Genomic DNA, 57,671 nt, shown 5'->3' on the forward strand with positions numbered 1-57,671 from the left:
GGTACATGTCTTCTTCCGCTTCGTCGTCTTTCTCTTCGTCTTCAATATCGATACCCAACAACACCATTAACTCTTCAATGCGGTCTAAACGCGCTTCGAGCCAAGTTTGGTCTTCGCCGCTTAGGGTATCGCCCGCTTCGAGGCGGTCTAAGAGTTGATCTAAACGTGGGTCATTTTCCAACATCCGTAATTCTTGTTGGCGGGTCATTTTTTCGGGTTCGGCGTGAACGTTCGCTACCGGTGCGGCAGTGACTTTACCTTCAGCAACCAAAGGAACCGGGGTTTTGCTACCAATACGTGGGTCGCTTTTCTTCGGTGCGGCATTGCCTTGTTGCTGAGTCACCTTAGGGTGACTACGGTTACCGGCGACATTGCCTTTAAGCTTACTTTTGCGTTTACGCTCTCGGCCTTCAAGATTCAGTTCGGCACGCGTTTTACGGCGCTCCGTAGACTTGCTTTTGGTCGGTCTGGAAGGTTGCTTCATAATGTCAGTCTCAAGGAGGATTACTTCGATAGGTTCTGGGCGCGAATCTAGCAGAAACTTGGACAATAAAAAAGCGGTAACACTAAGGTTACCGCCCTTTCGTCCTTTTTTCGTAAATCCGTTACGTTGATGTTCACATCCCGGTCCCTGAACAACGTTCCCTGAAGCCCTCCATTAGCGGATTAACTGTAGTTCAAGAAACCAATAAAACAAGGCAACATTAAGAATAAATTTTACCTTTTAATCATCCATTTGTTTTTTATTGGTTTTTACCGAGTATCGACCATAAATCGCAAGACTTGAGCCTAAAAGGACCTTCTTAAGAGGGTTATTAACCCCCTCTGCCACGCATGGCATCAGCCTTGATACGATAACAATGCGCGAAATCTAGGCAAAAGGCAGGTATACTCGCGGTTTATGCTGCTAAAATTATGTGGAGTTTGCTGTGCCGAGCTGGAATTATCACGTCACTCATTTTGTAACTAGTGCCCCAGATGTTCGTCATCTACCGGACGATACCGGCGCGGAAGTCGCCTTTGCTGGCCGCTCTAATGCCGGAAAGTCGAGTGCGTTGAATGCCTTAACCCAACAAAAAAGTCTTGCACGGACCAGTAAGACGCCGGGACGTACGCAACTCATTAACTTATTTGAAGTAGCAGACGGTGTTCGCTTAGTGGATTTACCTGGTTATGGTTATGCCGAGGTACCCGAAGAAGTAAAACGTAAATGGCAAAAATCGCTGGGTGAGTATTTAGAAGTCCGCCAAGCGCTTAAAGGGCTGGTGGTCTTGATGGATATCCGTCACCCCATGAAAGAACTTGATCAACAAATGGTTACTTGGGCGGTCGCAAGCGATATCCCAGTACTCGTACTGCTGACGAAAGCCGATAAATTGGCTTCTGGCGCGCGTAAAAAGCAACTCGCGATGGTACGTGAAGCCAGCCTAGCCTTTATGGGTGATGTACAAGTGGAGCTGTTCTCTTCCCTGAAGAAGATGGGAATCGATAAGTTAAGCCAGAAGTTAGATGATTGGTTTACCGAGTACAGTGAACAGCAGGACGCTGCCGAAGAATAAGCCCTCTATTTCCCTCCCCCTAAACGAAAAAACGCCCCAGCGATAAACGAGATCGCTGGGGCGGCTAATTGCTAGCCTAATCCGATTACGTGAAGTAAAAGGTCTTAAAGATAGAACATCTTACCTCTGTACCCTACAGAGAAAATGTACCCCAATTTTTAGGAGCGGGAAAGCGCTTTTTTGATTCAAAAATAGCCTTTTCAGGCGATTTACGCTGGATAGATCACATAAATACCCCTTATCCCTCGCAATAATGTTAAAAATATGTTTCTCAAATATAAAAAAAGGCGTATGCTCTGCCCCCGATTTTTAAGACTTCTTTTCTGCATCAAATCAGCCTAAGGAGTGCAGCATCACTCACTTGTTGAAGCGATGGCCTTTTTCGTGATCGAAGTCTAAAAGTACAAATATTTAATAAAATTGGCACTAAATTACACGTTATTCTGCGGTAACCTCTTCTGAGCGTTAACACCTTTTTTCGGGATAAAAATAATGAAAATAAAAAATAAATTTTTCTTACGTTCACCTTCCTTCTTTGCGCTGTCCCTGGTCGCGGTGAGCTGTGCGAGCGCGCTACCGGCTGCACAGGCGGCAGAACCGTTCAGTTATGACTCAGCGTGGATGCTGGGTGACTGGAATGGCACGCGCAGCCAATTAAAAGAAGAAGGCGTCGATTTTCAGGTCAATTACACCATGGAAAGTGCGTCTAACTTAGCAGGCGGCTACCACTCTTCAACCACCATGCGCTACTCTGACCAATGGGCATTTGGCGTTGATTTAGACCTTGAGAAACTCTTGGGTTGGAACGATACCGAATTCCAAATGACCATTACTGACCGTAATGGCCGTAACTTATCCGACGATGCCATCAGCCGTAATGGTACCCTCTCTTCCGTTCAGGAAGTGTACGGCCGTGGTCAGACATGGCGTTTAACGCAATTCTGGTTGCGTAAGCATTTCTTCGACAACTTAGTGGATGTTAAAGCGGGTCGCGTCACCGTGGGTGAAGACTTTGATACCATCGACAGCAAGTTCCAAAACTTAGCCTTCGGTGGCGGTCAGGCAGGTAACTGGCGTGGCGATCACTGGTACAACTGGCCAGTCTCTCAATGGGGTGGCCGTGTTGCTGTCAACATTACGCCGGATGTTTTCTTCCAAGTCGGTTTCTATAACCAAACCCCTTACAACTACGACCGTGGCGATGGTTTCCGTTTCGAAGTGAGTCAAACAGAAGGTAACTTGGTTCCAGCCGAAGTCGTTTGGCACCCAACCTTCGGTCCGGATAACTTAAAAGGTAACTACCGTTTAGGCGGTTATTACTCTTCTGTGCGTGACCAAGTCTATGGATCATGGCGCAATGGTAATACCGATACCGCGCATGCTTACGGTGGCTATCTCCTTGCTCAACAACAGCTATTTGCTCAACCAGGCGGTAGCGATCGCGGCCTAACCTTAACGGCTCAAGCGGTCATGAACGACCATAAGACAGCGAAAATCGATAACTACCAATCGCTGACTCTGGTGTGGAAAGGTCTAGCCGATGCGCGTCCAGAAGACGAAATCGGTATTGGTGCTTCCCGTATCCACGTCAACTCAAGCTATTCCACCATGCAGCGTCGTGAAAATCGTTCGAACGGTGCTTACTACAATAGCAACCCAGCTTGGATCCCGATTCAGCACGGTTCAGAGTATGACTATGAAGTGTATTACAATATTCATGCAACCAACTGGCTGCAAGTTCGTCCTAACCTGCAGTACGTTGTCGCACCAGGTGCCGAGAATGGCGTGAAAAATGCCCTAGTCGGTGGTATCAGTGCCAACTTAAGCTTCTAAGACTTCTCTCCGTATCCGAGCGCATCGGGTACGGAGATTCTTCTCTTGCCAGCCACTCCTTGAAGCGTTACCTTTTTTCCTCGACCAAGGAGGCACCATGTCTAGCACCCCCCGTTCAATCACCATCATCCATGAACAGATTCTTTCCGATGATTGGTATTCCCTGAAAAAATATACGGTTGATTACCAGCGGACAGACGGTACTCACCAGACTTTCAGCCGCGAAGTGTACAATAAAGGGGATGGCGTAACCGTCTTTCTCTATAACCGCGCACAACAATCGATTATTTTAACGCGTCAATTTCGTTTACCCCTCAAGATCCAAGGTGATTCTGGCGTACTGATCGAAACTGCCGCGGGCTTACTCGAAGGGGAAGATCCGATCACCCGGATCCGCGCTGAAATAGAGGAAGAAACCGGCTATCGTATACAGCAAGTATCCAAAATATTTGACGCTTGGATGAGCCCAGGAGCCGTGACCGAAAAGCTGCATTTCTTTATCGCCCAATATAGCCATCATGACCGTATCAACGCTGGCGGCGGGATAGTTGAGGAAGGCGAAGATATTGAAGTGCTCGAACTCCCGTTTCAGCATGCTGTAGCAATGATGCAACAGGGCGAGATTAATGATGCAAAAACGATTATGTTATTACAGTATGCAATCATTAATAAACTGCTCGATACCGTAAAATAGCGGGTTATATTCATTCTCTTCTTATCCTAACGTTAAAGAATAAATGATTGCTGTAATGTTAAATAAAAGTTAAGTTCATACTTTTATTATGGAGAGAAGAAAATGTTTAAATCCTTATTAAACTTCGACCAAATGATTACCCCGAAAATTATTACCGTTATTTATTGGCTGGGTATTATTGGTGTGGTATTCGGTGGACTCGCGGCAATTATTACTAGCTTATCCTTTGGCGGAAGCGTGCTCGGTGGATTATTTTCCGGTCTCTGCACGATTATTTTCGGGGTGATTGGGGTACGTATTTCTTGTGAGCTGATCATTCTCTCCTTTAATATTTACGGTAAATTAAGAGAGATTGCAGAGAACACCGCGGTAAAATAAGACGCTTACCGCTAACCATTGGGTAGCCTTAGGGTTAGCGGCTAATCACAATAATGGATATCCTTTGTCTTTTTTCATAGTTACCCTGCTGCAGTAAAGTTGCTATAGATAGCAGTCTTTCCTATGCGCCTAGCCGGAGTACTGATGAAAAAAAAATTTACCACAAGCCTTGTCGTAACAAGCTTATTATTACTACCAACCCTAAGCTTTGCTGAGCAATCCGTCGTCACTATTGGCTATCAAAAAGCCAGCCTCTTCACTATTATTAAATCGCAACATACCCTCGAAAAAAAATTCGCCTCGCAAGGTGTTACCGTTCGCTGGGTTGAATTTCCAGCCGGTCCACAATTACTGGAAGGGTTAAATATTGGTAGCGTCGATATTGGCGCAACCGGTGATGCTCCACCGATATTCGCGCAAGCGGCTAAAGCCGATTTAATTTATTTAGCTCACTCGGTGGCTAACCCAAAAAATGAAGCGATTGTGGTCCCAGCAAATTCTCCTCTCCACAGTGTGGCGGAGTTAAAAGGTAAGCGCGTGGCGCTGAATAAAGGGTCAGATGTTAACTATTTATTGGTCGCCGCACTGCAACATGCCGGACTAAGTTATAAAGACATTCAACCCGTCTATTTACCTCCTGCCGATGCGCGAGCGGCGTTCCAAAAAGGTGCCGTCGATGCCTGGGCTATTTGGGATCCCTACTATGCCGAGGTCAGCCAAGTCACGCATGCACGTACCCTGACCACTGCCGAAGGTTTGGTGCCTCACTATTCCTTTTTCCTCTCTAGCCGTAAATTTGCTGAAGGTTCACCTAAGTTAGCGCTCGAAGTGGTCAACACTTTGAAAGAGAGTGGGCAATGGGCAAATAGCCATAAAGAAGAGACAGCACAGCTCCTTTCAACGGCCACAGGTTTGAGCATCGATTACTGGCACACCACTTTAGCCCGCCTCGACTACACAACCGAGCGTATGACGCCGGCAGTATTTGCCCAGCAGCAGACACTGGCCGATGCGTTCAGCGCTATTCATCTTATTCCCGGCCAAGTTCAGGTCAACCGTGCAACCTGGTCCCAAGACGCGAGCCACTAGCGGTTCACTGCAGAATAAAAACGCCGCTCAAGCTAAGCAAGCTGAGCGGCGTTTTGATAGGGCATTTTAGTTAACTGGCGCTGACCTGACGCGGTAGCTCAGTGTTACCAATAGTTTCGCCATGAGGCCCCTGCCGCACCGCTGCTTCCGCCGTTGAAAAGAGAGGCATAACCCGCTCGGCAAACGACCAAGCTTCTTCAAGATGTGGATAGCCTGATAGAATAAATTTATCGATCCCTATTGCCTGATACTCACGGATTCTGGCCGCTACTTGCTGGGGATCCCCCACTAATGCGGTGCCAGCCCCCCCTCTGACTAAGCCAATCCCTGCCCAGAGATTGGGAGAAATCTCTAAATTATCGCGAGATCCACCATGCAGTTCCCGCATTCTGGCTTGGCCTGTCGAGTCCATCCGCGAGAATATCGCTTGTGCGCGAGCAATGGTGTCATCATCCAAATGGGCAATCAGTTGCTCTGCCGCCTGCCAAGCTTCTTGGTCAGTATCTCGAACAATGACATGGAGACGAATACCGAACTCGACCTCACGACCCTTTTCCGCCGCTTTCGCCCGAACCTTCGCCACCTTTTCCGCGACCTGTGCAGGAGGTTCTCCCCAAGTCAGATAAGTGTCGACATGATCGGCGGCAACCTCGACCGCTGACTCGGAAGAGCCACCAAAATAAATAGGAGGGCCTTGGTCTTGATGGCTAGGAAAGAGCAGCTCGGCATTTTCAACCCGCAACTGCTCGCCGTGATAACTGACTTTTTCACCGGCGAGTAAACGACGGTAGACATGCAAGAATTCGCGCGTGACTTGGTAACGCTGATCGTGACTTAAAAAAATTCCATCTCCTTTATTCTCTTCCGGATCGCCCCCTGTTACCACATTGATCAGTAAACGCCCTTGCGAAAGTCTGTCCAAAGTACTGGTCATCCGTGCCGCGAGTGAAGGTGGCTGTAGGCCAGGGCGAACCGCCACCAGAAATTTTAATTTACGGGTAATAGGCGCTAAGGCGGCTGCCACTAACCACGAGTCTTCACAGCTCTTTCCTGTAGGGATCAAGACACCGCTATAGCCTAAATTATCGGCAGCAAGCGCGATTTGTTGTAAATAGGGAAGGTCGACCGTACGCCCCCCATGTTGAGTCCCAAGAAACCGCCCATCGCCGTGAGTCGGTAAGAACCAAAAGAAATCGGGAGCCTTCGTGGTTTGAGTCATCAATATCACCTTATTCTGTTCAGACTTAAATTGCTTGCCGTGTGGGGGTCACAACCGGCTGATCCGGCTGCATAATAGCGGCCAAAATCTGCCGTTCGAGGGTAGCGACATTGGCTTGCGTGCTTGAGCGCGGATAAGGCATACCCACTTCAACATCAAGTTTGACCTGACCTTTATCGAGCATCACCACACGCTGAGCGGTAGTCACTGCTTCGCTCACATCGTGAGTCACCAGAACCACCGTAAATTTCCAGGTTTGCCATAACTCAATCAGTAACTGCTGCATCTCTAAGCGCGTGAGGGCATCTAGCGCCCCTAAAGGCTCATCAAGTAACAATAATCCCGGACGATGGATAAGGGCGCGGGCAAGCGCTACCCGCTGCTTTTGCCCACCGGATAAGGTTTCAGGCCACTGGTTAGCCTTATCCGCCAAGCCGACGGCAGCTAAAACCGACTTTGCCTCGTCACGCCACTGCCCCGATAAGCCCAACCCGACATTCTCAATCACCGTCTTCCACGGTAACAATCGCGGTTCTTGAAACATTAAGCGGATGGCGGGTGCGGACTTGGCTAGTGGCTGATGGTTAGCGGCCAGATCACCGTGGCTACTCTGTTCTAACCCTGCTAATAAACGAAGTAAGGTGCTTTTTCCGCAGCCGCTTCGCCCGACAACCGCCACAAACTGGCCTGCTGGGATTGCCAGAGTTAAGCCATTTAATACCGACTGCTGACTAAAGTTTTTACTGACCTCATTGAGCTGCAAGGCCAGAGCAGTGGTAGGAGTAATAAGACGAATATTTTTCATACGGGGAGTTCCTCTTTACGCCATTGGATGTGCCAGCGTAATAAGCGCTTTTCTAACGCCACTGTCAGTAAATCGGAGAGCTTGCCGAGTAAGGCATAAAGCAGGATGGCGAAGACGACGATATCGGTTTGTAAGAACTCACGGGCATTCATCGCCAAGTAGCCAATTCCCGCGTTTGCCGAGATGGTTTCCGCCACGATGAGGGTTAGCCACATCAGTCCTAACGAAAATCGGACTCCCACCAGAATAGAGGGCATCGCGCCGGGCAAGATCACCTGCCAAAACAGCGCAATGCCACCTAGACCATAACTGCGTGACATCTCAATTAACTGTTTATCGATATGGCGAATGCCATGGGCAGTATTAAGATAGAGCGGAAAGAAAGTCCCTAGGGCCACCAGGAAAATTTTGGCTCGCTCATCAATACCAAACCATAAAATAACCAGCGGGATCAGGGCGAGATGCGGAATATTGCGGAGCATCTGTAACGTACTATCCAGTAACAGTTCGCCGACCCGGGATAAACCGGTAATTAACCCCATAATCAGGCCGGCACCGGCTCCGATAGCAAACCCAACAACGGCCCGCCATGTACTAATCGATAGGTTGCTCCATAACTCACCACTTTTCATTAATGCCCACGCGGCGGTCAGAACATGGATAGGAGCCGGTAATACGCGATCAGAAATCCAGCCACTGACAGACCCTAGCTGCCAGATAATCAGCAATGCGCTAGGTAACAGCCAAGGCAATACGGTGCGCGTAATACGCGTGGGTTGTTTCATCTTCCACTCCCTAATCCGACAAGAAATCATGAGGGCACAATGCCGACCATAGAAATCAGTTAACCGGAATTACGGCGCGATGAAAAGTAAGGATAAGTACTTATCTAAGCAGAAATTTAGCTTTAGCCAGCACAGAACGGCTGGCTAAGGGAAGACGTAAATTAGTTTACGCGATTCAGTAATTCAAACATGCTGGTGAAAGCACGCTCGGTAACCTGAGGGTTGAATTCCGCTACTCCTGGATTATTGGCGGTTTCATCAGTAAATGAGTGTACGGCATCGTGGTAACTGACCAATTGCCAATCGACATTGACAGTGGTCATCTCATTCACAAAAGCAGGCAGTTGCTCGCGAGGGACTAAAGGATCTTTAGCACCGTCAAGGACTAAAATAGCGGCCTTAATCTGTGTGGCGTCGTAGGCACCACAGGTGTCTAACCCACCGTGGAAAGAGATGGCTGCACGAATATCGGCGCCACTACGCGCTAACTCTAATGCGCAATGGCCGCCAAAGCAGAAACCGAAAGCAGAAATTTTCTGAGCATCGACCGAAACGGCTGTCTGACGTTTTAGCGCGTCGATCGCGGCATTCATCCGGCCCACTTCTTCAGGGGTATTTTTCACGGCCATCATCGCCGCACCCGCTTCGTCGGCATTGGTGGGGCGAGAGGATTCACCGTAAAGGTCGGCCAGCAACACAACATACCCTTGCTCGGCGACTTTTTTCGCCAACTTAGCGGCATTATCGGTCACACCAAACCAGTTCGGTGCCATGACTAACCCAGGCAAAGGGTGAGTCGTTTCGCTCGGGAAAACTAATGTTCCAGCCAATGCCGTCTCACCTGCTTGGTAGCGTACTGTTTGTGTAGTAATCTGACTCATAATTCCTCGATATTTCTGATTAATCTCGTCATGCTACTATAGCCAATATTCACCGGTATTGACTATATCGGTCCTGTAAGCCGGTATGTCGAGCGGATAAAATGACTTAAATAACCTAGGAACACTCACTTATTCAGCGTTTTACTTGGGGATATTTCGGATGGCAACTATCGTAGAAGGCTCGTTACTGGTACCCGCGCTTTTAGTTTACAGTTTAGGGACGCTCACCCCCGGTCCTGCCAATCTTTCGATTGCTAACGTGGCGATGTCTCAGGGACGCCAAGCCGGCTTTATTCTCGCGGCAGGTGTCATAACCGGTTCGCTCTGTTGGGGGATTATGGCCGCCTTAGGCGTATCAACCTTGTTACTTTCTGAACCCCGTTTCTTAATCGTCTTAAAGTTACTCGGTGCGGCCTACCTTTTTTGGTTAGCCTATAAAACAATAAAGTCCTTAGCCAGACCACTCTGCTCCACCGCCGCGCTATCCTCCGAACGCAAAGCATATCGCTACTACTGGCAAGGGGTCAGTCTGCACTTGACCAACCCAAAGGCGATCCTAACGTGGCTGACTGTCACCAGTATTGGTCTTTCGCCACATTCCCCCCCTATAGCCGCTCCTCTGCTGGTTGCCCTCTGCGCCCTGATCGGAATAACGATTTTTAGTTTCTATGCTTTCTGCTTCTCCACCCCTGCCGCCCAACAGATTTTGGTACGTAACCATCGTGCCATGACGATCTTCTGTGCCGGATTTTATAGCTTGGTGGCTGTCGGCTTTCTACTGTCGATTGGCTAACCGGGGCTAGGCGAAAAAAAACCCATGCTCAGCATGGGTTACGAATGATAGCTTAGCTTACCAAGCGCGTATCACATCACCGTGATAGACCGCGTTCGCTTTCGCTTCAACCTCTGGCGATTGGAAAGCCTGCTTCAGCTGCTGCAGTTTCGTCTCATCTTTATCGCCTTCACGCACAACTAAGACATTCAAATAAGGCGAGGCTTTCCCTTCCATAAAGAGTCCATCCCGCGCGGCCGATAATCCAGCTTGCGAAGCAAAGTTATTGTTAATCACCGATAACCAGACTTTCGGATCATCTAAAGAGCGGGTGAGCTGTGGGGTGTCGACTAAGACAAACTTCAGATTTTTAGGGTTTGCCTTAATATCCAATACCGTTGGCAGTAATCCCTTACTTGGGTCGACAGTGATCAGGCCTTGAGCCTGCAGTAACAGTAGACTGCGGCCTAAGGTCGTCGCTTCGTTAGAAATCGTCACCGTTGCACCATTAGGTAATTGGTCTATCTTCTTGATCTTAGAAGAGTAGGCGGCAATCGGGAAAATAAAACTTTTGCCTAAGATAGCAAATTTGTAGCCACGCTCTTTGGCTTGCATCTCCAAGTACGGCACGCTTTGGAAAGCGTTGGCATCAACGTCTTTGTTGGCCAGCGCTTCGTTTGGCTGGACATAATCATTGAAGCTCACAACGTCAACATTTAGCTGATATTTATCTTTGGCAACTTGCTTAACCGTGTCCCATACCGCTTGGTCAGGTCCAGAGTTTATGGCGACTTTAACGGTATGGGCATCTTCCTGTTTACAGCCTACAAGACCTAATGCACAGACAGCCAAAAGAGAAGAGACTAAAATTTTTTTCACCGTATCGACCTCTACGTATCTAATGTTGAATGAGTATATGAGACATTTAGACGTCTGTACATCTAGTAGTTTAGATTAATTCGGGTACCCTAGCCCGATTAAGAGATTTTTGGAAAGAGTCATGTTAAAGCTAAAAGTTATTGTTCCCGTGATGATTGTGTTGTGTACGGCTATCTGGTGGTTGGTGCCTCATTTTACCGATCAAGATAAAGCCTACTACGTCTCGCTTTACTGTTTGCAACCGACGGGATCTGATCAGCAAATCCAAACAAGGATGGAGCAGACCATTGGAAACAATAATCAAGATTACGCACTGAAAAAACGTCATTTTTCGCCTTTACTCGCCAAGCGTATTCAAGATGCCTGGGATCGTCTTACCCCCGATCAACAGCAGCAAGGTCAGCAGCGTGATCAATGCGCCCAGCTGCTCTCAGAAAAACTCAACCTGCCAGCGCCGCTTCCCCGCTAATCTTTTCGCACTGCTTACAGTGCAGTAACAGTCAGGCGGTAAGCAGTCACCTATACTGTTTACCGTTCACTCTGTTCGATAAGGAAATAACGTGCGACTGCTCTCGACTCTCTTCGCTTTCTGTTCGCTTATGGTGATCAGCCATAATGCTTGTGCGCACAGCGCATCATCGCTGCCGATCGTTAAGCCCGTCATGGCCTGTAGCCAGTTAGTAGACCAAGCACTGCCAGGTGTAGAGGCTAAGGTGTCGCTCACTAGCGCAAAAGTCATCACCAGTGGTAATCAGACTTTCTGCCAAGTGAAGGCGGTGCTGTCGCCGGAGATTGGTGTCGAAGTGGCACTGCCCCAGCAGCAGTGGACACAACGTATTTTACAGGTTGGCTGTGGCGGCTTGTGTGGGTCAATCAATCTCTCGTTATCTAACGCAAATGGCTGCGTGCCAGCGATAAGGGGTGAATTTGTGGTGGCAGCCACTAATATGGGCCACGCTGGCAGTATGATGGATGCTTAGTGGGCATTAACTCCGCAAAAGCGAATTGATTTTGCCTACCGTGCCAATCACCTTACGGCACAATTAACCAAAGCGTTAACTCGTGCCTATTATGGCCAGCCTCAAAAATATGCCTATCTTATGGGATGCTCTGACGGTGGCCGTGAAGCGCTAATGGAAGCCCAGCGTTACCCAGATGATTTCAATGGTATCAGTGCGGGCGCTCCTGCAGCCTATTTTACGGTGCAGAATTCGTTCTACCATGGCTGGAATGTCGTCGCGAACCAGCGGGCTGACGGCAGCGCGATCTTACTTAAAAATCGGCTCGCGTTACTGCACCAAATCGTCTTGGCACATTGTCCAACAGCGTCAGGGGTCAACGACGGCGTCTTAGCCAATCCCTTTGCTTGTCACTTCTCAAAAAATTGGCTGAACACCTGCTCGGCCTCTGCTACCGATAAAAGCGCCTGTTTTACCGAGGAAGAGATTGGTGTTATCGATAAGCTTTACCAAGGTGCGCGGGATGCAGCAGGACATCAGTTTGCCGTGGGTGGGCTGATTATCGGCTCTGAGTTACGCTGGCCGTTACCAGAGACTGCACAGGGGGCCTCATCTTCCGCAATGATGGCGCTACCCGCACTGCAATATGTCTTAACGGCCGATGGTAAGAAAAGCGATATTACGTTAGCCCGCTTTGGCTTCGACCAAGCACATTTCCAACAGCTCAAAACACTCGCTCCGCTCTATAATGCGACAGATGCCAACCTTAAACCTTTTGCAGCCGCTGGCGGTAAACTTATCCTCTGGCATGGTCTAGCAGACGACTCTATCAATCCAACCGGAACGCTTGCTTATTATCGCGAGGTTGTACAGCAGCTGGGCGCACAGCGTGCCGCACAAATGAGTAAACTCTTCTTACTGCCGGGAGTGGGTCACTGTGGTGGCGGCGAAGGGAACGATCAAATCGACCTTCTTACGCCATTAATGGCATGGGTGGAGCATCAGCAGGCTCCTCAGCAATTGTTAACCGGGAAAGCCAAGGCCGAAGCGGCACCTCAAGCCTTACCCGCAGCGGAAAAACCGCAAAATGCCGAGCAGGCTGCCTCCGTTCAAATGCACGGTATGCAACGCCCCAGTTCTCCGGTCGCCCCCGCCGTAGAAGCAATGCGTGCCACCCGCCCGGTATATGCCTACCCCTATATCGCGGTCTACAACGGTAAGGGGGATCCCCTGCAGGCAAAAAATTACCATGCCGTTCTGGGTAACTATCCCTCTGTCTTGATGGGAGAGCCAATTCGTCAACTTATTACGTCGAATACCCCCTCGCAAAAGTCCCCTTAACGTTCTATTGCTCCCCAGCTTGCTGCACGTAGCGGGAAAGGGGAGCAACCTGACTGATAAGATGATTCTGCTGTAAAAAGTCACCCATTTTCTGATAACGCTCAGCACTAAAAGCCGCACTCTGTTGGGCAAGTAGTGGAATCGTCGCCTGCCAGGCTTGATGATTTAGGCGGGTATTCATCTCTGGATAACGTCGAATAAAGGCTTGCCACGCTTGTTCTGGGTGCGCTTTCAGCCATGCCGTTCCTTGATCCAATCCGGTTAGGAAAGCTTTTACCCACGATTGTTTCGCTTCATTCTGCTGGGCCAACAGTATCAATTCATCGTAGGCAGGAATGCCAGCCTGCTCTGGACGGAAGACGGTCGGATGCACTCCCTTATCCTGCAAACTCAATAGCTCATAGTTACGATAAATCGTCATCGCGCCATCAATACGGTGTGTAAGGAGTGCCGTGGTAGCGGCCATATTTAAAGTCACTAAGGTGACACTACTCGGGTCAACGCCAGCGTGAGCGAGCATTTGCTTAATGGCGATATCCTCGAAACCGGGGATCGCATACCCAATGGTTTTACCTTTAAAATCGGCTAGGCTATGTATTGCGGGAGATAAGGTGGTTAAGGTATTTAACGGTTGATCAATTAAGCTCCCTACCCGTATAACCGGGACCTTTTTCTCTACCAAGGTGTACAGCTGAGGTTGATAACTGATCGCGATATCCGCTTTACCGGCGGCTAAGAGTAAGGGTACGGAAGCCGAATCAGCGGGCGCAATCAGGTCAACGCTAAGCCCTTGGCGCGCAAACGCCCCGCTATATTGGGCAGCGAATAGCGATGCATGATTGGGGTTCACAAACCAGTCGAGAAGTACCCGTACTTTTTGCGGCGCAGCGCCTGCGCTGACCCACCAACACATCGCGACACAACCAATGAGTAATTTTTTCACACTTTTATCCTTAACCTGTCGGCCATAAAAAATAGCGCCGTAACCCTTGTACGACACCGGAAAGTATTACCGCTAAGCCCATTAAGCAGATCAGTGCCGCAAAACTGGTGGCCGTTTCCATGCGAGCAGTGGATTGCATCATTAAGTAGCCAAGCCCTTGGCTAGCACCTACCCACTCGCCCAAGACAACGCCTATCGGCGCCAAGATCACTGCCATCTGTAAGCCTAAAAAAAAGAAAGGTAATGCCGCAGGCCAGCGCACTTGCCAAAAACAGCGCCAACGCGACGCTTGTAGCGTAGCCGCGAGGTCAAGCCACTGTTGTGGGACTCGAGAGAGGCCATCGAATAAGGTCAAACAGACCGGAAAAAAGAGGATAAGGGCAGCCACCACTACCTTAGATCCGATACCAAACCCTAGCCAAAGCACCAGTAGCGGTGCCAAGGTGAAAACCGGTATAACTTGGCTTGCCATTACTAACGGATAAAATAAACGACGTATCCACGTGTGGCTAACCATGGCCACAGCAATAATCACCCCACCCCCTACGCCAAATAACAATGCTAAGCCCATCTCACTCAAGGTAATCGCCGCCTGCGATAGCAACAAAGCAGGCTGCTGAACGAAAGCTGCACCGACCTGTTGCGGTGTCGGCAGTAAATAGTCCGGTATGCCTTGGTGCGTTAAGATGACCCATAGCGCCATCACACAGCCTAAGAAATAGAACAGGTTACTCAGACGAGATGTCATACGCCTCCAATCGAGTCAGTAATGCGGCCTGTGCAGTAAGCAGCCCTAGGTCGTCGGCTGGGCGAGGGGGCGCCCCTGCAGGGGCGGCTAGCACAGTCACCTCCAGAGGCGAGTGATGGAGCAAGACAATCTCCTCCGCCAGACGGCAGGCTTCAGCAGGATCATGCGTCACCATAATTACCGTTTTTCCTTTTACTAGCTCGCCAGTCAAGGTCTGCAATCGTAGCTTGGTGATGGCATCCAGCATGGCAAAAGGCTCATCCATCAAAATAACCGATCGGTCGGTATAGAGGGTTCGAGCCAACGCGACGCGCTGACGCATTCCGCCCGAAAGCTGGTGAGGCTTTGCCGAGATTCGGTGGGCCAAACCCACTCTTTCCAGTAAATATTCGGCACGATGGCGGTCCGGCGGCTGACCGGTGAGTGTTGATGGCAGTAGCACGTTATCCATCACAGAGAGCCAAGGATAGAGCTGATCTTGCTGCCCCATCCACGCTATCTGTGATCGGTCGACCAGGATCTTGCCCTGCTCGATCGGGTGCAGCCCCGCTAACAGCTGTAAGAGACTGCTTTTCCCAATCCCGCTGGCACCTAAAAGGGCCGTGGTCTTCCCCTCTGCAAAGGTCAGTGAAAAATCATGCAGTAACCGTTGTGCGGGCCAAGAAAAACTCACGCTATCAAAACCCAACATTAAGGTTCTCCTGCCGCAAGCAGAACGATATTCTCTAGCCCGCGCTGGCGTAAAAGGCGTTCGGCGCGGGCGGAGCGCAGCCCCGTACGGCACACCAGAACTAGTCGTTGATAAGCGGGTGCCGTCCAGTGCTCAAGCTTCTGTAACGGGACCCGGATGGCCGTATCCGTTACGCTAGCCGGCGCTTCATCGCGATCCCGTAATTCTAGGATCAGATCGTCGGGTAACAGTTGTCCCCGATCGATGAACTGTAGCGTTTTTTCGATCGGCTCTACAGCTGTGTCAAAGCGAAACTGGCTAAATTGCCAATCAGTAAAGTTACACCTTACCAACGATCCTAATGGAGAAGGCGTGCTCTGTAAGACCCAACTCAGGACCATCTGGGCCTGAATTGCAGCGATACAGGCGACAACGGGGCCCATTACCCCAGCACTCTGACAGTTGCCCGCCGTTTCGGGTAAGTGGGGAAATAAGGCTTTATAACTCGGCGCGCCCCCGCAAAATCCCCCCACATAGCCTTGAGTTCCCAAGGCTGATGCACTGATCAGCGGTAAGCCATGGGTTAGGCAGGCATCCGACAATAAATAGGTCGTAGCAAAATTATCGGCGGCATCGACGACAATATCGATATCCCGTAATGCCTGACGGAGAGTACTGGCCGTAATATGCGTCACTTCCGGCTCGATCAGTACATCACTATTACATTGGCTTAAATGCGCTTGAGCGCATAGCGCTTTGGCTTTACCGATATCTTGTTGTTTAAATAACGTTTGGCGATGCAGGTTATGCAGTGCCACGCGGTCAGCATCATAAAGTCGAATCCGACCGATGCCAGCTCCCACTAACTGCGGAAGCAGCGTCGCACTCAAGCCCCCGGCACCGACTACCAGCACGCTAGCCTGTTGCAGTCGCCGCTGCCCCTGCTCACCGATTTGCGGTAACTGCATTTGTCGTTGATAGCGTTGCATTACTCTCCCCTACATCAGATTCGCCAGCCCCAATAAGGGCGTAGAAGGCTCTGCCATATCCCGTGGCGCCATCAGGCCAGCTTGGTAAGCAGTGTGCCCGGCCGTGATGGCTTGGCCGAACGCTTGCGCCATCGCCACCGGGTCGCGCGCTTTTGCAACCGCAGTATTGAGTAAGATCCCGTCAAACCCCATTTCCATGGCTTGCGTAGCGTGGGATGGCGCGCCGATCCCAGCATCGATGATCATTGGGATCTCAGGAAAAGCGGATCGCAACGCCTGTAATCCGCGTAAGTTATTTAGACCCTGCCCCGATCCAATCGGTGCGCCCCACGGCATAAGGACTTCACACCCTGCCGCTAACAGCTTTTCCCCAACGATGCGGTCCTCGGTGGTATAGGGGAAGACCTGAAAACCGTCAGCGCATAAAATTTTGGCGGCCTCGACCAAGGCGAAAGGGTCCGGTTGTAAGCTATCGGCATGGCCAATCACCTCTAACTTAATCCACCGTGTATTGAAGAGTTCACGCGCCATATAAGCGGTAGTAACCGCCTCTTTCACGCTATGGCAACCTGCGGTATTCGGTAAAATATGCCGAGAGTGTTGGCTAAGCAGTTCGCGAAAGGCCTGACCACCTGCGCCTTCACGCCGTAAACTGACCGTAATCACCTCGGTGCCCGACGCCTCAATCGCCGCACTCAACACCGCGGGCGATGGATAGCCCGCGGTACCCAATAAGCAACGTGAGGTTAAGGAAGTGCCGTAAAACATTGCTTATCCCCCCTGCATCGGTGAAAGGGCTTCAACACGCATGCCCTCTTGAAGTTCCAGTGAGGTATAACCGCTTTTCGCGATAAATTGACCATTAACGGCACATGCCACCACCGTTATATCGATCTGTTGTTCACGTAATAGGCTCGCCAATTCGATGGCTTCTGTCTCGACTGGCTGACCATTAAGTAAGATTTGCATTGCTCTTTTCCTTCGCTAACTGTTCAACAAGTTGCTGCGCGACAATTGGGGCTAATAGAAAGCCGTGACGGTACATACCATTCAGATAAAAACGGTTATTTTGATAGTGGAAACTGGGGATATTATTGGGATAAGCCGGACGTAAGCCACTTGCGGTTTCGATGATTTCCGCCTCCGCCAATGCCGGATGTATCGTGTAAGCGGCACTCAATAATTCCACCGCCGCCCGTGCACTCATCCCGCGAGAGTCATCGCTTTCAACCATTGTCGCGCCCAACATAAATTCCCCGCTGCCGCGTGGGACTAGATAGCAAGGAAAGCGAGGATGTAATAACCGAATGGGTCGTGAAAAATCGAGCTCGTGGCTGCGTAAACGTATCATTTCGCCGCGTACTGCGCGCAGAGGAGGCAGGTCGGAACGCGCCTCAATCCCTCGACAGTCGATAATCTTGCCGTTGGGCTGAGAAGAGTGAAAGAGGACCCCTTGTTGCAGCAGTTGCTGTGCGAGGGAGGCCAAAGCCTGACGAGGATTAAGATGCCCTTCTTCAGCAAAAAAAAGACCGTTTTCGAAACGTGAGCCAAGGTCGGCTTCAAGCTCTTCCGGCTTCACCCACTGGTGGTGCGTTGTTTTACTGGCAAAGACCTTGAGCTCTTGCTGATCTCTGGGCGGAGCGATAACTAAAGTACCCTGTTGTTGCACATTGGGTACGCGTTGTCGCCACCACGCGAGCGCATGCTGCCCGAGGGTCACCACTTCTTGCGGGGCGCTTTCTGCTTCACAATAGGGTGCCAACATGCCCCCGGCGTACCATGACGCGGTGGGCGAATCTGGCTGCTCAATCACCTCGACTTGCTCACCCTGCTCGACGAGGAGTTTTGCTACGCAGAGTCCGCTTACACCGCGGTCGAGAATGCTCCAGCGACTCATGGTCTGACCTGGCTAATAGAGAGAAGAATTAACATGGATGGCCTCTTAGTAAGAGACCCAGGTAAGGCAGAGGGAATGAGGCACTTGCCCTTAATGGGCTATGCCAAGTCGCTCACAGGCGACCCGTCTTCCTACGCCAGTATTAACTGGGTCAGGTTCAAAGGGTCGCTGCACGGCGTCATACGCTTGCAGCCTCTCAGTCTCTTACGCGAGACTCCCCCGACATCATTTAGTTGTAATCGAGCCAAGCTTAGGCGTCAAGTGCCAGTAGGGAGATCCCCTCTACCCGCCTTAACCCACAGCACAGCAGGTTAATTAACGCCCTTTCTTTTGACGCCCCGGTTTGGTGAATTTTTGGCGAGCAGGCGGTTTCTTGGTCGAACGACTCGGCATCACTGGCGGGGCAATATCCGGTCTTTTTAAGGCTTTTTTAACCGGCTTTTTTTCCACCGGTTTATCTTCTGATGAAGAGTCTTCGATCAGATTAAACAGTTCGATTAGCTCGTCATCGGTAAGATCACGCCACTCACCTAACGGAATGCCCGATAGATTCACATTCATAATGCGTGTCCGTTCGAGTTTAGTCACTTCAAAACCGAAGTGAGTACACATCCGACGGATTTGTCGGTTCAACCCTTGAACCAAGATGATACGAAACACATGGCTATCGAGCTTTTTGACTTTACACTTCTTCGTTACGGTCCCCAGCATGGGGACACCGGCACCCATGCCACGAATAAAATCGTCGGTGATCGGTTTATCGACCGTCACGATGTACTCTTTTTCGTGATTATTCCCGGCACGTAAGATTTTATTTACCAAGTCGCCGTGATTGGTTAAAAAGATCAGGCCTTGGGAATCTTTATCGAGTCGACCAATAGGAAAGACACGCTTACTGTGATTGACGAAGTCACCGATATTATCGCGCTCTGTCTCTTCCATAGTGGTAACAATACCCACCGGCTTATTTAATGCGATTAACACCAGATCGTCGTCATTACGCGGTTCAATCAGCTGACCATTAACCATCACAGTATCGCCAGGATAAACCTGAGCCCCAACGGCGGCGCGTCGTCCATTAATTGAGACGTTACCCTGTTCGATATAACGATCGGCATCGCGACGAGAGCAAATACCGCTCTCACTAATATATTTGTTGAGACGTACAGATGTGTTGGTCAGCATGGTTCCTCCGAAAAAACGGACTATACCTGATTTTTTCGATGGTTTCGAAAGAAGAGTGTGAATATCAGGGGAAGAGATTCCCTTCCCCGGCAGGAGATTAGACGGAAAGCGTTTGCAGCGCGCGCGCGATTCGGATCGCGGCCTCATCGGCAGTCTGTTGCGTTAACATGGAGTAAGAGAGGCGCAACGCATTCTTTTCCGGATTATCGGCAAAAAAGACATCGCCTGGGACAAACACAACTTTCTCCGCAATACAGGCTTTCAGTAAACTGCTCGCGTCCATACCCTCTTTCAGGTGGCACCATAAGAACATGCCGCCTTCAGGACGGTTGAAGGTAATCGTGTCACCGAGGTGGCGCTGTAACGCTTCGATTAACCAATCACGACGTTGGCGATACGTCTCTTTTAATAAGGCAATACGCTGATCAATCTGCCCGGAAGCCACATAACGCGCAGCAATATGTTGGTTCAACGTTGAGGTATGCAGATCCAATGCCTGTTTCGCTACGACGATCGCCATAAGGAATTTTTCTGGCAGCGCCAGCCAGCCTAGACGTAAACCCGGGGAGAAAATTTTCGAGAAACTCGACATATAACAGACGTTATGGTCGGCACCGTATAACTGTTGCGCCAAGGTGAAGAAGGTTTCACGGCGTTGCTCGGTAAAAGCTAAGTGCCCATAAGGGTCATCTTCGACAATCACTACCTGATAACGGTGAGCCAATTTCACGATATCGATGCGCTGTTCGTTTTCAATAATGCGGCCGGTAGGGTTAGCAAAGGTGGGGATAAGATAAAGCATCTTGACGCCCCCCGCAGCTAAACGGGTTTCCAGTGCGCCGAGATCGATCTGCTCACCTTGATACGCCAGCTCCTCAATAACAGCCTCGGTATAATCGAATAATTGTAAGGCGGCTAAATACGTCGGGCGCTCCACTAAGACCACATCGTCTTTCTCTAAGAACACACGGTTAAGTAGGTCAATACCTTGCTGGGAGCCATTGGTGATCAGTATCTGCTGTGGATCGAGCGTCAGACCAACATTACGCGTCCAATCGGCCAGACTTTTACGTAATGGCCATTCACCTTCGGTCACCGAATACTGGAAAACATCGCGATGATCTTCAGCGAGTAATTGCTGGAGTACAGCATCGATACCCTCAACGTCGATCATATCCGTGGCAGGGATACCACCCGCTAAGGAAATAAAACCAGGTTCTTTACTAAATTTGAGCAATTCTCTAACCGGTGAAGAATGTATCGCTGCGGATTTCTTGGAAAGCATGCGTTAACCTGTCGCCCTTTACGTGATAAACGTTGATAAGATTTTCTCAACCTTAGCAAAATAACCGCATGGAGTCATGAACAACTCGTGGCACGATAAGATAAAAAAATAGCGGCATTTTAGCCCGCTCATCGGCTTAGGATGTTACTCAGAATAATCCAAACATCACACCATTATATTATATTTAAAAAAACCGAAAGCTATTATTAATTACCTATTAATTAGTCATTAGGAAATTATTAAAAATAAAAGATCAAATTTAATTATTTAAAAAACACACTTTACTTACCGCTAGTTTTCTTTAAATATTTTCGGATTTATGTTATAAATAAATTTCGTAACGGATTATTTACATAGAGATTTCTATGATTACCCATACTGTTATTTTTGCTCCAATTGGAGAAGCAAGTAGAACAGAACAAATCACCCAAAGACTTTCCAATGCTATTATTTCTGGTTTATTAGAAAAAGGTGAGCAACTACCTAACGAATCAGAATTAGCGCGGATGATGGGAGTTTCACATATCACTATTAGGGACGCACTCAATACTCTGCGAAGTAAATCATTAATACATACTATCCGTGGCCGTAATGGTGGAAGTTTCATTAGCGATAATGTCGACAATTACGTTAAATATTTCCATCCTTTTAATAATATTAGCTCAGATTATTTATCCGATCTCGGTGAGATGCAAAGTTCGCTGGTGATACACAGTACCCGCCTTTCGGTACGGCGAATGACTGACCATGATTTAACGACGTTAAACAACCTTATTTTAACGCTTGAGAATGCCGAGACGCCTCAACAGAAAACCCAATCCGATATGCGATGCTTGCTCACACTTGCCGCCAACTCTCACTCTGCAAGGTTAGCGGCCCAAGAGTTGACGGTACTCACTGAATGGGCGCCGCTGATCTCGATCCTTTATCAAGATGAAACATTTCATGCTCAAAGTACTCTTTGCTACCACGAACTCTTTAATGCGTTACAGAATAGAGACGAAACGCTCGCCGTGGCTCAAGCCTATGCTTTGATTGAATTTTTCGTTTCATCTTTAATAGAATATAAAATTAATTTCGTCTAAAACTTAGCTCAATTTCAGGATGAAGTGAGGAAACATGCCATTAGGGAAAATAAAACGCATATCTGAAGAATCATTTTTATTAATTGAAAAAACCACTCAGGAGTTTTCAATTATTATTGAAAAAATGATTTGTGAATCCAAAAAGGTAGTTGATAATAATTTTAAATTAGAGAGCAAAATAAAACAGAAGATATTATTGCTTGCTGATAAAGTTTTAAATCAACAAATGTTATTATCGGGTGCCGGCTTCGCTCTGTATAATGAATCGAAAAATAAATCATGGCAACTCGCATGGTTATATCGATCGCCACATCACCCTCAACGACTTGTAAATAAACTTTGCCTTAATAAAGCCTCTCAACATTTCGTGGACTATCAGACATTTTCTTGGTTTTCCATTGTTCAGGAAACAGAAAAAGGGTATTTACATGGCCCTTACGTCGACTATATCTGTAATTCTACCTATACCCTAACCTATCTCTATCCGGTTTATTTCGAGAAGAAATTGATTGGGGTGGCGGCGACGGACGTAATGGTAGGTCAATTAGAACAGATACTGCGTGACTCACTCGGCGACGATTACCTACCTGTCGTGATGACGACGCCCTCAGGACGTATTCTCTTTTCAAACCTACCGCATTACCGAGTCGGGGAGCTTAAGCCCAATGATGCCTTAACCGCCCACCTTAAAAGCCAATATTTCACGTTATGGGGAGAGGGCAGTGAGCGTGGTGCAATGCCGCCCTAAATCGGGGCAATAAACCATGAACCAGCGGTAGCGATCGCGTGAAAAGCCGTCGCTGCCGGTATGTAACTTTTGGCCCAATAATTGCACAACTGAAACATAAGTTTTTCAGTTACGTTGAAAAGGGCCGCGGCTATGACACACACACTCTCCAAGATACGCCACTCTATCTTTATCCAAGTACTTATCGCGTTGGTCATTGGTACCGCACTGGGATGCCTGTATCCAGCAATTGCCGATTCGCTAAAACCCTTGGGCGATAGCTTTATCAAACTGATTAAAATGGTGACCGCGCCCTTAGTGTTTGTGATCATCGTCCGGGGCATCTCCTCCCATAGCGAACTGAAACAGGTCGGACGTATTGTCGGTAAGACCTTACTTTACTTCGAAATCATCACCTTACTGGCTCTAGTCCTAGGGTTAGTCGGGGCACAGATCACCCATATCGGGCAAGGCATCCATCTTTCAAATATGGCGATGCCGGCAACGGATAAGCTGAGTCACCTTTCATCACTGCAGAGCTTTGGTGATTTCTTCTTAAACCTAATTCCAGATACCTTTATTGGTGCGTTCGCACGCGGGGACACCTTACAAGTATTGCTAATCTCTATTCTATTTGGTGTTTCGCTTAATATTAGTGGTGAAGCAGGTAAGCCAGTAATCACCGTAATTAATAGCCTGAGCCATATTCTCTTCCGGTTGATGGCGATGCTGGTCAAAGTTGCTCCACTCGGAGTACTGGGTGCCGTTGCCTATATGGTCGGACACTATGGTGTCCATTCGTTGACCAGTCTGCTAGGATTCCTTTTGCTTTATACCGCAATCTGCGCCCTATTTGTTATCGTCGTTTTGGGGGGGATTACGCGGCTGACCGGTATTAGCTTTGTCGCGCTACTGCTCTATTTACGCGAAGAGCTTACCATCGTCTTAGGTACCACTGCGTCAGATGTCGTGTTACCTCAGCTGATGAAAAAATTAGAGTGGTTGGGAATCAGTAAATCGACGGTTGGCTTGGTGATCCCAACCGGATACTCCTTTAACCTCGATGGATTTTCCATTTATCTCACCCTCGCAGTCGTTTTTATTGCTAATGCCACAGGGATTCACTTGGGATGGAGCGAAATTGCCCTGATCCTGGGCGTTGCCGTGTTTACCTCAAAAGGCGCCCATGGCGTACCCGGCGCTGCCATTGTGATCTTGGCCGCCACGCTTTCTGCAATCCCATCATTACCGCTAGCTGCCCTAGCTTTCTTACTTCCTATCGATTGGTTGATGGGTATTCCCCGTGCGCTGACAAATGTTTTGGGTAACTGCGTGGCAACCTTGGTCATTGCGAAATGGGAAAATGATTTGGATTTAACCCGCGCTCGTCAGGTTTTAAATCAGGACATTCCCTATAACAACGTAACAAAAGAGCGCCCTTTAGCCGCCGAACAGTAAAAGTTAACTACACTTTTTAAACAATCACCTGTTTAAGGAGTGCCAGTGAAACCTTTATTCCTACTAACCGCTGTATTGATGACAGCGGTTTTTTCATCTCAGAGCAATGCCGCTTCCGAGGTTATCGCTAAAATAAACGCGCCCTACCCTGATTTTTCCGGGATTACGGTCAATCAGCAGAACCGTATATTTTTAGGTTTTCCACGCCACTCCGGCGATCACCAATCGCCAGCGCTGATGGAACTGAAACAGGGAAAACTGACGCCTTATCCGAATAAGGCCTTTGGCTTACCCCAGAAAAATTTGGCGGATTGGCTAGTGTCTCCCCACGGTCTCTTTGTGGATAAAAATGATACGCTATGGGTGTTGGACGATGGCAAAATTCAGGGACAATCCACCATTCCTGTCGGTGCAGCAAAAGTGGTGGCGATAGATACCAAGACGAACAATATTCTAAAAACGATTGTCATTAGGCCGCCAGTACTCAACTCCAGCTCGCACTATAACGATTTACGGGTTGATCTTTCTCACGGTAAAGCCGGTACGATCTATATTGCTAACTCAGGCTTTGCACAACGCTATTCGCTGATTGTGATAGATGTCGCCAGCGGCAAACAGCGAGAAGTCTTAATCAACCATCCCTCGACCTCGCCCGATCCCGGCTTTATGGCCTTTATCGAAAATAAACCCGTCGTGTTTAACGCCGACAATCCGCAATTACCGCAAGGCGGTATCGATGGCGTTGCGTTATCTCCCGACCAAAGTAAGTTCTATTGGACTGCACTTAGTGGACGCAAGCTATTTAGCTTACCGACTGCGCAATTGAGCGATTTTTCTGTTTCTGAGAATGCACTCGAAAAAGCCGTGCATTTCGAAGGCGAACATCCCGCTAATGATGGAATGGCGGAAGATGAAAAAGGGAATCTTTACTTCGGTGCCTTTGAACAACAATCGTTGGTAAAGCGTGATCCTAAAGGCCAATTTTCCTTACTTGATCACAACGTTCACGATTTCGGCTGGCCAGATGGATTGGCATACCGTAATGGTTATCTCTACACCACATTAGGCCAATGGAATCGTACACCAGACTTAAACAACAACCACGACCTCCGTCAACGGCCCTTCTTAGTGATCCGCACGGCAACGGAGTAATAGAACGCGGAGCGTCACGCACGACTCATGCGTTTTTCTAAATTATTTGGAGAAAGTGATGAGTAGTGATGCTGAAATTTTACTCGCATGTATCGCCGCCCTTGCGGCGATAATTTTTTTTGTGGCCTATGCTAAGTTACCGCCCTTCTTAGCCATTTTTATTGGCGCAGTGATGGCGGGTTTGATTGCCCACGTACCGGTCGATCTAATTGCTAAGAGTTTTTCCAAAAGTGCCGGCGGGGTATTGGGAGAAAGTGGCTATGTTATCGCTATGGGTGCCATGCTGGGCAGTGTGATGACTAAAACAGGCGCGGCCGATCGGCTTGCTGAGTTGATTATCTCCCGAACCTCGACGCGTTATTTACCTTGGGTGATGGCGCTTACCGCTATGGTGATTGGTCTGCCACTCTTTTTCGAAGTGGGGTTAGTTCTGATGTTGCCACTAATCGCCACCGTAAGTGCCCGCTACGGAAAATCGCTTTTTAGTTCCATCTAAATCCTTTCACGTTACGTAAAAACAGGTAGTATGATCCGAGTCAGCCAGTCATCAGTTTTCTCTGTGAGGAACGACCCTGTAGCGATAACACCATTCACTGATGCCAATGATTTGGTAAGCTTGGCGAATGCTGATTCACTGAGCGCTAACGATATGTTGCGCCATCTGCTTTCTGAATAATTTCTGCCTTAGTCACTCTTCTGTATCATCTTTTTAGGGTGACGGTTTACCTCTTTCAGTCCTTTGATACGGGACATGAGGGCAGTATCCATGCCACCAAACTTCAATCGCTATTTATAAAAAAATAGCACGGCTAATGCTATACACCCTGCACATTTCAGGAACCGGAGTTACCACTTTATCCTGTTTGAGAAAGATGACTGTTAGTAAAAATCTTACTGATGAACATACCGATTTATCGTAGATTCTCAAAAGTACTTACTTCATTTGAACAAACCCACTAAAGTCAGAACCAGCCCCTTTAGATAAACCAATAACCATAAGGTAATTCCCAGTCTTTTTTACTTTTGAATTCACTTCCCTCGCTTCTCCATCTGCAGGAGCTTCTTTTATAGTAATTCCATCGTAAGTATTGGAAGGATTAATATCACTATCTGAAAGAAAGGATAAATCACCACTACCATATTTAATATTAAAACCAGGTTGATATATCGCTATAGCCGCGGAATGTTCATTATCAGATATTTCGACATATAGTTGCTTTCCTTGTTTTAATGGTAGATACCAGCATTCTTGCGTGTACCTAAGGACACTTCCATGAAAAGCTATCTTTTTCCCATCACCCAGAGGGAGAGTTTTTATGTCAGTACAACTTTTTGCTCTAGGGGGAGTATCTTCCCCTGCAAACACATAGCTTGAAAAAATAGTTATTAAAATAAATACTATAAAATTCTTCATTATTGATTCCTGAGCTTTTTATAATAAACATCAATGCTAGCAACCTTCACGATATTTCTTACCACTTTAAGGGAGGAAAGGGAAGCCATCAACACATCATAATAAATAAAATCGTGAAGTATCCTATTGTAATTTATAAATAACATCAGATAAGCACTCCATTACGGCTGTGCCATTTCCTTTCTTAATTATGTAATGAAAGTAGAGAGTTTAGTTCTTTGATTAAAGAAAATATAAATCTAAAAAATAATAGGTACGAGCATAAAAAATTTTGGGTAATACTCATGACGGAGATGGATATAAATATAGAGGAAGAGGATTTATATAATTTACAGGTAGATATAATTATACTTAGTTAAATAAAATAATTAATCTAGATTTAATATCAAATGCAGATCTTTAATTTAATGATGTCCACTTGGACTTGAAAATATCGGTTATATTTTGGTCGGATAAACACACAAATAACCCAGCTGATAGAGATGATGCAAGATAACTAACATATAGAATTAATGGTGGATGTATTGGATATCAAGATAGGTTAGAGTTTTTAAGAAGAGCCAAAAAGGTTTTTCTTTAGTTACTCCACCTATCAGATTTACACCTAATACTTCGATTTTTAGCAGATTACGCATTGCTGTACCCGTCTTGGCAGGATTAACGGCATTACATGCCTTGGTGCCGCCTCATCCTGGACCGATTATCGCCATCACAACCTTACACGCGGATTTACTACTCGCGTGGGGTGTTGCCGTATTGATTCGCCAAGCAACCGGTTCAGCGACCGTCGCCACGACGACAACGGCTGGCATTATGGCCGCAAGTTTCCACCTATTGCCGCCATTAGAAAGCAGTCTACTTGCCTTGGCGATCGGTGCAGGGTCGGTCTTTTTCTGCCACATCAATGATGCTGCGTATTGGATGATCAAATCGTTCTTCGGTCTAACCCTTAGGCAAACACTATGGATTTGGTCGGTACTGCAGACAATTGTATCGCTTGTCGGCCTTATTACGGCCAGTGCCTTATGGATGATCCTTGTGCCATCCTAAGGCCTATTGATAGTGCTGACCCAATAACGACTCACCGCTAGGAAAATCCGGCCCCAGCTATCTCTTCCACCACGATGAGTCTTCGATGAAGACTCTTTTTTCACGACATGCTACCGAATTATCGTCTGCCGTAGTAAACCACCAGAGAAAAATCCTCTTTACAACTGACCTTCCCATCGCCAAATTAAACAAAAAATAAACAATCAAATACAATTAACAAACAAATATATAAACCTAGTAACAAAATTACCTTATGATTGCGCCCTTTTGAAATTTGGCAACGAAAATGAATATTAGTAGAAGAAAACTTATCCTTGGGGGCGGCGCAATTTGCGCGGCGGGAATTGGCGCCAGTGTCCTCGGCCCCATGTTTCAACGTGAAGGCCGGCTAGTACCGGGCAAACCAAGATATGGTTTCATTAACGGCACCGAAGGTCCCCTCCCTCAACATGCTGATGCCGTTATTATTGGCGCAGGGATCTTAGGGATAATGACGGCTATTGACCTGACTGAAAAAGGGCTATCCGTCGTTATCGTTGAAAAAGGCAACATCGCGGGTGAACAATCATCCCGATTCTATGGCCAATTGATGACCTATAAGATGGAAGGCGAGACCTTTATGCTCCACCATCTTGGAAAAGAACATTGGCGGGGAATGAATAAAAAAGTGGGTATGGATACCAGTTATCGTACACAAGGGCGTGTGGAAGTACCGCTAAGTGACCAAGACCTACAAAATGTCAGAAGTTGGATTGATCAGAAAAAAGAACTCGTCAGCAGTTCAGTACCATTGAATACACGAATTATTCAGGGAGAAGAGCTGAAAAATCGTTTAAAGGGGGCTACATCAAACTGGACGATTGCAGGCTTCGAGGAGGACTCAGGAAGCTTAGACCCAGAAATCGCGGCGTTTAGAATGGCCGAGTACGCGAAGAAAATTGGCGTAAAAATCTATACCCAGTGCGCCGCGAGAGGTATCGAAAAACAAGGGGGCGCGGTATCCGATGTTGTCACAGAAAAAGGGGCGATTAGAACCCCCCGAGCGGTAGTCTGTGGCGGTGCCTGGTCACGGTTGTTTATGCAGAATCTCGACATCGATCTTCAAACGCTACCGGCTTATCAATCCCAACAACTGATTACCGGTGGACCGGGATTACCGGGCGCAAATGTCGCCTTACCTGGGAATATCTTTTTCCGAGAACAAGCGAATGGGACCTATGCAACATCGCCAAGAATAGAAGTGATCCCTATCGTCAAAGACTCTTTTATCTATGGCTATAAGTATTTACCGTTACTGGCTCCAGAAGATGTCTTTATCCATTTCTCGATCAATGAACAACTTCTCAACTCCTTTAAACAAACAACAAAATGGTCTCTCGATAAACAGTCTCCCTTCGAGACAAATCGCGATATGGTTGGCGTGGCCGATGTTAAAGACCTGAATGCGTCGTTAGTCGCCTTGAAAAAAGAGTTCCCTGCCTTTACTAACTCAAAAATTATTGACCAATGGAGCGGTGCAATGGCCGTCGCCCCAGATGAATCACCGATTATTTCTGTGGTCAATGAATGCCCGGGACTGGTGGTCAATACAGCCACCAGTTGGGGAATGACCGAAAGCCCAGTCTCTGCTTCTATCGCAGCAGATTTACTGTTAGGTAACACCCCAGTCCTCAATGCTAGAGCCTTCAGCCTTTATCGTTTTAGCTAAGGCAACAATATTGTCTCCAACAAAGCCCATTTAGAATATGGGCTTTATCTCCCCCCACTTTAACAATACTCCTTTCCCTTATCAGTTAGGCTTATCGCACATGCCCCGAGGATTTCAGGGTAGACACATAATCAGCATCTGAAGCCGTACAGAGAGTATTGCAACCAAGCTAATAAAAGATAATAATTCTCGTTCTTATTATCAATTGAGGGAATTCAGGTTCGGATTCCCTGAGTCACTTGCGCCCTGACTGTTGAGGTAGATAAAAATAATGAAGACGTTATTCCCGCTTAAGCGTCATGCTTTTCTGGTGTCGTTGGCACTTACCGCTCCGCATCTAAGTTATGCCGCAGACAACACTGTTGTTGTTACCGCCGCACCAGAAGATACGGCCGTTTCAGAAACGCACGGTTATACCGCCAAAACGAGTACTGGCGCGAGTAAAACGGACCAGCCGTTGATAACCACTCCCCAGTCTGTCTCGGTTATCACCCGTCAACAGATGATTGACCAAGGCGCAATGACCGTTAATGATGCCTTAAATTATACCGCGGGAGCGTTCACTAATTTTGGTGGTGCAGCCACCCGCTACGATACCGTATCACTGCGTGGATTCCATGGTGGTGACGTCGATAATATCTTCCTCGACGGTATGCGCTTAATGAGCGATCCCAGCAGCTATAACGTGTTGCAAGTCGACCCATGGTTCCTAGAGCGTATCGATGTAATTAAAGGTCCTTCCTCCGCCCTTTACGGCCAAACCGTCCCCGGCGGATTAGTGATGGAAACCTCAAAACGCCCGCAATTTGCGGAGGAAGGTCACTTTAAAACCTATTACGGCAACCATAGCACCAGTGGCGTCGCCATGGACTATACCAATGCGATCAATGACCAATGGGCTTTCCGCTTAACCGGCATCGGCCATCAAAGTCATACACAATTTGACCATACGCGTGAAGAGCATTATGCCATTTCCCCGTCCTTGCTCTGGCAACCGGATAGCGACACCACACTCCTACTGAAAGCTTATCTACAAAAAGATCCATCAGGTGGCTTCCACGGCTCAGAGCCAGGCGATGGCAGCTTATACAGCCATAATGGAAAAAGGCTTAGTACCAGTTTCAGTGATGCCGATCCCTCTCTGGATCAGTTCAAACGCCACGAGCAAATCTATAGCTACGACTTTTCCCATAACTTCAATGATACTTGGTCGGTACATTCGACCGGAAGTTATAGCCACTCCAATGTCGACCTTGATCAGGTCTATCAGATCGGTTGGCAACCGGATAGTGACATCTTAAACCGCTATTATTCAGGATCGCGGTCCTCTCTGTCCGCTGTTGCGACAGATAACCAACTGATTGCTAATGTTAAAACTGGGGAAATTCAGCATAAAGTCGTTATCGGTGCGGAATATCACGAATATACCAACCGGCATAAAGATGCGAGCGGTGTGGCTTCATCAATTAATCCTTTTACGGGTGAAACCTATGGCGAAAATGGTGATTATACTTTCTACGGTACCAAGAATCGCTATTATCAAACCGGTGCGTATTTACAGGACGAGATGCAATGGGACCGCTGGCACCTAGATGTTTCGGGACGTTATGACCGTATCGTCTCGAAAAGCGTGAGTCACGATCTCGGCACCCAGTCGCGTCGCCAAGATGACCATGTGAGTGGCCGAGCAGGCCTTCTTTACGCCTTTGATAATGGCATCTCGCCGTACCTCAGCTACAGCCAAGCGATTACGCCGCAAGCGCTGTCTGATGCTAACGGTAATCTGCTAAAACCGACCACCGCCTCACAATATGAAGCTGGCGTAAAATACCAACCGGTCGGTACCTCCGATCTGTACAGCATCGCGCTCTACGACCTTACACAAAAAGACGTCGCTAACCGAGTCGTCCCTGAAACTTACTATGCTTCCGTCGGAAAAGTGCACTCCCGTGGTATCGAACTTGAGGCCCATAATCAGTTAACTTCACGATTGAGCACAATCGCTACCGCCAGTGTTAACCATGTTCGCTATGAAGATGCTATCGATGGAAATAATGGCAACACGCCGTATGTCACGCCAAACGCGACCGCGTCTGCTTGGGTAAACTATAAGTTCGATTATGGTATTACCACGGGGGTCGGGGTTCGTTATATCGGTAAACAGTGGGCGGACAACGAAAATACGACGCGTGTTCCTTCGGCCACGCTGGTCGATGCTTCAGTCAGAATGGACCTCGGTGCGTGGCGTTCGCGGTGGAAAGGCGCTTATGTACAACTCAATGCAAAAAACTTAGGGGGACGTGATTACGTGGCGTCGTGCTATGGAACAGGTTATTGCTATTGGGGAGCGGAACGTTCGGTGATTGCAACCGTCGGTTACGACTTCTAAGCCTAGGCGCGGCCTTGCGGCCGCGCCCGTTGTTACTCGAGCGTTAGAGCCTGTCGATGTTGCTTCACCCAGCGAACAAACATCACACTCAGCAGTAACCATAAGCCACCACTCGCCAGATTAACCCCAGAGAAGCCCATTAAGCCGTGTTGGAAGTAGCCTTCGCGCGCAAATTCTAAACCGATGGAATACATCAGAATACTCAGCATCCCCATCATCGCCGCAACTTGCCCCTTGGACTCGGTCACCGAAAATAGGGTTAGCCGGTACAGGACCGCCGTGCTTAATCCCGCACCGAACGCATAAAGACTCAAGCCGCTGACTAGAATCGCAATTTGATAGGTATCGCTAACGGTGGCGCAAAGCGCGATCAGTAGCCCGCCGACGAGCGGCCACGCCCCGATAACTAACGGGCGAGTGATCTCAGCATGATGGGTTAATTTGCTCAGTACCACATTACCTAGGATCATCGCCACAAAGACCGGGACTTGCAGTAGCGCATAATCGACCTCAGTCATCTGATGGTCGTGGATTAAGTAGACCGGGGACAGCGCCACCCAGCTGAGGATAGGCACGGCAGATAAACCAAGCGCCAAACAGCCGGCAACGAGCGCCGGTCGTTTGAGTAACGTCCAATAGGCCCCTAATAACCGCTTTGGCGTTAAGCTGAGCTGCCGATTGCCAGCTGTCTCAGGCATACTGAGATATAATCCGATTAGCGCGATCAGCGACATTAACGCGAAAATAATAAATAACATGCGCCAAGTGGTGAACAGCAGTAAGGCACTGCCGGCCAGTGGACCAATCAAAGGCGCTAACAGCGCCACATTCGCCATCCATGCCATAAGTCGAATACTCTTTCGTTCTTCGAAAGCCTCCTGCACCGCAGTATAGCCAACGGCACCGATGAAACAGAGACTGATCCCTTGAACAAAACGTAGCAACATAAACTGCTCGATCGATGTCACCCAGAAGGTTAATCCGCTTGCGATAGCAAACAACAAGGCGCCGGACATCAATATTGGCCGACGCCCCCACTTATCGGAAAGCGGCCCGAGTAACCACTGTAAAACAAGCCCTCCCACAAGATAAGCCGTGAGCGAAAAAGGCACCCACTCGGGACCCACCTGTAAATCTTGAGTCACTTGTAACATGCCCGGTTGCACCATATCGTGGGCAATATAGGTCGTGAACTCAAACAGAACGAGAGAGAAAGGAAATAGCCATGACGTCACGGGGGCGTCAGGGCGTATTGAAGTCGATGTCATAAATAAGACCTAAATAAAGAAAAAAAGACCGGCATTGCCGGTCATTGTAGTGGCTTTATTGACGACCCGTATCATTTTTTGAACTGAGCGATTGGGTTAACCAGCACCCCAGCCAGTTTCAGGGCGCTAGCCGGATCGTCCAAATTCACCATTTGCTGATTATTCGCCAACTGCAGCCGGTTTAAACAAGAATGTGCATACGTTGGGCTAAACAGATCGAACTGCGCAAACTTGTCAGCAAATTGAGGATGATGTTGCTGATAATGTTCAATACTGACGGCAACACGCTGCCAAAATGCACCTTCTTGCATTACCCCGTCTTCATCAAGAATCGCACTGATAAAACGGAAGAAGCAGCTAAAGACATCGACAAAAATCGATAATAACTTCAACTCATCCGGGACCTCAGCTTTAATACGTTTTATCTTGTCCGGTAACTCGCGCGAAGTATCTAGAATCGCAATCTCTTCGCCAATATCCTTCATAAAACAGCCTACCGGTACATCGTCCTCTAACTTAAGAATCAAGTTTTCGCCATGGGGCATAAAGACCAAGTCGTACTGGTAGAAGCAGTGCAAAATAGGACTTAAATAGGCTTGAAGATAACGGTCAATCCACTCGGCGGGCGCTAAACCTGAACGCTTGATAAGTGCTGTTAACAGCGCTTTACCGTCTGCATCGCGGTGAAGTAATCCGGCCATCGTCATTAAACGCTGCCGATCGGTTAAGCCCGTTAACGGGTTTTCCCGCCATAAGGCAGCAAACATCTTCTTGTAGGCCGACTCTTTTTTGATCGCTCTCTCATAGAGACGATGATGGTAGCCAATGGTGGCGACCTCTTGCAGAATTGAGAAGTGACAGTGGCTAAGCCAGTTATCCTCGGCAACAATCTTCGCTAGCCATTGATTCACCGCAGGTGTCGTGGCCATATAGTAAGGCGATAACCCTCGCATAAAGCCCATATTCAGGATCGAAAGCGCGGTTTTAACATAACGTTTGGATGGCTGACTACGATTAAAGAACGTGCGTATTGACTGTTGCGCCTGGTAGGCATCGGCTGCGACGCCTAAATAAATAATATTTTGTCGGGCGATATCGGCGGCAAAGACTGTGACGATTTTATTTTGCCACTGCCAAGGGTGTACGGGCGTAAAGAGGTAGTCCTCCGGTAACACACCCAGCGATCGCAGTGTAGCCTCCCACTCTTTGACCTGCGCCGTGCCTAACTCCTCCTCGATAAGGGTGGCATAATCCAGCCCATCCACCGCAGCAAAATGCCCATTACTGCGATGGACCGCGACCCAAGGCATAAAGATCGATGCCCCCACCTCTGGCGCATACGCCAAGTAGTCTGCGGCATCAAACCCAATACGCCCATTATTGGCAATAAAACAAGGATGCCCCTCGGTCATTGAAGACTCAATGGTCTGGAAATCTGCCGCCGCCAGTTGCTCGCTGCTTGGATTGCCTTTCTGTAACTTAAACTGGCTGCTGCAGAGCGTGCTGGAGACCTCTTCTAAATAAGTGGCTAACATCGACTCCGGTATCGCCAGTTGGTCGGCGAATTCGACGATAAATTCCAGCGCGTCCAGCGGTTTCTCTTGTCCCTTATGGGTTTTCCTTAGGGTCCGCCAGTCGATAGAAAGGTGGTTCAGCGCCCGCCATTTCCCTTCAAACTGATACACATTCTCGCCCGAGCTATCGGTTAAACGCCACCCGCCTTCGGCGACCGCTTCAGGGACTAATAGCCGCTCATGGCTGAATTCAGTAATCGCTTTTTGGATCAATTGTCCATTTACCTGCTGCCAGTGTTTGGCATTAGGCTGGGCGGGAGATAAAACGGACGCTGGCTTTAACATAAGGGCTTTCTCTCGGTAAAAATCTGTGGCCGTACAAAACGCCAACCATGCGCGTTTGTGACCAAGGTCGATTTGCTGGTGATAGCGGAAACCCGCTTGTTGATTAAGTCGATGAATTTTGTGGTTATTGATATCGGGTTCAACCACCACGCGTGACACTTCCGGGCGGCTAAACATATATTCCATTACGGTGGCGAAAATTTGCCGACTTAATCCACTGATGGGCGTACTGACGGGTGCCACGAGCAGGTGCATACCATAATCGCCAGATTGCGCAGGGTAATGCTCGGCCACCTCTTCCTGTAGCGCCTGATAGCACTCGATTAAGAAATAAGGCTCTCCGTCGAGGCTACCGATCAGCACACTGTTGACGTCTTGGGCGACCAGGTTGATATAGAAGTCATTGACCTGCTCAACGCTCTGATCCTGCATTCCCCAGAACTGCGCATGGGGCTGAATCACCCATTGGTGGATCATCGTTTCATCCCCCGCTTGCCAACGGCGTAAGGTGAAATGGCCCAAGGGTTGTTGCAGACTATATATACGTTCACCCATCAACGGCCTCCTTCGGCAGTCCAAAGGTTTGGAAAGCAATTTTTTTCTCGACCGGATACACCTCTCGACCCAGAATACTGCGTAGGATCACCGAGTTGCGGTAACAGGCCATCCCTAAATCAGGTGAGACAAAACCATGGGTGTGCAACTCAGCGTTTTGGACAAAGAGGCTATGGCGACGATCGATACTGTAGTCTCGCCCCACCGCATAACGTTGCTGGCGATCAAACTCGATTAACGGCATCAGGGGCGTTAAGAATTCAGGCGGACGATAGGTATAACCCGTCGACATAATGACGCCATCGGTCGCGAGGCTAAACTCTTCCTGCAGGACTTGGTGAGACAGGGTAAGCGTCAGTCCCTGGTTTTCATTCTTCTCCATGGCAACAAGGCCAGAGTCGGTACACAGGGTCACCGGCAGCGGTCCCTCCAGATCCTTACGATAAAGCAGTTCGTAAATATCGTTAATCAGGCTCTCATTAATCCCCTTATAGAGATTTTTCTGGCTGGCATTCAAGCGGTCACGCTGCGCTTCCGGTAACGCATGGAAATAGTCGACCCACTCTGGCGAAGTCATCTCTAACGTTAGCCGGGTGTATTCCAACGGGAAAAAACGCGGGGCGCGAGTCACCCAATTTAACTGATAGTGATATTGATCAATATCTTGCAGTAAATCGTAGAAAATCTCTGCCGCACTTTGGCCACTGCCCACCACCGTAATCGCCGATTGCTGCTGCAAAGCCTGTTTCTTCGCCAGATAGTGCCCAGAATGCACCACCTGTTCTAATGAGGTATCGATCCAGTCCGGCATCCAGGGCGTTGGTCCGGTGCCTAACACTAGATGGCGAGCAAGCCATTGCTGGCGTTCACCACTGACGGTATTTATCGCGTCAACGCAATAGCAGTCTCGCTGTTCATCGCGCGTCACCCGCTCAACCCGCGTGTTCCACTGTAATGAAGCGAGCTGGTCGCACGCCCACTGACAATATTGGTTGTACTCTTTACGCAGTAGGAAAAAGTCTTCGCGAATATAGAACGAGTAAAGTTTACCCTTCTGTTTCAAATAGTTTAAAACACTAAAACGACTCGTCGGGTCGGCTAAAGTCACTAGATCGGCCATAAAGGGCGTCTGTAAATGGGCAGACTCCAGCATCATGCCTGGATGCCAATTGAAGGTCGGCTTTTGATCGAGATACACCGCATCCATGTCGTCTATCGCATCAGTCAGACAGGCCAAACTCAGGTTAAATGGACCAATCCCCACCCCAAGCAAGTCATAAATTTTCTCAGACATCAGTGGGCCCCTACGGTTTGTTTACGCTGAATACGCTGAGCGGCTAAAGCTTCTCCGTGATGGATTAAGGCTTCGATCACTTGTTGGATCTCGTCTATCGATGTCGCAGGATTGAGTAAGGTAAATTTCAAATACTGCTTCCCCTTTACCTTGGTGGCCGCAATCATTGCTTCACCGCTTCGATTGAGACCTTTACGGATCTGTTGATTAATCTCGTCCACTGCATTGGCGCTCAGTTCGGTGGTCGGGTGGAAACGGAAGACTTGGGTGGTTAATTCTGGCGCATGCAGTACCTCTAGCTGCGGGTAAGCCATTAAGCGACGGTGAGTCTCCACCGTTAAGGCGATGACCTGATCAAACGCGTCACCCAGCGATTCACGACCCAAAATGCGTAAACTAAGCCACATCTTTAAGGCATCGAAACGGCGAGTCGTTTGTAGGCTTTTATCCACTAAATTCGGGGTGCCTTCCTGTTTGGCACTGAGTGGATTGAGGTAATCTGCATGGACGGTGACATGACGCAGATGGCTGGCCTCACGGACAAAAAAGGCACCGCAACTGACGCTTTGGAAGAAAGATTTATGGTAATCCACCGTCACCGAGTCGGCTAACTCGATTCCCGACAGACGCGGGCGGAACTGGGTGGAGGTCAACAGTCCGCAGCCATACGCTGCGTCAACGTGGAACCATGCTTGGTGACGGTGACATAATTCGGCGATCTCCGCTAAGGGGTCAATGCTGCCGAAATCGGTAGTCCCTGCTGTCGCCACGACCGCGATAGGGATTAAGCCTTCTGCAACCGCCTGCGCCATCGCCTGTGCCAGTTGGCGACTGTCCATCTTGTAATCGTCATCGTAATCCACGGCGATGACCGCCTCATAGCCTAGTCCCAGTAAGGCGCAAGACTTCTGAATACTAAAATGGCTTAACGCAGAGGTGAAAATACGCCAGCGCGAGGCTTCGGCTGGTAATCCATGATGCTTTACCAAACGTTCGGGCGTCTCTTTAGCCACTCGACTGTCTCGCGCTAATAACATCGCCATCAAGTTAGACTGGGTGCCGCCGCTGGTAAAAATTCCCTCACTCCCCTGGGGTAAGCCTATTTGCTGTAACGTCCAATCCACCACTTTCTGTTCGATCAAGGTGGCCCCAGCACTCTGATCCCAAGTATCCACTGAGGTATTGACCGCACTTAACAGCTGCTCGGCCAATAACGTGGGTAACGTAATCGGACAGTTTAGATGGGCGATATAGCGGGGATGATGGAACCACACGGCATCTCGCAACCAGAGTTGCGACAGTTCCTGCAGCGCAGCCTCTGTCGAGGCAAGCGGCTGGGTTAAATCGATCTCGGCAAATTCAGCCGCCAGTGCTTGAGGCGTAATGCCACTAAAAGGTTGAGAGGCTCTCACCATATGTTGACGGATAAGATTCGCGGCCAACTGAGTATTACGTTGATAGCCGTCGAGCGTTTTATCGTTGAACAACCACTTCTCGAAAGAATTTTTTTCGCTATTATTTTTAGACACTTACACCACCCTTTCCCTTTACACCATTAGAAAAAAGAAGCACTCCAGTAGTAAAACTGATTATTGTGGAGTGGTTATAAGGTATGAGAATCTAAATGATAATGATTAGTATTAACAATAAGGAATATTCTTAAAGCTGTTTTTCCCTTTAAAAACACGCCCTCAGTTTTCCGTCACAGCTAGCCGCAGAGTCATTGAATGTGTATGATAATTATTATCATTATTTTTATAGGTAAGTGATCGGTATGGCGTCAGGGTATAGAGTGGTCGATCTTCAGTTAAAACGTCGAGAAATGTTGAGTCCTTCGCTATTGCGCTGCGTCTTTACCGGCGAGGATATCGATAAAATTAAACATGAGGCGCCAGACCAACGCATCAAAATTCTGTTGGCGGAACATCAATCCTGCCAAAAACTTGCCGTAACGGAAGATTGGTACGGGACCTTTCTCGCTATCCCCAAAGCAGAGCGCCCGACCATGCGGACCTATACCCTGCGCCACCTTGACGTGTCACAACAAGAGATGTGGGTCGATTTCGTCCTACATGGCGATACTGGGCCAGCCTCACGCTGGGCGCTGCGTGCGCAAGTCGATAGCTCATTACAGATTGTAGTACCCAATGCCGAGGCGGCAGCGACCAGTGGCGGGTTTGAATGGTTTGAAAATCCGACGCTGCAAGAGGTCTTACTGGTTGCCGATGAGACCGCCCTACCCGCTGCGATGGGGATTTTAGAAAATCTTGCCCGCCGACCGACCCCCCCCCGTGTGCAAGCGTTTCTTCATGTGCCCTTAGCCGCGGACAGTCAACCGATTAACTACGACTTTGCCAAGATTCATTGGAGCAGCACTGAGCGTGATGGCGATGCGCAGCAGGCCCTCTTACAGGCCGTTCAATCGCGCTTAACGCTACCGGACTACGCCTGCAGCGCGGACCAATCGTTGGAAGAGAAAAGCCTTAGCGACGATATTTTGTGGGAACGGGCCGAGCCGTGTGAACGCTTTCGCGCTTGGGTGGCCGCCGAGTCCAGTGTCGTCAGAACCTTACGCCGTTATCTGATTCAGGAACGCATGCTGACGCGTGAAACGGCCACCTTTATGGCCTATTGGTCGCAGGGTAAAGTGACAGGTTAAGCGTCCTCTGGCCAAAAAATTAGGATAATGACACTTAGGGCTTAATGTTTTTCTCGTCTACACTGAAATAAAGGAATGATAACAGGAGAGATCATGAGACTACTTATTGCACTACTTTTACCTTGGCTAACGTTCTTCACTATCGGTCGACCGATCGCCGGGATTATCTGCTTAATTTTACAACTGACGCTGATCGGGTGGCTACCTGCTACCATCTGGGCGGTCTATGCCTTAAGCCAATACAATACCGATAAAAAAATTCAGCGCTCAATGCGTTGAGTTCTGTTAGGGCAGGTCTTCAGCCTGCCCATCATCCTTTTATTCGTGTAAGACGGCCAATAATCATCGTTATGCCAATAATGGTTGCCACCGCAGCAACATGCAGGGCGAAATCCATCCGATCTTGTTGCACCGGATGACACAGCGATAACAGGCTGACTGACCATGCCGCCACGCTAATTCCCGCCATTAATAGGCCCTTCTGACTGTACAACCCGCCACTCTGTCGTAACGTCCACAACAAGGTGATTACCATCGGCGTACTGACTACCATCAGAAAAAGGTAGCAAAAGGTACCGTGATCATGGGTCGGTGCGACGGGATGAGCCGGAATACTCATAATATTCAGCAACAACCAGAGTCCACCCGCTAACACAAACCGCACAGTGGGCAGGGTATCGCGCCCAGGAATTAATAAGGTCAGCGCATTCCATGCTGCTGCAATACCGATGATTACCGCGAGCAATAATTGTGCGACGGCTAGCCCGGCACCCGGTTGCGTCCAATCGGTTAATCCGCGATGCACCACAACACTCGACACTATCGCTAAGGGAAGGGCTAGCGCCATCCACTTTAGAATACGGATACTTGTTGGGGCGAGAGGGTTGACGGGCCGCATCTCACTGGAGAGTTTCTTAATAAGTTGTTGATGATCACTCATGTTTCGCTCCGATACGTCGTAAATTGACCAACGCTCGATGTAATAAAGACTTTACGGCCGAGAGAGATAATTGATGGTGCGAGGCGGCTTCCGCAAGACTCTTTTCGTTGAGATGGACGAACTCCACCATTTCTCGTTGCCGTGCCGGTAACTGCTGCAAGTAGTGTCCTAGCTGAGGGTCAGCAGTAAGCGGCTGACTCTCAGCCGTGCTCGATGCTTCACAATAGTCATCGTCCACCACCTCATAACGTCGATACCCTTGGCGACGCAGCGCATCAATACAACGCGCGCGGATAATCGCCTGTAACCATGGCATAAAGGGATAATCACTGTCGTAGGTGTGGCGTACGCGATGCAGCGTCAGTAGCACGTCTTGGACCACATCCTCGACCTGACTACGGTCATAAATTTGTTGACTAACTTGCGCGCGGATCGCCGGCAACAAGGCCCTCAACAACCGTTCATACGCCTGTTGAGAACCACGCTGAGCCTGCACCATCAGCGCTGGCCACTGCTGCTTATCGCGGTCGTTAAGTGCCATTAGCCGCTTTCTGTAGGGCTTGCGTCACAATTTGCGGGGTCAATACCTGTGGCAGAACCACTGGCTTACCGCCATCTGCCGGATAGACGAGATACATGGGTAATCCTCCTTGGCCAAACTCTGCCAACGCATCCTCAACATCGGGATTAAACTTGGTCGAGTCTGCCACCATAAAGTGTGTCCCAGTCGCCGTGATAGCCTGTTTCACCGCCTCAGTCGATAGCGTTGTGCGCTGATTAACCTGACAGGTAATACACCAAGACGCCGTGAAATCGACAAAGATCGGTTTCCCCTTACCCCGTAGCTGCGCCACATTATGAGGCGACCACGTTTCTTCACTGACCGACGCCGCCGCGGAGACTTGGCTCTGCTTAGGCGTAATCCCGACCACTGGCGCAATGACCGCGATCAGTAGCAGAAAGGTCAACGCCGCTAAGCCGCGGTATGAACGCGACATCATGCGCCGACGCTGCACAATACCGTACAACCACGCGGTAAAGCCAAACAGCACCGAGACGGCCAGCAGCATGCCTAAGGCTTGGCTATCCGTTTGTTGAGAAAACACCCAGACTAGCCAAGCGTAAGCCCCGAGCATCGGAAAGGCCAAACCATGCTTTAACGTCTGCATCCACGCACCGGGTTTCGGTAACCAGCGCGATAATGAGGGAAAGAAACAGATCAACGAAAAAGGTGCCGCAAAGCCAAGGGCTAAGAAGAAAAAGACCCATAGTGCGACAAAAGGCGGTTGCACCAACGCATAGCCTATCGCACTGGCCATAAACGGTGCGGCGCACGGCGTCGCCACGATAATCGCCAAGGCCCCGGTAAGCGCAGAGCGCGCGAAGATCCCACGTTTCGTCTGTACTGACCCGACATTTTGTACGGCAAGTCCGACTTCAAACAGCCCAAGTAAATTGAGTGCCGCCGCCAACATCACCAGTGCCAATAGGGCAATCACTAGCGGAGACTGAAGCTGAAATCCCCAGCCCACCGCCGCGCCACCGGCACGTGCCGCCAGCAGGATCCCCGCTAACAGCAGCATGGTCACCACCACACCGACTAAAAAGCCCATCCCTTCTCGTTTAGCGTGACCAGAATCGGATTGATGATTGATAAGACCCAGCGCTTTCAATGAGATCACTGGAAAAACGCAGGGCATTAGATTAAGGATAATGCCGCCCAAAAAGGCGGCGAATAACGCGGTTAGCATCCTGTCACCACTTAGTGTGCGGAGCGATACTGTTGTACAGCATCCAACGCTTTCTGGATATGCTGATCAGGATTTCTATCGGTGTAGCTCATTAAAATTTTGCCTTCAGGGGAGATAACATAAGAGGTCCGCTCTGACATCGCCTTCCCTTTCACTTGTACCGCTGTTTGATACTGCGCCGCCACTTTCGCACCCGGATCAGCTGCCACCGCAAATTTATCGCGGCACTCGAGTTTAGAGAACTGGCTAATTTGGTCAGTATTGCCTGCCGTCACACCAATGACGATCGCGCCTAATTGGCTAAACTTATCGGTGGCTTCGGCGAACTCATGAGCCTCTAAGGTACAGCCTGCAGTAAATGCCGCAGGGAAGAAATAGAGCACGACTGGGCCTTTTTTAAGGGCTTGTTGTAGCGAAAAATCGAGCGGTTTGCCGCCCAGCGCAGCATGCAATTGGAATTGAGGAGCGGCTGCACCTACCGGTAATGCAGCCTGTGCCGTAAAGCTTGAGGCCGCAAAAGCCATTCCTACACCTGCAACAATCTGGGTAATACGACGTTTCAACATAGTCATCTCCATACTCCTGTAGAATTAATATAATAAGTTTAGTTAACTTACTGAGTAATTCGCTCAGCCGAGTAAAAAGTTGCGCAAGGTGATAAAAAAATTTTCGATTATTTTCCCCACAGCCACATGGCCCGCAGCGTGTTGTCTTTTTTCACTGCATGATGATACAGCGCCGCCAAGGTATGTGCCGCGATGAGCCAATAACCGATCTGTGCGAGGTCCATATGCCATGCCATCAGGCTTTTGGCTAACGCCAGATTCGGCATATCGGTAATGGGCATCGCGATCCCTAACCATGACCATTCATGCCCGCGAAAATAACGGGCGGTAAGACTGAGCAGGGGTAAGGTAATAAATAACAGGTATAACAGCCCATGGCCACACTGTGCCAACCGAGATTGCACGCTGGGTTGAGTCGGTTGTCGCGCACCTTTAGCACGTAAAAAGAGGCGCGTTACCATCATGATAAGGACGCTCATTCCCGCGTAGACATGCGTTATCGCCACGACTTTGCGCTGTCCCGGTGTTAAGTCAATCCACGATCGCGACTCAATACTGCCGTAAGCCGCCAACAAAGCGAGTAGCGTTAACCAATGAAGCAGACGAATAACAAAGGAGTAATGGGTAATCACAATTGTCGACCTAGCCTAAATATTTTGCTTAACATCGCTTACCCTTAAGCTAAGGTCAAGTTATCCCTGCATCGTCTGCGCGGCAGCGTTATGGGTGGCAACAGGCGGCAGTTGAGGTCAGCTGTGCCAGCGCTTCCTGTAGGAATGACCAAGCCACCAACTGCTGTTGATACTGCCCCGCTTCACCCTGTAACCTCACACCATAGTGCTGTAAACGGTAGGCCAATACGGCGTAAAAGGCATCGACTGCCGTCGGTTTATCGCCCTGATAGAAAGGGCCTTCGGCACTGGCGAACAGTGTTGTGACCCGCGCGATATCGGCGGTTTGCGCCGGAGAAAATGCGGTTAATGGGCTGACATCGGCCAAGGTGAAGGGCATCGTTTGACGTAATGCGCTGAAGCCCGCGTGCATCTCGGCACAGAGACTGCGCGAGAGTGCGCGTTTCCCCTGATCAGTGGGATAAAGTTTCCCATCACTCAACTCATTAAGGTACTCAAGAATCGCTAGCGAGTCATGGAGGCGCAATGAGCCGTCCTCGAGGAAGGGCACCAACCCTGTCGGGCTGAGAGAGCGAAGTACGCTTTGACAACTCGCGCACTGTAACGAAAATACATGAAGATCGACAGGAAGTTCGGCTATTTTCGCGCCGATCATCGTACGTAACGACCACGTTGAATCTGTCCCCACCGATAACTGCATGACAATGCTCCCAAGCTGATAAGGTTTCAGCCACTTTACACGCAATCTAGTTCCGAGACACCTGTGCAGAAACTATTTGGCCTTGCGTGCCTCGGCGAGGCATTGATGGGGATCGGTAAAAGAAATACGTGGATGGTCAGCATCGAGGTCACGCAGTGGCTCGACTTCGCGTAACGACTGCTGAGAGCGGGTCACCAGTTGATGATACTGCTCGGTACCGGCCCGCTTCCACGCCAACTCCTGACTCGATAACGTTCTCACCACTTTGGCGGGAGCGCCTAAAATTAATTGGTTGGCGGCATAACTTGCCCCCGCTTTCACAAAGGAGGCCGCGCCGACGATACAGTTTTCGCCAATCTCTGCGGCATCCATGATCACCGCATTCATCCCGACCATCGCATTACGGCGGATAACACACCCGTGTAATACAGCACAGTGACCGATATGCCCGTCTTCTTCGACTACCGTATCCTGCTCGGGAAAACCGTGCATCACACAGTTATCTTGAATATTGGCACCACGTTTGACGACAATGCGCCCAAAATCACCCCTTAGGCTGGCATTAGGACCGATATATACGCCGGTCTCAATAATTACATCGCCGATCAACACGGCAGTGGGATGAACATAACTGTCGAGTGACACAACCGGGGTCACCCCATCGATCTGATAACTGGGCATCAGGACGCTCCTAGTCGGCGAGTAAACCGCCGAAACGTTGATAATAACTGCTGGCCGGAAGAGGCAAATCGCCGACAGAGTTTTCACCCTTTTCACTGAGGAACTGTAGCGCGCCAGGTGATGTGCGCTGATAAATATTGATAAAGAGTTGACGAGCCGTTTGGCCAGACCAATGGCTTGGGAGTAATTCTTGCGGCAGCATCGGGTCACGTAACGTGATCCGACGGTAGCAATCCACCACCAGCAATTGCAGATGAAAACAGCGCTCTGCAGTAAGCTCGTCGTCTTTAGCTTCTTTAAGTAAACGCTGTAACGGCCGGAAGGTTTCAATAAAACCTTCTAATCGCTGATTTTTTTCGGTCAGCTGCCAACACTCTTCAACTCGCGCCCGTAACGCCGCCCGCGACAGGGCTAGCGGAGAGGTTGCTTCAAAACAGATAACCTTTTCCGCAACACCGGCTTCAAATAACAGCGCTTGTACCTCGGCGAGATTCTGCGAAGGCGATGCCATTAAACTGGGGGCTAATACACCAAACCCTTGCCAGATCAGCTGCTTTTTGACATCGAGTAAGGTCTTACGCTCTAAGCCTTCAGAAAGTAGCAGTAGCCACTTTCCATCCCATGCCGGTTGTTCAGTACAATAAATTTTATGCTCTGCTCGGCGGGTAATTCGCGCCCCCTTCTCGCTGAGGCGATAAAAACTACGCCGCCCCAAGCGGGTCACGTCTAACCACTCCTCTTTATGCAGACGGAAGAGTGACGTCCGAATAAATCGCTCACCAAAGCCTAGCCCTTCAAAGAGTGCGGTGAGACTAGCAATACTGATCTCCCCCCCTCGATGGGCGAGTGCATCGCCATAAAATGACGAAATCAGTGAGGTGCCGCTAACCGGTAGCGCGGCAACCGCCTGTTGGATAAAGCTCTCTATCTTATTCATAACGTCCGCTTTGTTGAGCCACTCGATATCTGGCCATCATAGCATAGGCGCCATTCAGCCTTAGCCATTCGCCACTAATTTTCGTAAATCAAAGACGCGGCAGGCTTTACCTTCGGACCGTGGAAGGCTACCGCAATTGACGATGACCACTTCAGTGGTGATACCAATCATCGCCTTGATTTGGTGGCAAAGTAATTGCCCGACCCCTAATCGCTGTTCGGGGGAGAGGTGTAGAAATTGCTGCTTAATTTCGACGCGAATGGCCAGCGCGTCCAGATGACCGCGACGATTAATTTCAAGTTGGTAATGCGGTGATAGCGCTTCGACTTTCAAAATTTCCTCCTCAATTTGAGAAGGGAAAACGTTCACGCCCCGGATAATCAGCATATCGTCGCTACGCCCAGTGATCCGGTCCATCCGACGCATGGTTCGAGCCGTTCCCGGCAGCAAACGTGTTAAGTCCCGGGTACGATAACGAATAATTGGTAAGGCTTCTTTGGTTAAACTGGTGAACAACAATTCCCCCAGTTCGCCATCATCCAGCGCACTGCCGTCAAGCGGGTTAACAATTTCAGGAAAGAAGTGGTCTTCCCAGATAGTCGGGCCATCACGCGTTTCCAGACACTCCATCGCCACCCCTGGCCCCATGACTTCCGATAAGCCATAGATGTCTAGGGCCGTGATACCGAGTCGCTGCTCAATCTCGTGGCGCATCGCTAAGGTCCAGGGTTCAGCCCCGAACACCCCCACGCGCAGCGAACAATGCCGAGCATCGCCACCATACTGTTTCTCTAGCTCTTCAATCAGATTTAAGCAGTAAGAGGGAGTGACCATAATCATATCGGGCTGAAAATCACGAATTAACTGCGCCTGCTTCTCGGTTTGCCCCCCAGACATCGGGATAACGGTCGCCCCTAAGCGCTCTGCACCGTAGTGCGCGCCAAGCCCGCCAGTGAATAGTCCATAACCATAGGCGATATGAATTTTATCCTTAGCCGTGCCCCCTGCCGCCCGCAGGGAACGGGCGACGATATCCGCCCAGGTAGTGATATCCCGATGGGTATAACCGACGACCGTGGGTTTGCCAGTCGTACCGGATGAGGCATGGATCCTGACCACCTGTTCCATGGGGACCGCGAAAGTATCGAAGGGGTAGTTATCCCGCAAATCCTGTTTGGTGGTACAAGGGAACTTTTTAATATCCTCAAGCTGGGTAAAGTCATCAGGATGTACGCCGGCCGCATCAAATTTCCGACGATACATCGGGACATTTTGATAAGCATGGGTCAATGTCCATTTCAGCCTTTGGGTTTGTAAGGCTCGTAATTCATCAATGGACGCCGTTTCAATCGCTTCTAGTTGGATTTTCGTTGTCATAATGATTGCTCGCAGGTTGATCCGTTCATACACGCTCAAGAATCAGGGCGATACCCTGACCCACGCCGACACACATGGTGCATAAGGCAAAACGCCCGCCACGACGCTGTAGCTCATACGCCGCCGCTAAGGCAATACGAGTACCGCTCATCCCTAGAGGGTGCCCCAAGGCGATCGCGCCACCATTCGGGTTAACATGGGGCGCATCATCGGCCAGGCCCCATTGACGCAGGACCCCTAAGGCTTGTGCGGCAAAAGCCTCGTTCAGTTCAATCACATCCATGTCGTTCAGGGTTAAGCCCGCCGTATGCAACACTTTCTGCGTCGCCGAGACCGGCCCTAACCCCATCAATCGTGGCTCTACCCCTGCGGTCGCCATGGCGACGACCCGCGCCAGCGGTTGCAGATGTGAGGCAACGGCAGCACGTTCACTGGCAATGATAAGGGCCGCAGCCCCATCATTAATTCCCGACGCATTACCCGCTGTCACACTGCCCCCTTCACGAAAAGGGGCTTTCAAGCCTGCCAACTGCGCGGCGGTCGTATTTCCACGTGGATGTTCATCAACCGAAAAGACCTGAGTCGCCCCTTTTTTGTCGGTAATGTTGACGCCAATAATCTCTTGGGCGAAGTAACCGGCCTGTTGGGCTTGAGCGGTACGTTGTTGGCTGCGTAAGGCGAAGGCATCCTGATCTTGCCGAGAGATAGTTAAAAACTCTGCCACGTTTTCGGCGGTTTCCGGCATGCTCTCGCACCCATACTGCTTCGCCAGTAGCGGATTGATAAACCGCCACCCCATGGTGGTATCAAATAGCTCTTGTTGACGCTGAAACGGCGTGGTCGCTTTTCCCATCACAAAGGGCGCACGCGACATCGACTCCACCCCTCCGGCAATCATCATCTCGCTGTCCCCGGCACGGATCGCGCGCGCGGCAAAACCCAGAGCATCTAAGCCGGAGCCACATAAACGGTTGAGTGTCGTCCCCGAAATCTGTGGCGGGAGATTGGCTAATAATAAGGCCATGCGAGCAACGTTACGGTTATCCTCCCCGGCCTGATTGGCACAGCCAAGAATGACATCATCAATACGGTCGAGATCTAACTGTGGTGCGCGTTGCAGTAAGGCGCGTAACGGGATTGCGGCCAAATCATCGGCCCGCACTGAGGAGAGCGCCCCAGCATAACGGCCAATTGGGGTGCGGATCCCGTCACACAGATACGCTTCAGACATGGCTTACCTCCACAGACTCGGTCACCCGAGGCATCGCATAGTGCGCCAGTAATGCTTTTTGCCGTAGCAGAGGACAGGGGCGATAACGTTCTTCACCGTAGTAATGCTGTAGATTTTCGAGCAGCGTTAACACTCTGCCCCACCCCCATTCAGCCCCCCATGCCAGCGGCCCTTTAGGGTAATTGACGCCCGTTTGCATCGCGATATCGATATCCTCTGCGCTAGCGATACCTTTTTGCAGGGCGTCCAAGGCTTCATTAATAATCATCGCCACCGTACGACTGACTAACAGTCCGGGGTAGTCGGTAATCATCACTACCTTTTTGCCCTGCTGCTGAAAATAGTACACAACGCTTTCGGTTTGCTGACGCGTATTCGTGCTGGAGGCCGCCAAGACGATGGTGCTGCCTAAACTTAAGTCGTAAACCACCACCGGTTGTTGATGACGAACCGCGAGACAGGTCGCCGTCTCGCCCTCGGTCGGTACTACGCTTACCCCATCGATCTCCAGCCTACCGGCTGGGGAGCGATTCACCTTTAGGACGCGCGAAGCTACGGTTTTCTCACCGATCACCTCTGGATGCGGCAGTGACCAATCGTAGACGCCTCGACCCGATTTTTTCCCCAGACGGCCGGCACTCACTAATGATTGCTGCGTAAGGGAGGGAAGGAAGCGCCGGTCTTGCCAAAAACCATGATAAACCGAACAGGTCACCGCGAAATTGACATCTTGGCCAATCAAATCGGTCAAGGCGAGCGGTCCCATGGCAAACCCCCCGGCATCCTTCAGTGCACTATCGATCACTTCCGGCGCTGCGACGCGGTCTTCTAAAGCCCGCCAAGCTTCGCCATAGAATGGCCGAGCCACGCGATTAACGATAAACCCTGGCGTGGAGTGGCAAATAACAGGCTGTTTCCCCCAGCCGCGCACTTCATCAGCCAGCAACTGGATAACGGCCTCGTCGGTTTCGATCCCCCGCACCACTTCCACCAATTTCATTACTGGGGCGGGATTGAAAAAGTGTAACCCGGCAACGCGTTGGGGAGAGGTAAGATGGCGCGCAATCTCCGTTATAGAGAGGGACGAGGTATTACTGGTAAAAATGGCTTTTTCGCTACAGATGGCTTCCAGTTTCGCAAATAATTGCTGTTTTATCTCGCAGTTCTCTGCCGCAGCCTCAATCACCAGATCGGCATCGGACAACTCGCTTAGCTGGTAAGCGGGGACAAGGCAGGCTAGGATCGCCTCACGTTGTGAAGCCGAAATCTTGCCGCGTTGTACGCGTGAATCGAGCCGCTTTGCAATCCCTTCTATCGCCCCCGTCACTGCAGCAGGATTGATATCGTAGAGTTTGACCCGTTTTCCCTGTTGCGCAGCGACTTCTGCGATACCGGCACCCATGGTACCGCCACCGATCACTGCTACGGTATGAAGTGTTATCGTCATCCTATTTCCCCGTGAACTGTGCTGGACGTTTAGCCAGAAATGCACTGACCCCTTCTCGATAATCGCGGCTGCGTCCGGCAAGACGCTGAAAGTCACGTTCAACATCGAGCTGCTGCGCAAGGGTGTTTGTCTCGGCGGCGCGCAACGCTTGCTTAATCAGTCCCAACCCATAGGTCGGTTGCGTGGCCAAATGCTGAGCCAACTGCTCGACGGTGGCCGAGAATTCTGAGTCATCAACCACTTGCCAAATCAGTCCCCACGCTTCAGCTTGCTCAGCGCTAAGCTTTCCCCCTAACAAAGCCAGCCCCGCCGCGCGTGCACGGCCTGCCAGTCGGGGTAATAGCCACGTTCCGCCGCTGTCAGGAACCAACCCTAGGCGGCTAAATGCCATCACGAAACTGGCTTGGCGACTGGCAATCACGATGTCACAGCCTAACGCCAACGTCGCCCCCGCGCCTGCCGCAACCCCATTCACGGCTGCGATAACCGGCTTGCGTAGGGCCGCCAAACGCTTCACTAACGGGTTGTAGAGTGTTTCTACCGACTCCCCCAAATCCGGCGCAGGGCCATTGGGATCGACGTTACGGTCGTTAAGATCTTGCCCGGCACAGAAGCCGCGCCCGGCTCCCGTAATCACCACACAGCGTATACTGTCATCCTGCTCGGCTTGGGTCAGACGCTTGGCCAAAGCTTGATGCAGGGCGACATTAAAACTATTGAGTCGGTCTGGACGATTCAGCGTCAGGGTCATAACCCCACGCGTCACTTCACAAAGTAGCGTCTCCATATTTAGCACCCCCGATAATGCGCGGGACGCTTCTCGAGGAAGGCTGCAATACCCTCTTCTCGATCGGCGGTTGCCGCTAATAAAGTGAATAGCTGACGTTCTTGAATCAGCCCCGCCTGCAGAGGCACTTCTTGTGCCTGCCTTAACGATTGTTTAGCCGCCTGTAACGCTAAGGGGGCGTGGCGAGAAAGGGTTTTAGCCAGTGCGAGGGCATAGTCGACGCAGAGCTCATCCGGATAAATATCGCTGATTAATCCCGCCTGTAACGCCATCTGCGCGCCAATACTCTCACCGCTGAGGATCATACGGCTTGCAAGGGCTTTCCCTACACAGCGAATAAGGCGTTGCGTGCCCCCCGCGCCAGGGATAATGCCGAGTTTAATTTCGGGTAACCCAAACTGCGCATTCTCTCCCGCCACCGCAAGGTCGCAGAGCAGCACGAGTTCACAGCCCGCTCCCAATGCATAGCCATTTACGGCGGCAACCAGCGGCTTAGGAAACGCATTAAGTCGCGCCCATAATTGCGGGCGCAAATCGTTAAAGGTTGCAGGTAAATCTTTCTCTGCCATCTCCCGCAGATCGGCCCCCGCGGCAAAAAAACGCGTATTACCGGTGATCACACACGCCGTAATGGATACGTCATTTGCCGCCGCCTCTAGCGCCTCAGCAAGCTGTTCTAAGGTGGCATTATCTAAGGCGTTACGCGCCTCGGGACGATTAAGGGTAATGAGTAACACCTTGTCGTGCTGAGTAAGAATAAGTTGGCTCATACCATCCCCTTCGCATCAAAATCGATCACAACATCCGGCGTGGTGGGGAGCGCTTGGCAGCTCAGTACGTAGCCTGCCGCAAGTTCATCCGGTTCCAAGCTATAGTTGACCGCCATCTCCACTTGACCGCGTACTACTTTGCATTTGCAGGTGGCACAGACGCCGCCTTTACAGGCGTAGGGTAAGTCGGCCCCTTGACGCAATGCCGCATCGAGTAGACTTTCATCTTCTGCCGTGAGCGTTAGGGTGCGATCACGACCGTCCTGACGCAGGGTAAAGTGATGGTCAGCGCTTTCACTACGGCGCACACGCGGCGTAACAGGCCCTGAGTTAAAGCGTTCGACATGAATCGCCTGTTTTGCCATCCCTAAGGTATGCAACACCATTTCGGCTTCATCCATCATGCTATTAGGGCCGCAGATAAAAGCTTGATCAAATTGGCGAAAATCCAATAACCGCCGGCCAAGCGCCCGCAGTTTTTCACCGTCGATATGCCCTTGTAATAAGTCACTGTCGACGCTTTCTTGGCTAAATATTGATATCCACTGAAAACGCTCGGGGTATGTATCTTTAAGGTCCGCTAAAGCTTGGCGGAACATCATCGTTTGGCTACTCCGATTACCGTAAAGCAGGGTGAATTGGCTGGCAGGTTCCTGTAATAAGGTGGCTGAGATAATCGCCAGCATCGGCGTGATACCGGAACCGGCAGCAATCGCCAAGTAATGCCCCTGCCTGTCGGCTTGAGGTTGGTAGCCGAAGTTACCCTGCGGTATCATCACCTCCATCTCTGAGCCGACCTGAATACCCTCGCGCGCAAAGTTAGAAAACCGTCCGCCCTCTATCGCTTTAACCGCTACGCTGACCTGCGTCGACGAAGCGCCGCGACAAATGGAGTAGCAGCGGCGTAACTCTTCACCGGCGACACGCGCTTTCAGCGTAAGGTGTTGCCCCGGACGAAAATGATAAGCGGCTTCTAGCGCCTCTGGGATGGCAAAGGTAATGGTGACGGCCTCCCGCGTTTCGGGTTCGACGCTAGCGACCTTTAATGAGTGAAATGTCGTCATGGCAGCCTCAGATACATTTGAAATAGTCGAAAGGTTCGCGGCAGCTCTCGCAACGATATAGCGCTTTACAGGCAGTCGAGCCGAATTCGCTAATCAGCGAGGTCTGTTGACTGCCGCAACGAGGACAGCTAACGTCTATCGGCTCGAAGGCATGGCAGCTGTGGCCCACCGGTGGACTAATACCGTAGTGACGTAAGCGTTGGCGAGCTTCCTCGCTCATCCAATCAGTCGTCCAAGCTGGGTCGAGTTGCAACACCACGTGGATCGGCGCAAAGCCATGGTCAGATAACCTGTTCTGTATTGCGCCAATCAGATGCTCCGTCGCCGGGCAACCGGAATAGGTGGGCGAAAAACCAATTACCCAGCCTTCTCCTTGCTGACGGACACTTCTCACCATCCCTAAATCAGTAATACTGAGCACCGGTATCTCAGGATCGGGGATTTGGCTAAGTAAGTGCCAGATTTCTGGGATTTCCGCGGGAAGAATCTGCTGTAAGCGTTGCATTTTCGACTCCTTTACCATTGCTGACCCGGATAAGAGCGCGGCAAGATTTGCATTTCGGCCAGCATCGGCCCGAGATGTTCAGTATGTAGCCCTTGTTTGCCGCCTCGGCGATAAGCTGCCTCTTGGGGTAAAAGTAATCCAGCCTGATAAACCCCGGCTGTCACCTCCTCCCGCCACGGTGCCTCGAGCTGGCGGGGATCAACGCCAATACCTGCCGCAGCCATCGCTTGGTCATGCTCATCGGCTTCGAATAACTCGGCGGTGAAACGCCACAGTTCATTAATCGATCCTTGTACTTTTTCTGCCGACAGTGCAGTGCCTTGCCCTAAGCGCTCAAGCCAACCGCGGCTAAAACGTAAATGGTATTTCACTTCTTTTAGAGCCTTTGCGGCGATTGCCGCAATTTGCGGATCTTGGCTAGTGATCAATCGGCTGTAGAGTGCGACGTGCCAAGCATCAATAAAATATTGTCGGACCAAGGTATCGCCGAAATGCCCGTTGGGCTGCTCGACCAGCAGCAGATTACCGAACTGGCGCTCATCACGTTGAAAGGCGAGGCTATCTTCATCTTGGTCGCCGAGACGTTGCCCGGCATAAGTTAGAAAATTTCTGGCTTGCCCCAAAATATCGAGCCCAATATTGGCCAGAGCGAGGTCGATCTCCAGTTCCGGGGCATGACCACACCATGCGCCTAGCCGTTGAGAGAGCACCAAACCATTGTCGCCGAGACGCAAAACGTAGGTCGTTAAACTGTCCATCAGGGCCTCACATATGTTCGATGCCGTCAGGCAGTTGATAAAAAGTAGGATGGCGATAGATTTTGCTTTCCGCTGGCTCGAAGAACTCGCCGCGGTCTTCCGGTTGTGAGGCCACAATTTCAGCCGCTTTGACGACCCAAATCGAGCAGCCCTCGCTGCGCCGAGTGTAGGTATCGCGCGCATTTTCGAGCGCCATCTGATCGTCGGCAGCATGTAGGCTGCCGACATGGCGATGAGAAAGTCCCTGTTGACTGCGTACAAAGACTTCATATAACGGCCAGTAGTGTTGACGCATAATAAACTCCTTAAGCGACTTCGCGCTGCGCGCGTTTCTCGGCGTGGGCTAAGGCTGCTTCTCTGACCCAAGCCCCGTCCTCCCAAGCTTTACGCTTGGCGGCTAAACGTTCATGGTTACAGAGTCCGCGACCATTAATGACGTCATTGAACTCTTGCCAGTCGATCTCACCGAATTGGTAATGGCCTGTGTTTGTATCGAACCTTAGCGCCTTGTCCGGTACCTGCATTCCCAGCAATTCGACTTGTGGCACGGTGTTATCAACAAAGCGCTGGCGTAATTCGTCATTACCGAAACGTTTAATTTTCCATGCCAAGCTTTGGGCACTGTTGGGGGATTCGTCATCATTCGGCCCAAACATCATCAGGGCTGGCCACCAAAAGCGATTAATCGCATCCTGTAACATCGCCCGCTGTGAGTCACTGCCTTGCGAGAGCGCCATACAGGCTTCAAAGCCTTGGCGTTGGTGAAAGCTTTCTTCTTTACAAATTTTCACCATCGCGCGGGCATAGGGGCCATACGAGGTACGACATAACGCGACTTGGTTGACGATGGCAGCACCATCGACTAGCCAACCAATGACCCCAATATCCGCCCAGTTCAGGGTGGGATAGTTGAAGATGGAAGAGTATTTCATTTTCCCCTCGAGCATCTTCTGGTAGAGGTCTTCACGCGCACAACCTAATGTTTCCGCCGCACTGTAGAGATACAAGCCATGACCGGCCTCATCTTGCACCTTGGCGAGCAGGATAGCTTTGCGTCGTAAGGAGGGCGCGCGCGTTATCCAATTGCCCTCGGGTAACATCCCAACGATCTCCGAGTGGGCATGTTGGCCAATTTGACGGATCAGGGTTTTACGATAGGCCTCTGGCATCCAGTCTTGAGGCTCTATCGCTTTTTCCTCTGCGATGGCGGTAAGAAAGCGTTGTTCATGACTCATATCAGCACCAGTCGATTCGTTAAATGTAATCAAAATAAAATAAGTGAATCATTAAACCAATACCAATAGGTTACATTCATGTTAATAAAAACCCCAATCTTTGTTTAGTTATTCTGTGATCCCTCTCACACCAGCGACTAATAAGCCACTGAAAAATATCACTTTATATTAAAATCCAAATTGAGATGTTAATCACAGGTTAATCAATATTTACGTATCACACTTTAAAATGATTCATAAAAACACTAGATTGTTACTATTCGCGTAACATTTTGGGGTGTGTGATGCAAAAATTATCCAGCTTTGTGTGTAATCAATGGCAGACCGGTCAAGGTGAGGGGCGAGTGATACGTCACGCTATTAGCGACGAAGCCCTGTGGGAGGTGAGTAGTGAGGGCATCGATTTCGCCGCAGCCTGCCACTATGCCAAAACGGTCGGAGCCCCTGCCCTGCAAGCCATGACTTTTATTGAGCGGGCAGCCTTACTCAAGGCCGTGGCGAAGCATTTACTCGCAGAGAAAGCGGCATTTTATGAGATCTCCCGGCAAACCGGGGCAACACGCGCTGACAGTTGGGTCGATATTGAAGGCGGGATTGGTACGCTTTTTACTTATGCAAGCCTCGGTAACCGTGAACTGCCCGATGATATCCTCTGGCCTGAAGACCCCCTAATCCCACTGTCTAAGGAGGGGGGGTTTGCAGCTCGCCATGTATTAACCTCAAAACAAGGAGTCGCCGTCCACATTAACGCCTTCAATTTTCCCTGCTGGGGAATGTTGGAAAAATTAGCGCCGACTTGGCTGGCCGGTATGCCTGCCATTGTTAAGCCTGGCACGGCAACAGCTCAGGTAACACAGGCGATGGTTAAATCGATGGTAGAGAGTGGGATCGTCCCTGATGGCGCGATCAGTCTGATCTGCGGATCCGCCGGTGATCTCCTTGATCAGTTAGATAGCCAAGACGTCGTGACCTTTACCGGATCCGCTACCACAGGCCAACAACTCCGTATACATCCTAACCTCGTTAAACAGTCGATACCTTTTACCATGGAAGCGGACTCGCTAAATTGCTGTGTGCTCGGAGAGTCCGTGACCCCAGACGCTCCTGAATTCGGCTTATTTATTCGAGAGATTGTCCGAGAGATGAGTGCCAAGGCAGGACAGAAGTGTACCGCGATTCGCCGTATTATGGTCCCTGCAACGCAATTGGATGCCGTGCGCCGCGCACTGCTGGAGAAACTGTCAACACTCCCAGTGGGCGATCCCAGCCAAGCGGGCATAAAGATGGGAACCTTAGTCAATCGCGCGCAACAGCAAGATGTTCAGCAGCAAATCGATACCTTATGTCAGGCTGGATGCGAACGTCTACTCGGGGGACATATCGACCCACAACTTCCCGGTGCAGGCTATCCATTAACCTTACTTTACTGTCCGCAGCCGGACGCCACCGCCGCCGTCCATGAGATTGAAGCCTTTGGACCCGTTGCGACGCTGATGGCTTATCGTGATAAAGCGCATGCTGTCACCTTGGCGCGTGCAGGGGGTGGCAGCCTTGTGGCGACCTTCGTCACAAACGATGATCACGCCGCGCGTTACTTTATCGCCGGTGCCGCTCACGCACATGGACGGATACAAATCTTAAATCGCGACGCTGCCGCGGAATCGACGGGCCATGGCTCGCCCCTACCGCAGTTAGTGCATGGTGGCCCTGGTCGCGCGGGGGGCGGCGAAGAGCTAGGGGGGCTACGCGCGGTGAAACATTATCTGCAACGCACCGCGATTCAAGGTAGCCCTTCAATGCTCGCCGCCGTAGGTCAACAATGGGTACGCGGTGCAACAGTCCAGGAGGACACCGTACACCCTTTCCGTAAATATTTTGAAGAGTTACAACCGGGTGACAGTTTGCTGACTCACCGTCGAACACTGACTGAGGCCGATATTGTCAATTTTGCCTGCCTAAGTGGCGATCATTTTTATGCTCATATGGATAAAATTGGTGCCGAGGCCTCTTTCTTTGGCGAACGCGTTGTCCACGGCTATTTTATCGTTGCTGCCGCGGCGGGCCTTTTCGTCGATGCTGGGGTCGGACCAGTCATTGCCAATTATGGCTTGGAAGGACTCCGTTTCCTGCAGCCGGTGAAACCTGGGGATACCATTCAGGCTCGGTTAACCTGCCAACAAAAAACCATCAAACGCCAGCGTAGCGCTGAAGAGCGTGCAACCGGCGTCGTGCAGTGGGCAGTCGATGTAACTAACCAGCATCAGGAAGTGGTCGCGGTCTACTCTATTCTAACCTTGGTCGCGCGCCGAGAGACCGATTTTCCCGCTGATGCTATAGCGGAATAAAGGGATGAGGGCATGAGTTAGCCTAACCGGCTCATGCCCAATGCTCGAGATAACCCATCGCAAAAATTATTCCTTAGGCCGAATACAAAACTGATTGACGCTGTGGTAAGTACTATTGGCGGGAATATCATGATTAACGAAAGCCCCCGCGCCGATTGTCACATTATCGCCGATCACAATATGTTCTGAAATAATGCAGCTGTTCGCCCCAATGTTAACGTTATTACCAATAGTGATGGTATTGCTGTTATCGGACTTCAATCCTATCGTCGTATTTTGCCGTACCGTGAAATTTTCGCCTATTGTGCAGCGTCGCGAGATCACAATCCCTGCCTGATGACCAATGGTCAGACCCGCGCCTATTTGAGTGCCTAACTCAATCTCGGTGTTGTATTTAAAGAACAGATTACGGTTAA

At 50.0% G+C, this 57,671-nt stretch carries 57 protein-coding genes, 3 pseudogenes and 1 riboswitch (2 of these 61 cut by a window edge); of the genes and pseudogenes, 20 read left to right on the plus strand and 40 right to left on the minus strand.

Going from position 1 to position 57,671, the window contains the following annotated elements; all coding sequences use genetic code 11:
- Positions 1-484 carry the 5' portion of a Der GTPase-activating protein YihI gene (yihI, locus tag HGT71_RS09575; RefSeq protein WP_214217570.1) on the minus strand. Its footprint begins 20 nt before the window's first position, so 484 of the gene's 504 nt are visible here — the first part of the coding sequence; the start codon lies at positions 482-484; the stop codon falls past the left edge of the window.
- 445 nt (positions 485-929) lie between these two features.
- Here yihI and yihA point away from each other — a divergent pair, with 445 nt between their 5' ends.
- On the plus strand, positions 930-1,559 hold the full coding sequence (yihA, locus tag HGT71_RS09580) for a ribosome biogenesis GTP-binding protein YihA/YsxC (protein ID WP_214217571.1): 630 nt from the start codon (positions 930-932) through the stop codon (positions 1,557-1,559).
- A gap of 71 nt (positions 1,560-1,630) precedes the next feature.
- On the opposite strand, the pseudogene spfP reads toward yihA, so the two are convergent.
- Positions 1,631-1,678 (minus strand): annotated as a pseudogene (gene spfP / locus HGT71_RS16035) (small protein SpfP).
- Between the two features lie 373 nt (positions 1,679-2,051).
- Between spfP and HGT71_RS09585 the strand changes: the two are divergent.
- From HGT71_RS09585 to HGT71_RS09600, 4 genes are all read left to right on the plus strand, one after another.
- Positions 2,052-3,392, plus strand: coding sequence for a carbohydrate porin (locus HGT71_RS09585; protein ID WP_214217572.1), 1,341 nt, complete (start codon positions 2,052-2,054; stop codon positions 3,390-3,392).
- A gap of 97 nt (positions 3,393-3,489) precedes the next feature.
- Entirely contained in the window at positions 3,490-4,086 is a 597-nt protein-coding gene (locus tag HGT71_RS09590; RefSeq protein ID WP_214217573.1) for an NUDIX domain-containing protein, read from the plus strand.
- A gap of 102 nt (positions 4,087-4,188) precedes the next feature.
- Positions 4,189-4,464, plus strand: a complete 276-nt coding sequence (locus tag HGT71_RS09595; RefSeq protein WP_214217574.1) for a DUF4282 domain-containing protein — start codon at positions 4,189-4,191, stop codon at positions 4,462-4,464.
- A gap of 144 nt (positions 4,465-4,608) precedes the next feature.
- Positions 4,609-5,553, plus strand: a complete 945-nt coding sequence (locus HGT71_RS09600; protein ID WP_099824830.1) for a sulfonate ABC transporter substrate-binding protein — start codon at positions 4,609-4,611, stop codon at positions 5,551-5,553.
- Positions 5,554-5,623: 70 nt separating this feature from the next.
- Here HGT71_RS09600 and ssuD read toward each other — a convergent pair whose 3' ends face one another.
- From ssuD to HGT71_RS09620, 4 genes are all read right to left on the minus strand, one after another.
- Entirely contained in the window at positions 5,624-6,772 is a 1,149-nt protein-coding gene (gene ssuD / locus HGT71_RS09605) for an FMNH2-dependent alkanesulfonate monooxygenase (RefSeq protein ID WP_214217575.1), read from the minus strand.
- 25 nt (positions 6,773-6,797) lie between these two features.
- Entirely contained in the window at positions 6,798-7,577 is a 780-nt protein-coding gene (locus tag HGT71_RS09610) for an ATP-binding cassette domain-containing protein (protein WP_214217576.1), read from the minus strand.
- Positions 7,574-8,362: an aliphatic sulfonate ABC transporter permease SsuC gene (gene ssuC / locus HGT71_RS09615; RefSeq protein ID WP_241586168.1), complete on the minus strand. Its 789-nt coding sequence runs from the start codon at positions 8,360-8,362 to the stop codon at positions 7,574-7,576. The genes HGT71_RS09610 and ssuC overlap by 4 nt, the downstream gene beginning before the upstream one ends.
- A gap of 161 nt (positions 8,363-8,523) precedes the next feature.
- The gene (locus HGT71_RS09620; protein WP_214217578.1) at positions 8,524-9,243 is read right to left on the minus strand and encodes a dienelactone hydrolase family protein; all 720 of its coding nucleotides are present in this window, start codon (positions 9,241-9,243) and stop codon (positions 8,524-8,526) included.
- A 160-nt stretch (positions 9,244-9,403) separates the two neighbouring features.
- Here HGT71_RS09620 and HGT71_RS09625 point away from each other — a divergent pair, with 160 nt between their 5' ends.
- On the plus strand, positions 9,404-10,036 hold the full coding sequence (locus tag HGT71_RS09625; protein ID WP_214217579.1) for a LysE family translocator: 633 nt from the start codon (positions 9,404-9,406) through the stop codon (positions 10,034-10,036).
- 57 nt (positions 10,037-10,093) lie between these two features.
- On the opposite strand, the gene HGT71_RS09630 is transcribed toward HGT71_RS09625, so the two are convergent.
- On the minus strand, positions 10,094-10,867 hold the full coding sequence (locus tag HGT71_RS09630) for a MetQ/NlpA family ABC transporter substrate-binding protein (RefSeq protein WP_244986482.1): 774 nt from the start codon (positions 10,865-10,867) through the stop codon (positions 10,094-10,096).
- A 148-nt stretch (positions 10,868-11,015) separates the two neighbouring features.
- Between HGT71_RS09630 and HGT71_RS09635 the strand changes: the two genes are divergently transcribed.
- Together HGT71_RS09635 and HGT71_RS09640 are read left to right on the plus strand one after the other, a co-directional pair.
- Positions 11,016-11,363, plus strand: coding sequence for a hypothetical protein (locus HGT71_RS09635; protein ID WP_214217581.1), 348 nt, complete (start codon positions 11,016-11,018; stop codon positions 11,361-11,363).
- 193 nt (positions 11,364-11,556) lie between these two features.
- Positions 11,557-13,194, plus strand: a pseudogene (locus HGT71_RS09640) (tannase/feruloyl esterase family alpha/beta hydrolase).
- 4 nt (positions 13,195-13,198) lie between these two features.
- Here HGT71_RS09640 and HGT71_RS09645 read toward each other — a convergent pair.
- From HGT71_RS09645 to HGT71_RS09685, 9 genes are all read right to left on the minus strand, one after another.
- Positions 13,199-14,137 carry an ABC transporter substrate-binding protein gene (locus HGT71_RS09645; protein WP_342355453.1) on the minus strand — a complete coding sequence of 313 codons (939 nt, stop codon included), beginning with the start codon at positions 14,135-14,137 and terminating at the stop codon, positions 13,199-13,201.
- Positions 14,138-14,147: 10 nt separating this feature from the next.
- On the minus strand, positions 14,148-14,885 hold the full coding sequence (locus HGT71_RS09650; protein ID WP_214217582.1) for an ABC transporter permease: 738 nt from the start codon (positions 14,883-14,885) through the stop codon (positions 14,148-14,150).
- Positions 14,866-15,576, minus strand: coding sequence for an ABC transporter ATP-binding protein (locus HGT71_RS09655; protein ID WP_214217583.1), 711 nt, complete (start codon positions 15,574-15,576; stop codon positions 14,866-14,868). Before HGT71_RS09655 ends, HGT71_RS09650 begins: the two co-directional genes overlap by 20 nt.
- The gene (locus tag HGT71_RS09660) at positions 15,576-16,544 is read right to left on the minus strand and encodes a ThiF family adenylyltransferase (protein WP_214217584.1); all 969 of its coding nucleotides are present in this window, start codon (positions 16,542-16,544) and stop codon (positions 15,576-15,578) included. The genes HGT71_RS09655 and HGT71_RS09660 overlap by 1 nt, the downstream gene beginning before the upstream one ends.
- A 9-nt stretch (positions 16,545-16,553) precedes the next feature.
- Positions 16,554-17,312 (minus strand): thiazole synthase, encoded by a 759-nt coding sequence (locus HGT71_RS09665; protein ID WP_099824810.1) that lies wholly within the window; start codon positions 17,310-17,312, stop codon positions 16,554-16,556.
- Between the two features lie 3 nt (positions 17,313-17,315).
- The gene (gene thiS / locus HGT71_RS09670) at positions 17,316-17,513 is read right to left on the minus strand and encodes a sulfur carrier protein ThiS (protein ID WP_214217585.1); all 198 of its coding nucleotides are present in this window, start codon (positions 17,511-17,513) and stop codon (positions 17,316-17,318) included.
- The gene (locus HGT71_RS09675) at positions 17,497-18,441 is read right to left on the minus strand and encodes an FAD-dependent oxidoreductase (protein WP_214217586.1); all 945 of its coding nucleotides are present in this window, start codon (positions 18,439-18,441) and stop codon (positions 17,497-17,499) included. The genes thiS and HGT71_RS09675 overlap by 17 nt, the downstream gene beginning before the upstream one ends.
- A 111-nt stretch (positions 18,442-18,552) precedes the next feature.
- Positions 18,553-18,672, minus strand: a riboswitch (TPP riboswitch).
- Between the two features lie 84 nt (positions 18,673-18,756).
- Positions 18,757-19,626 (minus strand): 23S rRNA pseudouridine(2604) synthase RluF, encoded by an 870-nt coding sequence (gene rluF / locus HGT71_RS09680; RefSeq protein WP_214217587.1) that lies wholly within the window; start codon positions 19,624-19,626, stop codon positions 18,757-18,759.
- 97 nt (positions 19,627-19,723) lie between these two features.
- Positions 19,724-20,911 carry an aminotransferase-like domain-containing protein gene (locus tag HGT71_RS09685; RefSeq protein WP_214217588.1) on the minus strand — a complete coding sequence of 396 codons (1,188 nt, stop codon included), beginning with the start codon at positions 20,909-20,911 and terminating at the stop codon, positions 19,724-19,726.
- 365 nt (positions 20,912-21,276) lie between these two features.
- Between HGT71_RS09685 and HGT71_RS09690 the strand changes: the two genes are divergently transcribed.
- From HGT71_RS09690 to HGT71_RS09710, 5 genes are all read left to right on the plus strand, one after another.
- Positions 21,277-21,996, plus strand: coding sequence for a FadR/GntR family transcriptional regulator (locus HGT71_RS09690; protein WP_214217589.1), 720 nt, complete (start codon positions 21,277-21,279; stop codon positions 21,994-21,996).
- A gap of 196 nt (positions 21,997-22,192) precedes the next feature.
- On the plus strand, positions 22,193-22,744 hold the full coding sequence (locus HGT71_RS09695) for a PDC sensor domain-containing protein (RefSeq protein WP_214217590.1): 552 nt from the start codon (positions 22,193-22,195) through the stop codon (positions 22,742-22,744).
- Between the two features lie 132 nt (positions 22,745-22,876).
- Entirely contained in the window at positions 22,877-24,181 is a 1,305-nt protein-coding gene (gene dctA / locus HGT71_RS09700; RefSeq protein ID WP_214217591.1) for a C4-dicarboxylate transporter DctA, read from the plus strand.
- A gap of 45 nt (positions 24,182-24,226) precedes the next feature.
- Entirely contained in the window at positions 24,227-25,333 is a 1,107-nt protein-coding gene (locus tag HGT71_RS09705) for an L-dopachrome tautomerase-related protein (RefSeq protein WP_214217592.1), read from the plus strand.
- A 58-nt stretch (positions 25,334-25,391) separates the two neighbouring features.
- The gene (locus HGT71_RS09710) at positions 25,392-25,829 is read left to right on the plus strand and encodes a GntT/GntP/DsdX family permease (RefSeq protein ID WP_214217593.1); all 438 of its coding nucleotides are present in this window, start codon (positions 25,392-25,394) and stop codon (positions 25,827-25,829) included.
- A 438-nt stretch (positions 25,830-26,267) separates the two neighbouring features.
- Here the strand turns inward: HGT71_RS09710 and HGT71_RS09715 are convergent, their stop codons facing one another.
- The gene (locus HGT71_RS09715; protein WP_214217594.1) at positions 26,268-26,747 is read right to left on the minus strand and encodes a hypothetical protein; all 480 of its coding nucleotides are present in this window, start codon (positions 26,745-26,747) and stop codon (positions 26,268-26,270) included.
- Between the two features lie 579 nt (positions 26,748-27,326).
- Here HGT71_RS09715 and HGT71_RS15960 point away from each other — a divergent pair.
- From HGT71_RS15960 to HGT71_RS09730, 4 genes and pseudogenes are all read left to right on the plus strand, one after another.
- Positions 27,327-27,464, plus strand: a pseudogene (locus HGT71_RS15960) (GntT/GntP/DsdX family permease); the annotation flags it as partial.
- Positions 27,456-27,797, plus strand: coding sequence for a GntT/GntP/DsdX family permease (locus HGT71_RS15900; RefSeq protein WP_342355457.1), 342 nt, complete (start codon positions 27,456-27,458; stop codon positions 27,795-27,797). The pseudogene HGT71_RS15960 and the gene HGT71_RS15900, both read left to right, overlap by 9 nt.
- A 286-nt stretch (positions 27,798-28,083) precedes the next feature.
- Positions 28,084-29,505 (plus strand): NAD(P)/FAD-dependent oxidoreductase, encoded by a 1,422-nt coding sequence (locus tag HGT71_RS09725; RefSeq protein ID WP_214217596.1) that lies wholly within the window; start codon positions 28,084-28,086, stop codon positions 29,503-29,505.
- Between the two features lie 271 nt (positions 29,506-29,776).
- Complete coding sequence (locus HGT71_RS09730; protein WP_214217597.1) at positions 29,777-31,894, plus strand: TonB-dependent siderophore receptor; 2,118 nt, start codon at positions 29,777-29,779, stop codon at positions 31,892-31,894.
- A gap of 32 nt (positions 31,895-31,926) precedes the next feature.
- On the opposite strand, the gene HGT71_RS09735 is transcribed toward HGT71_RS09730, so the two are convergent.
- The 4 genes from HGT71_RS09735 to HGT71_RS09750 all read right to left on the minus strand — a co-directional run bounded on the left by HGT71_RS09735 (position 31,927) and on the right by HGT71_RS09750 (position 38,399).
- Positions 31,927-33,162: an MFS transporter gene (locus tag HGT71_RS09735; protein ID WP_214217598.1), complete on the minus strand. Its 1,236-nt coding sequence runs from the start codon at positions 33,160-33,162 to the stop codon at positions 31,927-31,929.
- Between the two features lie 71 nt (positions 33,163-33,233).
- Positions 33,234-35,579 (minus strand): GNAT family N-acetyltransferase, encoded by a 2,346-nt coding sequence (locus tag HGT71_RS09740; protein ID WP_425328670.1) that lies wholly within the window; start codon positions 35,577-35,579, stop codon positions 33,234-33,236.
- Positions 35,569-36,870 carry a lysine N(6)-hydroxylase/L-ornithine N(5)-oxygenase family protein gene (locus tag HGT71_RS09745; RefSeq protein ID WP_214217600.1) on the minus strand — a complete coding sequence of 434 codons (1,302 nt, stop codon included), beginning with the start codon at positions 36,868-36,870 and terminating at the stop codon, positions 35,569-35,571. Before HGT71_RS09745 ends, HGT71_RS09740 begins: the two co-directional genes overlap by 11 nt.
- Positions 36,870-38,399, minus strand: a complete 1,530-nt coding sequence (locus tag HGT71_RS09750; protein ID WP_342355454.1) for a pyridoxal phosphate-dependent decarboxylase family protein — start codon at positions 38,397-38,399, stop codon at positions 36,870-36,872. Before HGT71_RS09750 ends, HGT71_RS09745 begins: the two co-directional genes overlap by 1 nt.
- A gap of 245 nt (positions 38,400-38,644) precedes the next feature.
- On the opposite strand from HGT71_RS09750, the gene HGT71_RS09755 reads away from it, so the two are divergent.
- Both HGT71_RS09755 and HGT71_RS09760 read left to right on the plus strand, forming a co-directional pair.
- Positions 38,645-39,529, plus strand: coding sequence for a siderophore-interacting protein (locus HGT71_RS09755; protein WP_214217601.1), 885 nt, complete (start codon positions 38,645-38,647; stop codon positions 39,527-39,529).
- A 93-nt stretch (positions 39,530-39,622) separates the two neighbouring features.
- Positions 39,623-39,808, plus strand: a complete 186-nt coding sequence (locus HGT71_RS09760; protein ID WP_048913441.1) for a YqaE/Pmp3 family membrane protein — start codon at positions 39,623-39,625, stop codon at positions 39,806-39,808.
- Between the two features lie 31 nt (positions 39,809-39,839).
- On the opposite strand, the gene HGT71_RS09765 is transcribed toward HGT71_RS09760, so the two are convergent.
- From HGT71_RS09765 to paaA, 18 genes are all read right to left on the minus strand, one after another.
- Positions 39,840-40,469, minus strand: a complete 630-nt coding sequence (locus HGT71_RS09765) for an NrsF family protein (protein WP_214217602.1) — start codon at positions 40,467-40,469, stop codon at positions 39,840-39,842.
- Positions 40,462-41,010 carry a sigma-70 family RNA polymerase sigma factor gene (locus tag HGT71_RS09770; protein ID WP_214217603.1) on the minus strand — a complete coding sequence of 183 codons (549 nt, stop codon included), beginning with the start codon at positions 41,008-41,010 and terminating at the stop codon, positions 40,462-40,464. The genes HGT71_RS09765 and HGT71_RS09770 overlap by 8 nt, the downstream gene beginning before the upstream one ends.
- Positions 41,000-42,220: a protein-disulfide reductase DsbD family protein gene (locus HGT71_RS09775; protein ID WP_214217604.1), complete on the minus strand. Its 1,221-nt coding sequence runs from the start codon at positions 42,218-42,220 to the stop codon at positions 41,000-41,002. The genes HGT71_RS09770 and HGT71_RS09775 overlap by 11 nt, the downstream gene beginning before the upstream one ends.
- 11 nt (positions 42,221-42,231) lie before the next feature.
- Entirely contained in the window at positions 42,232-42,744 is a 513-nt protein-coding gene (locus HGT71_RS09780; RefSeq protein ID WP_241596790.1) for a peroxiredoxin, read from the minus strand.
- 149 nt (positions 42,745-42,893) lie between these two features.
- The gene (locus tag HGT71_RS09785; RefSeq protein WP_214217606.1) at positions 42,894-43,418 is read right to left on the minus strand and encodes a cytochrome b/b6 domain-containing protein; all 525 of its coding nucleotides are present in this window, start codon (positions 43,416-43,418) and stop codon (positions 42,894-42,896) included.
- Positions 43,419-43,506: 88 nt separating this feature from the next.
- A complete protein-coding gene (locus HGT71_RS09790; RefSeq protein ID WP_214217607.1) occupies positions 43,507-44,118 on the minus strand; it encodes a glutathione S-transferase N-terminal domain-containing protein in 612 nt (203 codons plus the stop codon).
- Between the two features lie 72 nt (positions 44,119-44,190).
- A complete protein-coding gene (gene paaY / locus HGT71_RS09795; protein ID WP_214217608.1) occupies positions 44,191-44,799 on the minus strand; it encodes a phenylacetic acid degradation protein PaaY in 609 nt (202 codons plus the stop codon).
- Positions 44,800-44,809: 10 nt separating this feature from the next.
- The gene (gene paaX, locus HGT71_RS09800) at positions 44,810-45,736 is read right to left on the minus strand and encodes a phenylacetic acid degradation operon negative regulatory protein PaaX (protein ID WP_214217609.1); all 927 of its coding nucleotides are present in this window, start codon (positions 45,734-45,736) and stop codon (positions 44,810-44,812) included.
- A gap of 60 nt (positions 45,737-45,796) precedes the next feature.
- A complete protein-coding gene (gene paaK / locus HGT71_RS09805) occupies positions 45,797-47,113 on the minus strand; it encodes a phenylacetate--CoA ligase PaaK (RefSeq protein WP_214217610.1) in 1,317 nt (438 codons plus the stop codon).
- A gap of 25 nt (positions 47,114-47,138) precedes the next feature.
- Positions 47,139-48,344, minus strand: coding sequence for a 3-oxoadipyl-CoA thiolase (gene pcaF / locus HGT71_RS09810; RefSeq protein WP_214217611.1), 1,206 nt, complete (start codon positions 48,342-48,344; stop codon positions 47,139-47,141).
- Complete coding sequence (locus HGT71_RS09815; RefSeq protein WP_214217612.1) at positions 48,337-49,791, minus strand: 3-hydroxyacyl-CoA dehydrogenase; 1,455 nt, start codon at positions 49,789-49,791, stop codon at positions 48,337-48,339. Before HGT71_RS09815 ends, pcaF begins: the two co-directional genes overlap by 8 nt.
- A gap of 1 nt (position 49,792) precedes the next feature.
- Complete coding sequence (paaG, locus tag HGT71_RS09820) at positions 49,793-50,578, minus strand: 2-(1,2-epoxy-1,2-dihydrophenyl)acetyl-CoA isomerase PaaG (protein WP_214217613.1); 786 nt, start codon at positions 50,576-50,578, stop codon at positions 49,793-49,795.
- Positions 50,579-50,580: 2 nt separating this feature from the next.
- Positions 50,581-51,348, minus strand: coding sequence for a 2,3-dehydroadipyl-CoA hydratase PaaF (paaF, locus tag HGT71_RS09825; protein ID WP_214217614.1), 768 nt, complete (start codon positions 51,346-51,348; stop codon positions 50,581-50,583).
- Positions 51,345-52,412 (minus strand): 1,2-phenylacetyl-CoA epoxidase subunit PaaE, encoded by a 1,068-nt coding sequence (gene paaE, locus HGT71_RS09830; RefSeq protein ID WP_214217615.1) that lies wholly within the window; start codon positions 52,410-52,412, stop codon positions 51,345-51,347. Before paaE ends, paaF begins: the two co-directional genes overlap by 4 nt.
- A gap of 7 nt (positions 52,413-52,419) precedes the next feature.
- On the minus strand, positions 52,420-52,917 hold the full coding sequence (gene paaD / locus HGT71_RS09835; RefSeq protein WP_214217616.1) for a 1,2-phenylacetyl-CoA epoxidase subunit PaaD: 498 nt from the start codon (positions 52,915-52,917) through the stop codon (positions 52,420-52,422).
- Between the two features lie 11 nt (positions 52,918-52,928).
- Complete coding sequence (paaC, locus tag HGT71_RS09840) at positions 52,929-53,675, minus strand: 1,2-phenylacetyl-CoA epoxidase subunit PaaC (RefSeq protein WP_214217617.1); 747 nt, start codon at positions 53,673-53,675, stop codon at positions 52,929-52,931.
- Between the two features lie 7 nt (positions 53,676-53,682).
- The gene (gene paaB, locus HGT71_RS09845) at positions 53,683-53,970 is read right to left on the minus strand and encodes a 1,2-phenylacetyl-CoA epoxidase subunit PaaB (protein ID WP_214217618.1); all 288 of its coding nucleotides are present in this window, start codon (positions 53,968-53,970) and stop codon (positions 53,683-53,685) included.
- A gap of 10 nt (positions 53,971-53,980) precedes the next feature.
- Positions 53,981-54,910, minus strand: coding sequence for a 1,2-phenylacetyl-CoA epoxidase subunit PaaA (gene paaA, locus HGT71_RS09850; protein WP_062812184.1), 930 nt, complete (start codon positions 54,908-54,910; stop codon positions 53,981-53,983).
- 284 nt (positions 54,911-55,194) lie between these two features.
- Here paaA and paaZ point away from each other — a divergent pair, with 284 nt between their 5' ends.
- Entirely contained in the window at positions 55,195-57,255 is a 2,061-nt protein-coding gene (gene paaZ / locus HGT71_RS09855) for a phenylacetic acid degradation bifunctional protein PaaZ (RefSeq protein ID WP_214217619.1), read from the plus strand.
- Positions 57,256-57,321: 66 nt separating this feature from the next.
- Here paaZ and HGT71_RS09860 read toward each other — a convergent pair whose 3' ends face one another.
- Positions 57,322-57,671, minus strand: the 3' portion of a protein-coding gene (locus tag HGT71_RS09860; RefSeq protein WP_214217620.1) for a serine acetyltransferase. 190 nt of this gene lie beyond the right edge of the window; 350 of the gene's 540 nt are visible here — the last part of the coding sequence; the start codon falls outside the window, past its right edge; it ends in the stop codon at positions 57,322-57,324.

This window comes from Rosenbergiella epipactidis (genome assembly GCF_018494055.1).
Classification (GTDB): Bacteria; Pseudomonadota; Gammaproteobacteria; order Enterobacterales; family Enterobacteriaceae; genus Rosenbergiella; species Rosenbergiella epipactidis.

Excerpts from the sequence above, each read along its gene's own strand:
- HGT71_RS09585 (WP_214217572.1), top strand. The coding sequence starts at position 2,052 with ATGAAAATAAAAAATAAATTTTTCTTACGTTCACCTTCCTTCTTTGCG.
- HGT71_RS09590 (WP_214217573.1), top strand. The coding sequence starts at position 3,490 with ATGTCTAGCACCCCCCGTTCAATCACCATCATCCATGAACAGATTCTT.
- HGT71_RS09595 (WP_214217574.1), top strand. The coding sequence starts at position 4,189 with ATGTTTAAATCCTTATTAAACTTCGACCAAATGATTACCCCGAAAATT.
- HGT71_RS09600 (WP_099824830.1), top strand. The coding sequence starts at position 4,609 with ATGAAAAAAAAATTTACCACAAGCCTTGTCGTAACAAGCTTATTATTA.
- ssuD (WP_214217575.1), bottom strand. The coding sequence starts at position 6,772 with ATGACTCAAACCACGAAGGCTCCCGATTTCTTTTGGTTCTTACCGACT.
- HGT71_RS09610 (WP_214217576.1), bottom strand. The coding sequence starts at position 7,577 with ATGAAAAATATTCGTCTTATTACTCCTACCACTGCTCTGGCCTTGCAG.
- ssuC (WP_241586168.1), bottom strand. The coding sequence starts at position 8,362 with ATGAAACAACCCACGCGTATTACGCGCACCGTATTGCCTTGGCTGTTA.
- HGT71_RS09620 (WP_214217578.1), bottom strand. The coding sequence starts at position 9,243 with ATGAGTCAGATTACTACACAAACAGTACGCTACCAAGCAGGTGAGACG.
- HGT71_RS09625 (WP_214217579.1), top strand. The coding sequence starts at position 9,404 with ATGGCAACTATCGTAGAAGGCTCGTTACTGGTACCCGCGCTTTTAGTT.
- HGT71_RS09635 (WP_214217581.1), top strand. The coding sequence starts at position 11,016 with ATGTTAAAGCTAAAAGTTATTGTTCCCGTGATGATTGTGTTGTGTACG.
- HGT71_RS09650 (WP_214217582.1), bottom strand. The coding sequence starts at position 14,885 with ATGACATCTCGTCTGAGTAACCTGTTCTATTTCTTAGGCTGTGTGATG.
- HGT71_RS09655 (WP_214217583.1), bottom strand. The coding sequence starts at position 15,576 with ATGTTGGGTTTTGATAGCGTGAGTTTTTCTTGGCCCGCACAACGGTTA.
- HGT71_RS09660 (WP_214217584.1), bottom strand. The coding sequence starts at position 16,544 with ATGCAACGCTATCAACGACAAATGCAGTTACCGCAAATCGGTGAGCAG.
- HGT71_RS09665 (WP_099824810.1), bottom strand. The coding sequence starts at position 17,312 with ATGTTTTACGGCACTTCCTTAACCTCACGTTGCTTATTGGGTACCGCG.
- thiS (WP_214217585.1), bottom strand. The coding sequence starts at position 17,513 with ATGCAAATCTTACTTAATGGTCAGCCAGTCGAGACAGAAGCCATCGAA.
- HGT71_RS09675 (WP_214217586.1), bottom strand. The coding sequence starts at position 18,441 with ATGAGTCGCTGGAGCATTCTCGACCGCGGTGTAAGCGGACTCTGCGTA.
- rluF (WP_214217587.1), bottom strand. The coding sequence starts at position 19,626 with ATGCTGACCAACACATCTGTACGTCTCAACAAATATATTAGTGAGAGC.
- HGT71_RS09685 (WP_214217588.1), bottom strand. The coding sequence starts at position 20,911 with ATGCTTTCCAAGAAATCCGCAGCGATACATTCTTCACCGGTTAGAGAA.
- HGT71_RS09690 (WP_214217589.1), top strand. The coding sequence starts at position 21,277 with ATGATTACCCATACTGTTATTTTTGCTCCAATTGGAGAAGCAAGTAGA.
- dctA (WP_214217591.1), top strand. The coding sequence starts at position 22,877 with ATGACACACACACTCTCCAAGATACGCCACTCTATCTTTATCCAAGTA.
- HGT71_RS09710 (WP_214217593.1), top strand. The coding sequence starts at position 25,392 with ATGAGTAGTGATGCTGAAATTTTACTCGCATGTATCGCCGCCCTTGCG.
- HGT71_RS09715 (WP_214217594.1), bottom strand. The coding sequence starts at position 26,747 with ATGAAGAATTTTATAGTATTTATTTTAATAACTATTTTTTCAAGCTAT.
- HGT71_RS09725 (WP_214217596.1), top strand. The coding sequence starts at position 28,084 with ATGAATATTAGTAGAAGAAAACTTATCCTTGGGGGCGGCGCAATTTGC.
- HGT71_RS09730 (WP_214217597.1), top strand. The coding sequence starts at position 29,777 with ATGAAGACGTTATTCCCGCTTAAGCGTCATGCTTTTCTGGTGTCGTTG.
- HGT71_RS09735 (WP_214217598.1), bottom strand. The coding sequence starts at position 33,162 with ATGACATCGACTTCAATACGCCCTGACGCCCCCGTGACGTCATGGCTA.
- HGT71_RS09745 (WP_214217600.1), bottom strand. The coding sequence starts at position 36,870 with ATGTCTGAGAAAATTTATGACTTGCTTGGGGTGGGGATTGGTCCATTT.
- HGT71_RS09755 (WP_214217601.1), top strand. The coding sequence starts at position 38,645 with ATGGCGTCAGGGTATAGAGTGGTCGATCTTCAGTTAAAACGTCGAGAA.
- HGT71_RS09760 (WP_048913441.1), top strand. The coding sequence starts at position 39,623 with ATGAGACTACTTATTGCACTACTTTTACCTTGGCTAACGTTCTTCACT.
- HGT71_RS09765 (WP_214217602.1), bottom strand. The coding sequence starts at position 40,469 with ATGAGTGATCATCAACAACTTATTAAGAAACTCTCCAGTGAGATGCGG.
- HGT71_RS09770 (WP_214217603.1), bottom strand. The coding sequence starts at position 41,010 with ATGGCACTTAACGACCGCGATAAGCAGCAGTGGCCAGCGCTGATGGTG.
- HGT71_RS09775 (WP_214217604.1), bottom strand. The coding sequence starts at position 42,220 with ATGCTAACCGCGTTATTCGCCGCCTTTTTGGGCGGCATTATCCTTAAT.
- HGT71_RS09780 (WP_241596790.1), bottom strand. The coding sequence starts at position 42,744 with ATGGCTTTTGCGGCCTCAAGCTTTACGGCACAGGCTGCATTACCGGTA.
- HGT71_RS09790 (WP_214217607.1), bottom strand. The coding sequence starts at position 44,118 with ATGCAGTTATCGGTGGGGACAGATTCAACGTGGTCGTTACGTACGATG.
- paaY (WP_214217608.1), bottom strand. The coding sequence starts at position 44,799 with ATGCCCAGTTATCAGATCGATGGGGTGACCCCGGTTGTGTCACTCGAC.
- paaX (WP_214217609.1), bottom strand. The coding sequence starts at position 45,736 with ATGAATAAGATAGAGAGCTTTATCCAACAGGCGGTTGCCGCGCTACCG.
- paaK (WP_214217610.1), bottom strand. The coding sequence starts at position 47,113 with ATGACAACGAAAATCCAACTAGAAGCGATTGAAACGGCGTCCATTGAT.
- pcaF (WP_214217611.1), bottom strand. The coding sequence starts at position 48,344 with ATGTCTGAAGCGTATCTGTGTGACGGGATCCGCACCCCAATTGGCCGT.
- HGT71_RS09815 (WP_214217612.1), bottom strand. The coding sequence starts at position 49,791 with ATGACGATAACACTTCATACCGTAGCAGTGATCGGTGGCGGTACCATG.
- paaG (WP_214217613.1), bottom strand. The coding sequence starts at position 50,578 with ATGGAGACGCTACTTTGTGAAGTGACGCGTGGGGTTATGACCCTGACG.
- paaF (WP_214217614.1), bottom strand. The coding sequence starts at position 51,348 with ATGAGCCAACTTATTCTTACTCAGCACGACAAGGTGTTACTCATTACC.
- paaE (WP_214217615.1), bottom strand. The coding sequence starts at position 52,412 with ATGACGACATTTCACTCATTAAAGGTCGCTAGCGTCGAACCCGAAACG.
- paaD (WP_214217616.1), bottom strand. The coding sequence starts at position 52,917 with ATGCAACGCTTACAGCAGATTCTTCCCGCGGAAATCCCAGAAATCTGG.
- paaC (WP_214217617.1), bottom strand. The coding sequence starts at position 53,675 with ATGGACAGTTTAACGACCTACGTTTTGCGTCTCGGCGACAATGGTTTG.
- paaB (WP_214217618.1), bottom strand. The coding sequence starts at position 53,970 with ATGCGTCAACACTACTGGCCGTTATATGAAGTCTTTGTACGCAGTCAA.
- paaA (WP_062812184.1), bottom strand. The coding sequence starts at position 54,910 with ATGAGTCATGAACAACGCTTTCTTACCGCCATCGCAGAGGAAAAAGCG.
- paaZ (WP_214217619.1), top strand. The coding sequence starts at position 55,195 with ATGCAAAAATTATCCAGCTTTGTGTGTAATCAATGGCAGACCGGTCAA.